Consider the following 57,443-nt stretch of genomic DNA (forward strand, 5'->3'; position numbering starts at 1 on the left):
CACCTGTCCGATAGCGAAGCCAAGGCCAAGCGTGATGCCGAATACCGTGAGCAGCAGAAGAAAAACCCGCACGCGGGCGGCATCAAGACGGACTGGGTTTATTCATATAATGCTACTGACTTTCAGCCGAAAGCATTACAGGTTTAATGGGTAGGGCCGGGGGAAGCGTCTTGTTGTCGATACGTCAGTATGTTGAGAACCAGATTCATATCATTACTGGTCTGCAAGGCAGCCCGGTAGACTTTACGACGCCTGCGGGCGAGCCCGGCTTGTTTGGCCCACAGTCGGCTGTGTGGGAAGTGCATGCAGACTTCACCTCCATGATGTTGGGGGGGATTTCTGCATTGTGCTTGCAGATGCTGGACCCGAAGGTATTGGCCGGGGTCTGGGATCATTCCCGCTTTCGTCAGGATATGCAGGGGCGCTTGAGTCGAACGGCGCAGTTCATCTCGGCAGTCAGTTATGCGGGTACGGAGCAGGCTGAGCGTTGCATTGATCAGGTACGGCGGGTGCATGAGCACGTACACGGGTATTTGCCGGATGGCACGCCTTACGATGCCAATGACCCGGAGTTGCTGCGTTGGGTGCATCACACGCAGGCCTACTGTTTTCTGCAATCCCATATGCGCTGGCGTAATGCCAGACTGGCGCCAGAGCAGCAGGATCGCTATGTTGCACAATACTCGAAAGTTGCCGTGTTGCTGGGGGCGGATGGCCTGGTCATGGATGCGGCAAGCTTGAGGGAGCTGTTTGCCCAGGCCGGTCCGCAATTACGGGTTGATGCGCGAACACGGGAAGTGGCTACAATTTTAATGTCTTCACATACCCTGTTTAAGGGGCCCAAGGCTTGGGTTGCCAGGGTGTTCCTGTTGGCGGCATTGGATATGTTGCCAGAGTGGGCTCAACGTTGTTTTGAGCATCGCCCCAGCGCTATATCCATGTGGTGGCGTCGCAAGGTGGTGAACAGCGTTGCTGGCGTCTTGCGTTGGGCCACACGTAACGGTTCCGTGCATCGGGCGCGGCGTCGCGTCGCCAATCTGGCTTAGCTGGTAGATAAGAATGAATCAAATTTTGAGGCAAATATGGGCCGTGTAACTTTGTCGTCGGATAGCTCCTGGGTCAAGCGGGATAAGCCTGGACGCCCGGAAGGGGTAGGTGACAACACGTCAGAGCGAATTCTGGACGCCGCCGAGGAAGAGTTTTCCGAGACTGGCTATGCCGGTACCACATTGCGCGTCATCGCTCAAAAGGCGGCTGTGACCCAAGCCTTGATCAACTACTACTTTGGTTCCAAGTACGGCCTGTTTGAGGCCGTGTTCATCCGTCGAGGAAAAACCATTTCCGATGAGCGTCTACGGCGCTTGCATGCCTTGCGCGATCAAGAGGGCAAGGTTCTGGTTGATGATGTGGTGCGCGCTTTTCTGGCACCCACGATCGCCTTGCGCGAGACACCCGGAGGTCGACGCTTCTTGCGACTGCAAGCCCGTTTGCACACCGAGCCGGCCGAGATTTCCTACAAACTGCGTAATGAAGCCTACGACGGCTCAACCCGTGCGTATGTGCAGATTCTGGAAGAAATACTGCCCGAGCTGCAGGCCAAGGACGTGTACTGGCGTGTGGTCCTGATGATTGGGGCCTACATGTATGCCTTCTCCGATACCCACAGGCTGGAAGAGCTGGCACCAGGTATCTGTGACCCCAACAATACTGACGAGATTCTTGAGCAGATCATTGCCTTTGTCTCCGCCGGTTTGCTGGCTGCGCCGGTTGTCTTGCCTGGCAAGGCTTGAACCCGGCGTTTTCGTTTATTTAACCGGAGTACACAACTCCACCACAATGCGCTCCGGCGTCTGCACATAAGACACCACCTGTCCCCAAGGCTTGTCCTGCGGCGGCGCCAGTTCTGTGCCCCCTTCTGCCAGCGCCTTGGCATGAGCGGCAGGTACATCATCGCAGACCAGGGCAACTTCGATACCCAGCGGTACTTCTGACGCGTGCGGTGACAAATGGCCTTTTGGGTAGTTCATGTAGGCCAGCATTTCGCCCGCAAAGGCCAAGGTGGTTTGGCCGGTTTCCAGCTCGCCGTACAGCCCGGTTTCATGCAGCATTTTGGTAGGCAAATCAAACGCACGGTTGAAGTAGTCCAGTGCCTGGCCGACATCGGGAACGTAGATGATGGTATAGCCAAATTTCATAGTGGGGCTCGGTAGGAGAACGCAGGGCCAGTGCAAAAAAAATCGGCCCCCCGATTGTAGAGGGGGAGCCGATTCTTGGATGGCTTAAACAGCCCGATCAGGGTTTAAAGCTGACCGCGTTTTGTCAGTTCTGCTTTTACACCAGCACCGTAGGCAGGGTCTGCCTTGGTGAAGTGGCCCAGCTGACGCTCGATGATTTCCTTGGGAACACCGGCCATGGCGTCGGCAATATTGCTGAACAGGCGCTGCTTTTCCTCGTCGTTGAACAGGCGGAACAGATTGCCGGGCTGTGAGTAGTAATCATCATCTACGCGGTGATCCCAGTGATCTGCCGGCTGACCGTCCAACGCCAGAGGCGGTTCGCTGCGGGGAGCCTGTTGCCATTGACCTTGGCTGTTGGGTTCGTAGTTGATCGTGCCGCCGTTATTGTCGCCTGTACGCATGGCACCATCACGGTGGTAGCTGTGGAACGGACAACGCGGTGCGTTCACCGGCAGCAGGCCGTGGTTCACGCCTAGACGGTAGCGCTGAGTGTCGCCGTAGGAAAAGATACGGCCTTGCAGCATGCGGTCGGGCGAGTGGCCAATACCGGGCACCAGGTTGGCAGGTGTAAAGGCGGCTTGTTCAACTTGGGCGAAGTAGTTGGTGGGGTTCTCGTTCAGTTCCAGCATGCCCACATCGATCAGCGGGAAGTCGCCATGTGGCCAGACCTTGGTCACGTCAAAGGGGTTGATGTGGTAGGTGCGCGCCTGCTCTTCGGTCATGATCTGAATGCGCAGCGCCCAGCGTGGAAAATTGCCCTTTTCAATGTTCTCGTACAGATCGCGCTGCGAGCTTTCGCGGTCCTGACCCACGACTTTGGCCGCTTCTTCGTTGGTGTAGTTGGCAATGCCTTGCTGGGATTTGAAGTGGAATTTCACCCAGTGGCGCTCGCCCTTGTCGTTGATCAGGCTGTAAGTGTGCGAACCGAAACCATGCTGTTGACGAAGGTTACAGGGCAAGCCGCGGTCGCTCATCAAGATGGTGACCTGGTGCAGGGACTCGGGCGATAAGGACCAGAAATCCCAGGCGGCGCTCATATTGCGCAGGTGGCTGCGCGGGTCGCGTTTCTGTGTGTGGATGAAGTCGGGGAACTTCAGTGGATCCCGTATAAAGAAGACAGGAGTGTTATTGCCCACGAGGTCCCAGTTTCCGTCTTCGGTATAGAACTTGATGGCAAATCCTCGAACGTCGCGTTCTGCATCGGCGGCTCCTGCTTCACCAGCTACGGTGGAAAAACGTAAGAAAACGGGGGTCTGGCTACCTGGTTTAAAGACCTTGGCCATGCTGTACTGACTGATGTCGTGCGTGACGGTAAACGTGCCGAAAGCGCCCGAACCTTTGGCGTGTACGACACGCTCGGGGATGCGTTCACGGTCAAAGTGAGCCAGCTTCTCCAGCAGCCAATAATCCTGCATCAGGACGGGACCACGAGGGCCGGCTGTCATGGAGTTCTGGTTCTCCTCCACAGGGCGGCCAGCGGCAGTCGTCAGGGTTTTGTTGCTCATTGTGATTCTCCGTTGAAGCTGACCCGAACCGAGTGGGGCGGGTCGTTTTAAGAAGTTAGGATCAGTCTACGTGCCTTGTTCAAAATAGTTAAATCAAATGATTTTAGCGAAGGAATAGTTTTTTGCTATTGGTAGGGATTCTCATCCCGATCATAGCGGTAAGTACAGGACTTAGGCATGAAACTTGTGCGACAGGATATGGCAGCAAGATCGGGCCAATTCTATAAGGCCAGAACATGAGCTGTGTTGAATCAGTGTTGGGGCGTTTTATTGGCCTGGCTGTCTGGCTAGCTAGGGCTATGCCTGAGTCTGATAAATTGACAGCCGTGTTCAGTGCTGCGTTTGAACATTGTTTACTTGCTCTGCTTCATGTCATCTGGCTGGCAGCAGGCATAAAAAAACCCCGCTAAAAAATATAGCGGGGTTTTTTGTCTCAGAGCGAATTAGCTGTTGGCCGCTTTCGCGCTTTTCTTTTCGATCTGCACCATGATGTAGCGCTGCTGAGCGATGGACAGGATGTTGTTCACGCACCAGTACAGAACCAGACCGGCGGGGAAGAAGAACATCATGCCACCAAAGACCAGAGGCATCAGCATCATGACTTTGGCTTGCATTGGATCAGGCGGCGTGGGGTTCAGCTTGATCTGCAGGAACATGGTCCCCATCATGATGGCGGGCAGAATCATCCATGGGTCGCGTGCGGCCAAGTCATGAATCCACAGAATCCAGGGGGCGCCGCGCATCTCGACACTGCCCAGCAGCACCCAGTACAGGGCGATAAACACAGGGATCTGAACCAGCATGGGCAAACAACCACCCAGCGGGTTGATCTTCTCGGTGCGGTACATCTCCATCATGGCGGCGTTCAGCTTGGCCTTGTCGTCACCGAACTTCTCGCGCAGGGCTTGCATGCGTGGAGCAAATTGCTTCATCTTGGCCATGGAGCGGTAGCTGGCAGCCGACAGCGGGAAAAACACCAGCTTGATCAGCACCGTCAGCGCCACGATGGCCCAGCCCCAGTTACCCAGCAAGGAATGCAGCCAGGTCAGCAGCTTGAACAAAGGCTTGGAAATAATGGTCAACCAGCCGTAGTCCACAACCAGATCCAGACCGGTAGCCAATTGCGACATGGCTTTCTGGTCTTGAGGGCCTACCCACAGGGCGGCGTCCACTGCCTTGCTTTGGCCGGCAGCGATCGAACCGACCGACTCCAGCGTGCGCACGGCGTACAGATTGTTGCCCAGCTTCAGGATTTCATTGGTGCGCTGCAGGTCCTGGGCAGGAACCCAGGCCGTTGCAAAGTAATGTTGCACCATGCCGATCCAGCCGTTATCCACGCTGCGAGCGTAGGTGGCCTTGTTCTTGTCGATGTCCGAGAAAGTGATTTTCTGGAATTTTTCGCCGCTGGAATAGACCACAGGACCGGTAAAGGTGCTGTACAGGCGGGACGAATCGGGTGGGTTGTTGCCGTCACGGGTCAGTTGCAGGTACAGGCGTGGGTCAATGGCCGAGCCGGTATTGTTCTGGATATCGTGACGAACCTGGATGTCGTAGCGGCCTTTGTGCAGCGTGTAGGTCTTAGTGACTTTCACGTCGTCCGAAGTGGCTTCAAACACCACATCCAAGGTATCGCCCGTCATGTTGTGCTGGCTCGAGACCAGAGTGAACGGGGTCAGGTGGTTGGGCAGATTCTGGCCGGCGGCACCCACAATACCGGACTGGGCCAGGTAGGTGGAGGCGGGCGAGTTATCCAGCAGCACCATGGGCTGCTCGGGGTTTTCGGGCGAACCGTACTTCAACAGTTCAGCCTTGATCAGTTGGGCACCTTCAGTGCTAAAGCCCAGCTTGTAGACGTCTGTTGTGATGTCGATGGTTTGCGCTGTGGCAGACACCGCGCTGTTGCTCGAAGGCAAGGCAGCAGACGCAGTCGGCTCTTGAGCAGCGGGAACACCACCGTTTGCGGCAGGTTCGTCGGAGGCTGCTGGCGCTTGTGTGGTGGCTGGGGTGGAAGCGAACAGCGATGGCTTGCCGTTATATTCCTGCCAGTTGTTCCACAGCAGCAGCAGTGCAAAGGAGAAGATCATCCATAGGATGGTGCGTCGGATATCCATAGCGCCTGTATCACATTTATAAAGCTGAGCAAAAGCTTAGCAGTTTAACGTAGCTGGTCAGCAAACAGGGGGTTGCCTTGAAAAACAAGGCGCAGACCAGGACGGTTTTAGAAAGTGTTGCGGTCTTCGGGCGTGCGAGCGGGCACAGGATCATGCCCTCCCTTGCACCAGGGATTGCAGCGGCAGATGCGTACACCACCTAGCCATAAGCCTTTGAGCGGGCCATGAATCTCAATGGCCTGCAAGGCATAGTTGGAGCAGCTGGGGGTAAAGCGGCAGTTTCTACCGATCCAGGGACTCAGAAAAAACTGGTAAAAGCGGATCGGTGCCGAAGCCAGTTTGCGCATCATGGCCGTACCTTTGAAAACAAGGTGTTGGCTTCATCGCGAACCAGTTGCTTTAAAGCGGTCAGCGACACCAGAGGCACCTTGCTGTGCAGCCTAAAGACATAGGCGGCATTGGGCAAGCCTTCGCGTTTGTGGCGGAAGGTTTCACGCAAGATACGTTTGATGGTGTTGCGGGTGACGGCGCGGTTGGCAAAGCGCTTGGGGACGATCAGTCCCAAACGGGCGCCTTCGGTCTGGTGTGGGTCCTCGCCACGAGAGCGAGTGACCACGAACAAAGCCCCGCGACCTACGCGTTGTCCTTTTAATGACTGCGCGTATTCGGTGGGGCTATGTAAGCGAGCCGTAGCTGGAAAGGAGGCACGCATGATGCGTATCGTGGGAGTCGGGCTTTAGATAAGAGATCCATCACCCTGGGCCCCGCATCCCGACATGGCTTATACAGCCAGACGTTTGCGACCTTTGGCGCGACGTGCGTTCAAAACAGCGCGGCCACCGCGAGTTTTCATGCGAACGCGAAAACCGTGGGTACGCTTGCGACGGGTAACAGAGGGTTGGTAGGTGCGTTTCATGGTGTATCCAAAAAAATGAGCCGCCAGAAATCGCAGAAAATCTCCACCCCGACTGCGCAAAGGCTTGGGATCTGGCAACAGAAAATCGTGTTAAGCCCGTCATTTCAGCAAATTCTTTCTGTTGTGTCAATTATTTAGCCCGATATTACGCAACTAAATTTGTTAGCCTGTGGATAACTTGGTACAGCTCAGGGTAGAATCGAGGTTTACAGAAGTGATGACCGATGAATGAATTCTGGCAGTCCTGCGTTCAGAAATTGGAGCAGGAGCTTCCCCCACAACAAATAAGTGCGTGGATACGTCCACTGGTTCCCCTGGACTTCGACAGCGAAGCCGGGGTGTTGCGCGTTACTGCGCCCAATCGTTTCAAGCTCGATTGGGTTCGCAAGAATTTCGCCACTCGTATCGAGGAACTGGCTTCGGATTTCTACGAATGTCCCGTTACGGTTCAGTTCGAGCTGCCTTCGGCTAGCGCGGCGCCGCGTCGCGCCCTGGCCGATCGTGCCGCTCCTGTGCCTGCAGGCAGCCCGGCCGGTGATAATCTGGCCCCGCCTGTTGCCAACCCGGCCATGACGGCGGTGGTGGATGCGGTACAGGATCGCTCGCGACTGAACGCCGAACTGACTTTCGATAATTTCGTTACGGGTAAAGCCAACCAGTTGGCACGCGCGGCCGCTTTGCAGGTGGCCGAGAATCCCGGTGTCTCCTATAACCCACTGTTTCTGTATGGCGGCGTGGGTCTGGGCAAGACCCACCTGATTCATGCGATTGGCAATGCGCTGGTCGCCAATGGCAATGGTGTGCGCGTCCGTTACGTTCACGCCGACCAATACGTGTCGGACGTGGTCAAGGCTTATCAGCGCAAGGCGTTTGACGAGTTCAAGCGCTACTACCATTCGCTGGACTTGCTGCTGATTGACGATATTCAGTTTTTCGCTGGCAAGAATCGTACGCAAGAAGAGTTTTTCTACGCCTTTGAAGCGATGGTGGCCCAGCGCAAGCAGATCATCATCACCTCGGATACGTATCCCAAAGAGCTGGCTAACATTGATAGCCGCCTGATCTCGCGTTTTGACTCCGGTCTGACCGTGGCAATCGAGCCGCCCGAGCTGGAAATGCGTGTGGCGATCTTGCTGCGCAAAGCCCAGGCTGAAGGCATTGCCATGCCCGAAGAAGTGGCTTTCTTTATTGCCAAGCATCTGCGCAGCAACGTGCGCGAGCTTGAAGGGGCGCTGCGCAAGGTCTCGGCCTACGCACGTTTCCATGGCCGCGACGTCTTGACGGTGGAAGTGTGCAAGGATGCCCTAAAAGATTTGCTGTCGGTCTCCAATGGGCAGATCACAGTGGAAAATATCCAGAAAACCGTGGCCGATTTTTATAAAATCAAGGTCGCGGATATGTACTCCAAGCGCCGCCCCGCCAATATCGCCATGCCGCGCCAGGTGGCCATGTATCTGGCCAAGGAACTGACCCAAAAGAGTTTGCCGGAAATTGGCGATCTTTTCGGTGGCAGGGACCACACTACGGTGCTGCACGCGGTGCGTAAAATCTCGGATGCACGCACCAAGCAAGCCGAACTGAATCACGCATTACACGTACTGGAACAAACTCTCAAAGGATGACCATGCAACTCGTTCAAGCTACCCGCGACGCATTGCTAAAGCCCTTATCCACAGTAGTTGGCATTGTGGAGCGCCGCCATACTTTGCCGATTCTGGCCAACATCCTGCTGCGTAAAAACGGCTCTGATGTCTCTTTCCTGGCAACCGACCTGGAAGTGCAGATCACCACCAATGCCGACTTTGGCGTGGGTGAGGACAATGCGGCCACCACGGTGGCGGCCCGCAAGCTGCTCGACATTCTGAAAGCCCTGCCCGACTTTGGTGATGTGCGCCTGGGCCTGGACAGCGGCAAGCTGACCATCCAGTCTGGCAAGAGCCGCTTTCAGTTGCAGACCTTGGATGCGGCGGATTTTCCAGTGCTGAACCTGCCCGAGCAATGGGACGTGTCGCTGAGCATGCCTCAGCGCACCTTGAAGCACCTGTTCAACACGGTGCACTTTGCCATGGCCCAGCAAGACATTCGTTACTACCTGAACGGCATGTTGCTGGTGTTTGAACCCGGTCTTGTACGTACGGTTACCACCGACGGCCACCGCCTGGCTCATAATGCCACCGCAATTGATGGCGTGCAGGAGCGCCACGACATCATCGTGCCGCGCAAGACCGTGCTGGAAATGCAGCGTCTGCTGGGCGATACCGACGATCTGGTCAATATTGATGTGTCCAGCCGTCAGATCCGTTTCCGTTTTGGCGATGTGGAGCTGGTCTCCAAACTGGTTGAAGGCAAATTCCCCGACTTTGCGCGTGTGATTCCTTCCAACTACACCCGCCACTTTGATGTCAGCCGTGAAGTGTTGCAAGGCAGCCTGCAACGTGCTGCCATTTTGACCACGGACAAACTGCGTGGCGTGCGACTGCAACTGTCGCAAAACCAGCTCAAGATCTCCGCTTCCAATGCCGAGCAGGAAGAAGCTGTTGAAGAGCTGGATATCGATTACGAACACGAAAGTCTGGACGTTGGCTTTAACGTCAGCTACTTGCTCGATGTGTTGGCCAGCATCAAGGATGAAACAGTCCGCTGGTCTGTGCAGCCTGATGCCAACGCCTCTGTGTTGATGACGCTGCCCGAGCAAGAAGACTTCAAGTACGTGGTCATGCCGATGCGCATCTAATGCGGCATGTTCGACAGGTATGGCCCGCCGGGCCATACCGGCTTGAAGCAGACAGGCTATTACAAGGTTTTATGCTATGACCGATCAAACCACGACCGCCCAGCCAGCCGATTACGGCGCTGATTCCATCAAAATGCTCAAAGGCCTGGAGGCCGTGCGCAAGCGTCCAGGCATGTACATCGGGGACACCTCCGATGGCACCGGTCTGCACCATATGGTGTTCGAGGTGGTGGATAACGCGATTGATGAGGCCTTGGCCGGTCATTGCGACGATATCGTCGTCACCATCCACTCCGACAACAGCATTTCGGTGTGCGATAACGGCCGCGGTATTCCAACCGATATCCACAAAGATGACGAACACCAGCGCAGCGCCGCTGAAATCGTCATGACCGAACTGCACGCGGGCGGTAAGTTCGACCAGAACTCCTACAAGGTGTCTGGCGGCCTGCACGGTGTGGGTGTGTCTTGTGTGAACGCCCTGTCCGAATGGCTGTTGCTGACCATCTGGCGTAACGGCAATGAACACCAGGTCGAGTTTCGCCGTGGCGAGCGCACAGCTCCCCTGGCCGTGACTGGCAAGGCAGAAGGTCGCACCGGCACCTGCGTGCGTTACCTGGCCGACCTGGAGATTTTCAATAATATTGAATATCACCACGAAATTCTGGCCAAACGTCTGCGCGAGCTGTCCTTCCTGAATAACGGCGTGAAGATCCGTTTGGTTGACGAAATTCAGGGCAAGGAAGAGGACTTCGCCTTCCTGGGTGGCGTCAAAGGCTTTGTGGATTTCATCAACCGCAACAAGACTCCGCTGCACCCTAACGTGTTTAGCGTGGCGACCGAGTCAAGTGCCGGTGGCACACCGGTATCGGTTGAAGTGGCCATGCAGTGGAACGACAGCTACGCTGAAACCGTGCTGTGTTTCACCAACAATATTCCCCAGCGTGACGGTGGCTCCCACTTGACCGGTTTGCGTGCGGCCATGACCCGCGTGCTGAACAAGTACATCGCCGACAACGAACTGGCCAAGAAAGCCAAGGTCGACACCTCGGGTGATGACATGCGCGAAGGCCTGGTTTGCGTGCTGTCGGTGAAGGTGCCCGAGCCCAAGTTCAGCAGCCAGACCAAAGACAAGCTGGTGTCCAGCGAGGTGCGTCCAGCGGTTGAGGAAGCCGTGGGCCGTACCCTGGAAACCTGGTTGCTGGAGAACCCTATCGACGCCAAGGCGTTGTGCGGCAAGATTGTAGAAGCAGCCCGTGCGCGTGAAGCGGCTCGTAAAGCCCGCGAAATGACACGTCGAAAAAGCGTGCTGGAAGGCGCTGGCTTGCCGGGCAAGCTGGCTGATTGCCAGGAAAAAGACCCTGCCCTGTGCGAACTGTACATTGTGGAGGGTGACTCCGCAGGCGGCTCGGCCAAGCAAGGTCGAGACCGTAAGTTCCAGGCCATTTTGCCGTTGCGTGGCAAGGTGCTGAACGTAGAAAAAGCCCGTTTCGATCGTTTGATTTCCAGCGAGCAGATCACCACTCTGATTACTGCTCTGGGCACCAGCATCGGCCCGGATTTTGATATCGACAAATTGCGCTACCACCGCATCATCATCATGACTGACGCGGACGTGGATGGTGCTCACATTCGTACCCTTCTGCTGACACTGTTGTACCGTCAGATGCCCGAGCTGATCGAGCGCGGCTATGTCTATATCGCTCAGCCGCCACTGTACAAGGTCAAGGTGGGCCGTGAAGAGCTTTACTTGAAGGACGACGCCGAGGAAGCCGAATTCATGCTGAAGTTGGCCCTGCGCGATGCGGTGTTGACCCCCTCCGAAGGCGGTGCGCCTATCACCGGCGAGGCTCTTTCTGATTACGCTCACCGCTACGTGAAGGCCAAGGGCGTGATTGAACGTCTGTCGCGTCATATGGACGGCGATGCCTTATCGGCGTTGGCCGAAGGCGTGAAGCTGAACCTGGATACGCAGGAAGCGGCCGAACAAAGCGCCCAGGATCTGGAAAAAGTCCTGTTTGACGAAACCCTTCCTAACGTGGTTAAAGTTTTTGCTGCCTTCGATGAAGGCAGCCAAGCCTGGCGCGTAGTGGTGCAACGTTTGCACCACGGCAATATCCGCGTCACGGTGTTTGACCGCAACTTCATGCGCGGCGCTGATCACCAAACCCTGGCCCGTGCTGGCGAGATCTTTGCCGGTCTGATCGGTGATGGTGCCATGGTTGCCCGTGGTGAAGGCGAGAAGCGTCGTGAAACCCAGGTGGATGATTTCCGTGAAGTCATGCAATGGCTATTGACCGAAGCCGAGCGTGGCCTGAGTAAACAGCGCTACAAAGGTCTGGGTGAAATGAACCCCAGCCAGCTGTGGGAAACCACCATGGACCCCACCGTGCGCCGCCTGCTGCGCGTCCAGATCGCTGATGCGATCGATGCGGATCAAATCTTCACCACCTTGATGGGTGATCACGTTGAGCCACGTCGTGCCTTTATCGAATCCCATGCCTTGCAGGCGGGGAACCTGGATATTTAAGGCTATCGGTGTTCACCGTTCCTGAAAGCTTCCCGGTTTGATGAAAACCGATCTCAGGAACTTGTGAAAAACCCCGCAGTGATGCGGATGAATAAAATGGGCTCCGGCGTGTTTGCTGGGGCTCATTTTTTTGGTGATGAAGGATGAGCGCTTAATGTGGAACTCGACATAATGGATTTCCTTTGGACTAATAAGATCGTGTCTATTGTGGAGTGAGGTTTGTAGATAGCGTAGGGTAATTCCCCCATAAAGCGGTGAGATCAGAAGTTGAGTTTTCTCATTGAGGAGTTCTACAGCACGAAGCGATCAAGATGCACAGACAGCCAGATCATTGAGGCCATCAAACGAGTGAAAGCAGGTTTAGCCGTGCCTGATCTGTGCCGGGAACTGGGCGTAAGCTCGGCACGTTTTATAAGTGGTGCTTGCAGTACGGCGGTATAGACGTGTCGCTGATGGCTCGGATAAGGGAGTTCAAGGCCGAGATTGTGATGGAGGCGCTCGAAAAAGGTGGTGCGGCCATCTCGCCGCCGCGAGGTGGCTCAACGTGCGGTGCAAGAACGAGACGTAACGATACGACTGGTCTGCGAGGCGGTTAAGGTCAGTTAGGCTTGCTATCGGTATATCGTCAGGACTGACGTCGAGAATGAGCAGATTGCCAATTAACGGCTGCGCCTGACTGACAGCCCTCTCAACTGGGGCTTTGGCCTGTGCTTTCTGCACCTACGCAATGTGCAAGGCTTTGCGCTGGAACCACAAGCGCGAGTGTCGGATCTACTGCAAGCGCTAGCTGAATCTGCGGATCAAGCCATGCAACGGCTGGCGTGCCCGGTGCCCTTTGAGCATGTAACCCGCACGCTCACTTAGATCATCGGATAGAGAGGGAAACCCTCAACCATTCGCTGCGATAACGGCCCAGAGTATCTGAGTACAGCCATTGTCCAGTGGGCCGCGACATGGCACATCAAGTTTGAATATATCCGGCCCGGCAAACCGCAGCAGAACGCCTATGTTGAACGCTTCGACAGACCCGTTCGCTGCGAATGGCTGTCCCAACATCACTGGGACGATCTGGAGCACGTTCAATGTGTCGCCACACAACAGATGTGGTCCTGCAATAATGAGCGCCCAAATATGGCCTTGGGGGAATTTACCCCAAAACAGTGGCTGGTCATGGCCGCATAGCGTTCCTACTTCTACCAATCGCTAAAAAATAGGGGATTACCAGGGGTCACATGGCTCGCTTTTCAGTTGTATCAATCACTCTTGATGCCTTATAAGCACAAGATGCGTTTAGTCAACACCAATAGCGAGAGGTTATGAGCATAAAGCAAGGTAGCATGTTACTTTTAATGACAAAGCTTCGAAAGTCAGTTTTTGTCGGTCATCGCTTGTGAAATATTTCGCCGATGAGTGAGGGCACTTTCTGCGACTTCGAATGATTCATATATCTTTGTTCGGTAAATAATCCTCTTTATGGGCCAAGTCCGTGCAGAGCGAGAACGTTTAGGTGGGCGACGATGGGGAAAAAGAGTTCCCGCAATGGGAGACTGCTTCTGTGGGCCGTAGTTATTGGGTTCATCCTCCTGGCGATTGATGCGCCTAAAAGCGTTTGGATAGTCGCCGCTTTGAGTATGGGGATAATGTATTACAAGGCACGCCCAGCGGCAGCAAAGACACCGGTGAAACAGCAGTTAAAGACGACATCGCATGCTTTTGCTGCTCGCAAAGAGCCTAGTGCTGTGCCTAAGGCATTTTCATCTAATACAGATGAACCTATCAGTGTGGTTCAGACAAATGGGACTTTGTCTTCTACTTTTAGGGTGCCACCGGCTCCAACTGGATTTGGCGCAGCACAGTGGGTTGAGCCGGGTGCTGAAACGATTATTGGCGGCGTATTTATTCCCGGCGGTATGGTGTATGTGGGGACTGAATTGCTCACCCCGACAGGCAATAACGATCCATGCTTGATTGATCCTAGCAAGTCTATTGCCAACCGAGGCGACTACACTGAACGACAATTCGGATATTGGCCAAGCTATTCTGAAATATCGGCAAGTGCGCGACGCGCCTATTTAGAATGGCTTGCAGGAGGTCGTCAAGACCCAAGTGCAGATATCGGATTTGTATTTTTGTTCTTTTATGGTCTGGAGAGGCGAGTCATTATTGATGGCTCCAGTAATGGAATTACTCAGGACGAATGTACCGCAGTCACACAAGAGCTTCGACGTTTGTTAGCTATCTACGGAGACAAGTCACGTTCATTCCATCGCTACGCTTCTGAACTACTAAATTGGGCCACACTGGTGACCTACGATAGGAAGCTTTATGAGCAGTTGGTACCGGACTTTTCTAAAACGTACGAGCTGCCGGTATATCTCAAATTAGCACTTGGCCAGGCTGCGATAGATGCTGCCCCAGTGCCTGTAGATATAGCTTTAGCGTGGGCTCGACTCGACCCCAAAATCGTTCTTAGAACACCGGCTACTCGATGTGCCGAACAATTCGAAAAACTATTCCGACATAAATATACGGAGCTGTTTGGGGGGGGGCTGATACTGCCAAAGAATAAAACTAAACTCAAGTTTTTCTATCAGGCAGCTTCATCGGGTTTTCAAGGATACCGTCAACCCACTTTAAACTTTGGAGAAACGCCGGACGTCAGTGTGTTGACTGGACCAGTGAAGAAAATTCAAAGCTTGGTAGATTCTGTCACTAAGGAGCTTGAGACTTTCAGTCGGTTCCTCGGTCGAAACCCAGATGACAAAGCTTCGTTGGAAGGGCTATTACTATTGCCTGCCACTTTATGGCCAGCCGAGCGCCAAAGAGCGGTGGCACAACTCGAGGTTCGAATAGCTGGCGATGTGTTGACTATGTCCCTTGGTGAACTACAAAGTCTGCTTGGGGCCCAAAGTACATTAACGCGCGATAAAGTTCTAGGATTAGCTAGAGCGCTGGAGTCAATAAATATCGGTATGGAGCCAGATGTTCTTAATGGTGCCAAAGTACCAAAGCCTGAAGAAACGGTGGTTCTTTTTTCGATACCTCCCGGTGAGCCTGTAAGTCGGCGTACAGCCGCTTATCACGCAGCGGCTCTAACTCTTGAGCTTGCGTCGGCCGTTGCTACTGCTGATGGAGAGTTTTCCTCCACAGAGGAAATACACCTGCGTGAGCAGGTTCAATCGTGGACTCATTTAACGCCAAATCATCTGAGTAGGCTCATAGCTTACCTCCGCTTGCTGACAGTAGCCCCCGCCTCATTGACCCGTTTAAAGAAAAAACTTGAGCCCTTGGACAATGTAGCGAAAGAAACTCTTGCCGCTTTTATGGCGGCTGTTGCGCAGTCCGATGGTACTGTGGCACCGAACGAGGTCAAAATGTTGGAGAAGGTCTACAACGCTTTGGGGATCGATTCAACGAAAGTATTTTCACATCTCCATCAAGTGGCAACAGACACTCCGGTTTTGGCTACATCGTCCAACGGTCGGGCTGCTGAGTTTAAACTCGACCATTCTCGGGTTGCAGCGTTACAGCAAGATACTGAAAAGGTTACTGCTCTGCTCTCTAGCATCTTTACGGAAGAGTTAGCGCCCGAGGCTTCTGAACCACCAGTAGAAGTGGAACCCGCAGCGGTCTCAACAACACCTCTTGGTTTGGACGAGCAGCATGGCTCTTTAACGCGTTTGCTTCTATCGAGGCCGCAGTGGACTCGCACTGAGCTTCTTGATGCCGCAGAGGACTTGGACCTACTTCTTGATGGGGCGCTAGAGCATATCAATGAGGCTGCCTTCGATCAGTTTGATATGCCGCTCACAGAAGGTACAGATCCTATTGAGGTTAATACGGAATTACTGGAGAAAATCGAAGCATGAGTACTATTCGCCCTAAAGACCGAGATGCCGTAATTCAATCACTACGGGCAGGTGTTGTGCCGCGTATGGGCCAACATCTTATCCAGGTGGGACGTGCCAGCGAAATTGAAACACTCTTGAGAGACATTGAGCGTATCAGCGATGGCGGCTCAGGCTTTAGACTAGTTATCGGTGAGTATGGGGCGGGCAAGAGTTTTTTCCTTAACATGGTGAGAGCTGTTGCGATGGAAAAGAAGCTTGTGGTGGCTAACGCTGACCTTAATCCTGACCGGCGCTTACATGCCAGTGGTGGTCAGGCGCGTTCTCTTTATGCAGAACTGATGCGTAGTATTGCTACAAGGACTAAACCAGAGGGTGGCGCTCTTGCTGGCATTGTGGAGAAGTTCATCTCAACGGCAAAGATTGAGGGCAAGGCTGCTGGTGTTTCAACCGAGGTGGCAATTCATCAGAAGCTGGAGCAGTTGACAGAACTAGTCAATGGTTATGATTTTGCTGAGGTTATTGCTGCGTACTGTCGTGGAGCTGAAGAAGGTAGAGAGCAACTGAAGTCTGATGCAGTTCGTTGGCTTCGAGGAGAGTTCTCGACGAAGACCGATGCCCGACAAGCGTTAGGTGTTCGTAGTATCGTAGATGATGCTGCGTTCTATGACCAACTAAAGCTTATGGCTCGCTTTATCTGTTTAGCGGGTTATTCTGGTTTGGTCATCTGTTTGGATGAGCTTGTTAACCTTTATAAACTCGCAAATACCCAGGCTCGTAACGCGAACTATGAGCAAATATTGCGTATTCTGAATGATTCCCTACAAGGAAATTCTGTCGGGCTTGGCTTTGTGCTGGGGGGAACTCCGGAGTTCTTGCTCGATACCCGGCGCGGTCTTTATAGCTACCCTGCGCTTCAAAGCCGCTTAGCACAAAATACATTTGCTACTGATGGTCTGGTTGATTTCAGCGGCCCTGTCGTACGCTTGTCAAGTTTGACGCCTGAGGATTTTTATGTGCTTCTTCAGAAGATTCGACATGTCTATGCAGGCGGTGATTCGGCGAAGTATTTAGTGCCTGACCAAGGTATTTTTAGCTTCATGGAACATTGTGCAAAGCGCATTGGTGATACCTATTTTCGGACGCCAAGAACGACTATTACGGCTTTTATCAATCTACTTGCAATATTGGATCAAAATCCAGACGCTACATGGCAGGAGCGCTTGGGCGGGATTGAAGTTCAAGAGGACACTGGCGCTATATCCGACCAGTTGATGCCTGGAGATGAAGATGAGGCTTTCGCATCGTTTAAGATGTGACAGGCTAAAGTCATGACTGGTCATGTCAGAAGAAATCACTAGCACTGCCTTCTTTCTTCTTGATGAGCGCATTCAGCGATTCATTTGGGCCCAAGGCTGGGAAGCCTTACGGGATGCGCAAGAGCGGGCAATTCCTCTACTTATTAAGGGAGATTGTGATGTCATTATTGCAGCTGCTACAGCAGCGGGTAAGACGGAGGCTGCATTTTTCCCAGCTTTGACCCATCTATTAGCTCTGAAAGAGCCTGGACTGATTGTTTATGTTAGTCCGCTGAAAGCTTTGATTAATGACCAGTTTGGGCGTCTTGACCTGCTATGTGAGCTGCTAGAAGTTCCTGTCTGGCCGTGGCATGGTGATATTTCCTCATCAACAAAAACTCGCTTTTTGTCTAAACGAGAAGGTGTTTTACTCATCACTCCTGAATCCATGGAGGCCCTGTTGTGCAATCGGGGCTCATCAGTGAGTGCAGTATTCGAACGAACCGCTTTTTTTATTATCGATGAGTTACACGCCTTCATTGGAAGCGAGCGTGGAAAACAAATGCAGTCGCTTCTGCATCGCATTGAAACCAATCTTGGAAGACGAGTACCTCGTATTGGTTTGTCAGCAACGCTAGGTGATATGCAACTTGCGGCTAGTTTTTTAAGGCCCGGGAATGGGCCCGCTCCTATCTTGATTGAGTCCAGGGAGTCGGGGGCAGAACTTAAGATTCTTGTGAAAGGTTATGAAGAGCCTTCGTTTGTTCAGTCCAGTAGTCATGACGGTGACACTCAAGATAGTGAAGAAACCATCACGTCGGCTCACGTTGCGTCCCATCTTTTCAAGGTTCTGCGCGGTTCAAATAACCTGATATTTCCCAACTCTCGTCGTGAGGTTGAACGTTACACGTACCTGCTCAACAAGATGTGTGCAACAGAGCAAGTGCCCAACGAGTTTTGGCCACACCATGGGAGCCTTTCTAAAGAGATTCGCTCTGAAACTGAAGCAGCATTAAAGCAAAAAGAACATCCAGCTACAGCTATTTGTACTAATACATTAGAACTGGGTATCGACATAGGTGCTGTTAGAAGTGTGGTTCAAATTGGGCCGCCACCTTCAGTGGCTAGTTTGCGCCAACGCTTGGGGCGTTCAGGTCGGCGCAAGGGGGAGGCCGCCATATTGCGGGGGTATTGTATCGAGCATGCCGTGGATACACGCTCCTCTTTTTCTACCGAGCTTAGGCTTAGTACCGTGCAAATGGCAGCAATGATTTCTCTGCTAACTAAGAACTGGTTCGAGCCTCCTAGGGCTCATGGCATGCACTTATCGACACTTATTCAACAGATTCTATCGTTGATTGCCCAACGAGGCGGTGCCACTATTGGTCAGGCTTATACTCAATTATGTGGCTTAGGCATGCCCTTTGAAGGGGTATCAAAAGAAGAGTTCATGGTGTTAGTGCGGCACTTGGGCTCTAAGGAGTTATTAACTCAAGACTCAAGTGGGTTATTGCTGCATGGCCGTCTAGGCGAAAAATTTGTGAATCACTATAGTTTTTACGCCGCCTTTAACGTGGATGAAGAGTTTCGAATTATTAATGGCGGACGGCTTTTGGGAACATTGCCTATATCACAAATGTTGACGGTCGGACAGCGCATATTGTTTGCAGGAAAGACATGGTTGGTTGAAGACATTGATGAGGCTCAAAAGTCTATTCATGTAGTCCGAACACGGGGGGGGGTGCCTCCGTCTTTTAGTGGCGGCTCCGGTCGTGTCCACACAATGGTTCGGCAAGAGATGCGAAAAATATTAGAGTCGAACGGAAAACTGCCTTATTTGGATGTAGTTGCACAACGGTTTCTTGATGAAGCTCGGGAAGCGTATATCCATAAAGATTTGGCTAATCAAGTTTTGATTGAGCAAGGTAACGAATTACTCGTACTTACTTGGCATGGCGATGCTGCAAACGAGACAATTGCATGTTTTTTACGCCGACGAGGGTATGTTGCCACTTTGGCCGGGCCTGGCGTGGAGGTTATTAAGGCAGGACGATCAAGCGATGACATATTGGCTGCCTTATTAGACGCTGCGGTTGATGAGCCTCCTTCGTTCGATATTCTTCTTAAAGACGCCACAAATCTTCAGCAGCAAAAATGGGATTGGGCCTTGCCGGACAACTTGCTCCGAACTGCCTATGCAAGCCTATATCTTGATATCGATGAGGCGTTCAGATGGATAAAGTGTCTGGATACTAACCAGGTTCGGAATAAGAGTTTTTCGTCGGCACCAACGGATAATGATGTATCCGGATTTCATTGACGGTTGAGATTTTTCACTAATTATGAGAGCTGGGAAGTCGAGGATTTTATAATTAATGAAAAAGGATTTAGAATCAATAAACCATTTTTCGCTTGTTGTGGGAACCTACATAAGGATTGTCGATTTTCACAACTCTTGAAATTTTCTCAGAGTTGATGAAAACCGATCTCAGGAACTTGTGAAAAACCCCGCAGTGATGCGGATGAATAAAATGGGCTCCGGCGTGCTTGCTGGGGCTCATTTTTTTGGTGATGACGGATGCGCTCCGAGTCCTAAGGATTAGGGGGCTTTGGGCTGGTTCAATGAATCTGCTAGAGCACATACCGGCTGATCAATGGCTGGGTTAGTTAGCCGCTTTGGAGCCACGCGCTCCAGAAAGGGAACAGCGCGCAATCAAGCTTGTGTGGTCTACTTGCAGTGATTCACCCTGCTTTAGAATGAACGAAAAAGAAGGGGTGTCGGCCTTGCAAGGCCCCTTGATCGATCGTGATGACGCTGTAAATTATTCAATAACTATTTGTGTGGAAATGGAATGCGACTGGACAAGTTTCTTGGTGAGAGTACGGATCTGAGTCGCTCAGACGCGCGTAAAGTGCTTAAAAGCGGGGAAATCACGGTTAACGGCGAGGTGGTGACCAAGGGCACCCACGTTATACAAGAGGGCGATGTAGTGTGCTGGGACAACGAGCCACTTGCCCTGATTGGCCTGCGTTACATCATGCTCAATAAGCCCGCTGGTTACGAATGCAGCCTTAAAAATAGCGCCTATCCGTCCGTGATGATGCTGATCGATGTAGACAAGCGTGAGCGTTTGCATACCGTCGGTCGATTGGATGTGGACACCACCGGTTTGATTTTGATTACGGATGATGGCCAGTGGACGCATCGGATTATCTCGCCCCGCCATCAGTGCGATAAGGTCTACGTGGCAACCTTGGCAGAGCCTTTGCCTGACAATGCAGAAGAATTGTTCAAGGCCGGTATCTTGTTAAATGGCGAGGATAAGCCCACGCTGCCAGCCGTACTGGAACGCATTGATGAACGTACCGCAAGGCTGACTATTCAGGAAGGGAAATACCATCAGGTCAAACGTATGTTTGCTTCCCTGGGAAACCTGGTTCAGACCTTGCATCGTGAGCGCATTGGCTCTCTTTCTTTGGACGCCAGTCTGGAGCCAGGTGAGTCGCGTTATTTGACCCCTGCCGAGGTGCGGCAGTTTGTAGAAGAGGGTTAACGCTCTCCTGGCCTTTGGTTCTTGCTGTGGCAAGCCAAAGACGTATCAAATCCAGAGCTTTGATGCCTGAGTTCTGGGAGACCAGTCATGAAAAAGCGCTCAAACATACCTTGTTTGAGCGCTTTTTTGTACCTGCATCAATCGTCAAAGGGGCTGGTGGCGCGGTGCCCTGCTTTATTTAACCGCCTTGTGTCTGATGTCGGATGTTCAACCTGCCTTGAATACGGAATTGATGACACCCCCGGAAAGCCTCGCTCTGCTTGCCCATAGCGGCCCCATCCTCTCAACGCTTGGAGCTATTGACCCTGTTAGACTATGGGTTTGAAGCGTCACGGGCCATTGCTCTAGCTTTTGACAAGCTAATTTTCATAAGAAATTGATGACTAAGATCACTATCTTGCATCTTCAGACGCTGTGCCGTATTGCCCAGCAGGGCAGTTTTCAGGCGGCAGCCGATTATATGCACACCACTCAACCTACGGTCTCGGCGCGTATGCGCGAGTTCGAAGACCGTATAGGTTTTCCTGTGTTTCATAAGCGTGGACGTAGGATGGATCTCACAACACAAGGGCGTGAGCTTGTTCAGCAGATTAAACCCTTGTTGGCTGCCATTGATGACGTCATTTATTCGCTCGATGATGCATCGCATGCATCCGGCTTGATCTGTGTGGGTATTGCCGGCTTGATAGGGCAAACGTGGTTTTCAACGTTCATTAAGACGGCGAGAGCCACGATGCCACAGCTTAGCTTTGAAGTAGAGGTCGGACAGACCTCATTAAGCGTCAGCAAACTAGAGAACGGGCAGTTGGATTTGGTCTTTCTGGCTACTCACTCCCTACACACGGATCATCGGTTTCATGTCGAGCCGATCGGTGTTGCCGATGTGTTGCTGGTAGGAGCGCCTGACCTTGTGGGGCGAAATGGTAAACAGTCCGACCAAAATTGGCTACAGATTCTACAAAGTCAGCCTGTATGGTCGCTTTCAAAAGAGTCGCCATTGCATCCGGTCTTGATGCAGCTCATCAAAGACCATAATCTGAAAGTGAAGGTCGATATTTGCAGCAGCATACTGACCTTGAAGGAATTGATCTGCAGAGGGACGGGCGTCGGACTCATGACCGCCCCTCTTATTGAGTCTGAGCTGGAGCGCGGCGAATTAGTAGTACTAAAAGATGCTCCTGCTTTTGCGCCTATTCCGTTTAATGCGGCTTGGGGCATGGATCAAAGCCAGACGGTCATTCGCAAATTGGTGGATATTGCCAAGACAATTTCCACCTTTCGTTAAGTCGGTCTTGACGCCACCCCGCCCACAGGCGTTTGCATCGGATATCAAGACCGACCCTTGTTTATTCCGGCTTGATACCTGCGTCGCGTAACAACTGACGCCAGCGAGCGATGTCATCTGTCAGCAGTTTACGTGAGCCCGCCAGGGAGCGATGACTTTCGCTGGGCACGGTCAATCCCATTTTCTGATATCGCGCCATCAAGTCGGGTTGAGCCAGTACATGGTTAAGGGCGACGTTCAGTTTCTGGGTGATCTCTTCTGGTACGCCCTTTTTGACCACCACCATATTCCAGATGGTGTAGTTCAGATTCTTATAGCTAGATTCGCCAGCCGAAGGCACGTCAGGCAAAACCGACACCCGTTCTGGACTGAGCACGGCCAGCCCCTTTACCTTACCCGAGGCAATCGACGACACTGCGGTACTGCTGCTTTCCACCGTGTAGTCAATGTGGCCGGCCATCACATCTGCCGTCGCTTGCGCCGCACCGCGATAATGGACAGCCCCCACATTAATACCCAATGTTGCGTTCAGTAAGACTGCCCCTAAAAAGGCACCCGACCCGACGCCCGCATCCCCGAAATTCATGGATGCGGCATTGGCTTTCGCGTAAGCGGCAAAGCTATCCAAATCCTTGGCAGGGAAATCAATACGTGCCGACAAAATCTGTGGGGCATCACCAACTGAAGCAATTGGAGTGAAATCCTCCAGGTTGTTGTATGGCAAATCCTTGTAAACGGACGCATTCGCCGCCAATGTGCCAACGTTACCCAACAATAATGTATAACCATCGGGTGCGGCCCTGACTAGTTTAGACTGGCCAATAATGCCACCTGCGCCGGGAGTGTTTTCCACTACCACGGCTTGTTTGAGCTCTTTAGCCAAGCCTTCGCCGATCGCACGCGCCAACACATCGGTCGGCCCGCCTGCGGTATACGGAACGATCAAACTGATCGGTCGCTCTGGATAGGTACCCGCTTGTACGCTGCCTCCCAAGATCACGCCGAATATGGCCGTACACACACGGCTGGTCAGGTTGCAACGCCGTTTGATAATAGGTTTTGGTTGCATGGTTTTATCTCCTCTTTATTAGAAATTTTTTTCTCAACACCAACGAGTTACTTAGGATGACGCAGCGAGAATGTCACTACTTTCTCGTCAGTCATGTCCCGCACTGCATACTTCGGCCCTTCGAAACCGTAGCCGCTATCCTTGACACCGCCATAGGGCATACCATCGTTACGAGAGCTGGACGTTTCATTAATGTGCAGACCGCCCACTTGCAAATGACGAGCCAGATGAAAGGCCGTATTGACATCGTTCGTAAACACGCCTGCCGCAAGGCCATAAGGGGTGGAGTTGATTCCTTCGATCACTTCTGCGACTGTCTCAAAAGGCAAGAGTGTGACGACTGGCGCAAAAATTTCCTGGTCAAATACGCTCATGCCTGAATGCACGTTAGACAGAATCGTGGGTGCCAACACAGACTTGTCGCGCTGCCCTCCTGCAACGAGCTGCGCTCCCATATTGACCGCCTCCTTGATCCACGATTCAGCGCGTATCGCTTCTTGTTCGGTGATCATCGGGCCCACATCGGTGTCGCCCAATCGTGGATCCCCACTTTTGAGAGCGCGAACCGCGTTCTCTAAACTTGCCGTTACCTCAGCGACACGTGATTGCGCCACGTATAAGCGCTGAATAGATGTGCATACTTGGCCTGCCTTTCGGAACGTTGCACGCAGAATGCGGGGCAGTGCAAACTCGAGATCCGCATCGTCGCAGATGATTGTGCAAGCAATACTTCCCAACTCTAACTGCGTACGGCGTCGGCCTGCCTTTTGCTGGATGAGGCGGCCCACACGTGTGCTGCCCGTAAAGGTATAGAAGTTGATATCTTGCTCGTCTAATAGCCACTCGCCAGCCTGTGCGCCTTCTCCGTGTACCAGCGATAACAACTCCGCCGGCCAACCGGCTTCCAGCAAGACGTCGCAAATTAGGCTGGCCGTCAATGGGGTGTACCCTGAAGGCTTGATAATGACAGCGTTGCCAGCAGCGATCGCGGGGGCGACTTTATGCAACAACGCGTTGAAAGGCGCGTTAAATGGCGTAATGGCACACACGATTCCGACAGGGGTACGCAGCGTAAAGGCGAGACGGTCCTTTTGACCTGGATTGCCATCCATAGGGATCATTTCACCGCAAATCCGCTTGGCCTCTTCTGCCGAGATTTCCAGCGTATCCAACCCTCGAGCGATCTCATTGGATGCTTCACTCACGGTGAAGCCGGCCTCCAGGGTCATCACGTCGATAAATTGCTGCTTTCTCGCCGTAATCAGCTCTACCGCTTTACGCAAAATGCGCGAACGTTCATAGCCATCAGGTGCTTTCTTTAGGTTAAGCCGTGCTGCGATCACGGCTTGCCGGATATGCTCTTGCGAAGTTTGATCGATCTGCGCGATGGCTTTACCGGTATAGCGGTTGTAGACCGTAAAGGTCGCGCCGCTGTTCACACGGACACCGGCGATTAAACTCAATGAAGAAACGTTAACAAGTGCGTCGGGAAAATCTGTGGGCATCGTGGTACCTCCAAGAATAGTGTGCTTTACTGTGCTGAAATCATGTCAGCGGCTTTTTCGCCTATCATCAAACTGGCTGCCAAGGTGTTAGCAGAAGGGACTTGCGGCATGATCGACGCATCCGCAATGCGCAGATTTTCCATACCGTGGACGCGTAGTTGGGCATCCACAACAGCCATGGGATCGTCCTGGCGTCCCATTTTGCATGTGCCTACCATGTGATAGCCGGTCGTGCCTTTTTGACGTGCGTAGTCGAGCCATTCGTCATCTCGATGCACGTCTTTGCCCGGCTGCAATTCGTTGACCAAATAGGGGGCCATCGCCGTTGTTGTCATCAACTGCCGTGCAAGCTTGAGCGCTTCGACAAGGGTTCGCTGATCCAATTCATGTTCGAGGAAATTGGGCTGGATCAACGGTGCCTGCAGTGGGTCTTTAGACTGAATGTGTACATAGCCGCTGCTCTCTGGCCGTTGTTGGCGCGCCCCGGTACTCATGCCTGGCATATCGTCCAAGACATAGTTGCTGCCGGGCTTGTAGCTGGCTGGGGTAAACAAGATCTGAACATCGCCGCGCTGAGGGCTGAAACGTGTTTTCCAGAACACATGCACCATTGAGGGACTCAACCCCAAGATGCTGGGCTTGCCTGCAAACCATCTCACGATCTCTCTACCTAATCGCCACCCCTTGGACAGTTCGTTGAGCGTGAGCGCTGATTTGGCTCGCGAGATACTGCGAACGGTATAGTGATCACGAAAATTGGCGCCCACGCCGGCTAATGCATGTTTGACCTCAATACCATGCCCTGCCAACAGTTCGTGAGGTCCGACCCCCGACAGTTGTAATATTTTTGGTGAATTTACCGCTCCTGCGCTGAGGATAACTTCACGGTTGGCATAGAGCGTATGCGTTTGGCCATTACGCAGATATTTGACGCCAATGGCGCGTCGACCTTCAAATAAGATTTCCGAAACAGTGGCGTTCGTTTTAAGCTGCACCCGCCCACTTTTGAGTGCTGGACGTAAAAAAGCATCCGAACAATTGACACGTTTATTCTGGTAAATGTAGCGTTGGAAGTACCCTGTGCCGAGCTGCTCTGCACCGTTGTAATCCGTATTGCGCGGGATTCCGAACTCTTCACAACCTCGAATAAAGGCCTCACACAATGGTGAGCTCCAATCTGGGTTGGTAATAGGAAGCTCGCCCGTCAAGCCACGAAAATCAGGGTCGCATTCTCCCACCCGACGCTCCGAGCGTTTGAAATAAGAGAGAACATCGGCGTATCCCCAGCCAGAGTTTCCCAGTTTTTCCCAGTCATCGAAGTCTTCGCGTTGGCCACGTGAGTACACCAGTCCGTTAACGGAGCTTGACCCACCCACGACTCGCCCTTGCGGCATCGCAATGATGCGATTGTTCGTTGCCTGTGCAGGCTCCGTTTGGTAGTTCCAGGTGAACTTGCCGCTGTATAGCGTTTTGACGAAACCGACCGGGACGCGGATGAAAAAATTGTTGTCGTTTTGGCCGGCCTCCAACACGCAAATGCTGTTAGAGGTCTGTTCGCTTAGCCGTCTGGCGATAACCGATCCAGCCGGCCCGGAGCCGACAATTATGTAGTCTACGTACTCATTCATTTTGCCTACGCGATGCCTCTGTTCTTGCTTATTGCCAGTAGGTTAAGTCCGTAGATACATAAAAACAATCGACAATTTTTGATTGTTTATCATCAATAAAATTAATGTTTTTAGAGCTAAAACGTTCTCCATGAATCAACTTTCAATGAGGCTATCTGGGCCTGCGTCCCAATAAGCAGGGATCGCATGGAGGTGTGCGCCCACTATTTGCGACGCAATTTTGACGGTCTTGCCGTATGGATAAGAACGGAGCCCTAGGTCGTCTGATTGGTACAGATCAGAGCAATCAATGAGTTCAAATACATTAAAAAAATAAATATATAAAAATATAAAAATATTGATTGTTTAAATGAATCAGGCGACTTAATCTTCGCAAAATGCAGGTTTCCGCCCTGTTGAGCTTGCGTTTGCCGTGCGAATTTTTCACGGTAACCATGCGGGCCAGAGCTGGCTTGCAACAGGTCTGGCAACGATAAGCAGACATTGACGGTCGAACCACGACCGCATCAATCCATATATGGAGACAACAATGCGTCATCACTCAAGGTTGAACCACTACTCATCCTCGCGCCGCCAACTGCTCGGCCTGCTTGGGACAATCCCTCTCATCGCACACTTACCTGTTTCCTTTGCGAAATCTACCTGGGTCCCTAACAGGCCAGTCAGATTGATGGTTCCTTACACGCCGGGTGGTGGTGCGGACATTGTGGGACGCATTCTTGCCAAGGCCTTGCAAGGGATCTCCAGCCAACCCTGGGTTGTTGAGAACCGTCCTGGCGCAGCAGGCAATATCGCTGCCGATCTCATCTATGCCTCGAAACCCGACGGGCTGACGTATCAAATTACCAATCTTGATACGAGTGTGCTCAACACCTTTCTGTATCCAAGTCGTCGGCAAAAGATCGAAGCCGCTGTTCCGGTGGCCTCCATCGCCCGTATTGGTACGGTACTTATGGTTCGTGCGGGTTTACCCGTTCGTGATCTGGCCCAATTGGCGGCACTTGCCAAAACCCAGAGTCTCACCTATTCCTCATGGGGTATGGGTTGTAGCGCTCACCTGGGCGTATTGCTTTTGGAGCAGGAGATGAAGATCCCTGAAATGGTGCATGTTCCCTATCAAGGAGGCGGCAATGCCATGCAAGCCCTGCTAAAAGGCGAAGTGGATCTATTCCTGGCTCCCATGCCACTGGCTATGGCTCACCGCTCGGGATCGGTCACGGCACTAGGTTACGCCGCAGCACAGCGCAGCCAACTGTGGCCTGAATTGCCTACCCTTCAAGAGCAAGGCGGGCCTTCTGTTGATCTTGGCAATTGGTTCGCCGTATCCGCCCCCCCAGAGACATCACCGGCCGTGATCGAAGCAGTAAGCGATTTCATCCAAACAGCGTTGGCGGACCCTGCGATGCTCGACTCGTTAAAGGCCCAATCGATGGTGCCGTTTCTGGCCGACAACACCCAATTGGCGCGCTTCATTGCAGATGAGAAAACCCGTTGGGGGCAGGTCATCGCTAACGCAAAGCTCAATCTTGAATAGAGGCCCATGCCTTTACGGATAGTCGTTCGTTACCCACAATAAAGACAGAGAGTTATTTTCTATGATACCGATCGACATAGGAAAGGCCCGTATTGAAAAGGTCATTGAGATCGCCAGTATGGATCTGGCGGGGGACTGGCTCTTTCCCAATATTCAAGCTAAGGATATTGACGCTGAGATTGATTGGCTGGACCCTAGCTGCATCGACAAGGTCAGCCGAAAGCTCAAGCTGAGTTTTCATTCTTTCCTGATTCGTACGCCAAGCCGCAATATTCTTATCGACACATGCAACGGTAACCATAAAGAACGCCCTTCAATGCCTGCATGGCATCGTTTGAACACACGCTATCTGGACAATCTTGGACGCTTAGGTCTGCGGCCCGAAGACATAGACTTGGTCTTGTGTACACATTTGCATGCAGACCACGTCGGTTGGAATACCAGGCTTGACAATGGTCGTTGGGTACCGACTTTCCCGCGTGCTCGTTATCTGATGGGTCGGCAGGAGTTCGATCATTACCACCGCCTCAACCTTGATAATCCGACCGCGCCGATCAATCGTGGCTCCTTTGTCGATAGTGTGTTGCCGATAGTCGAAGCAGGCCGGGCTATTTTCGTGGATGCTGGTGATCAGGTCATGACCGAGTTAGGAACCGATGTGTATGTAGAAAGTGCGCCTGGCCATACTCCCGGAAACTTGCTTGTACATATTTGCCACGGCCATGAGCACGCCATTATGTCGGGAGATGTCATCCATCATCCGATCCAGTGCGCACGCCCTCATTTGTCTAATGCCGCTGATTTTAATGAAGCAGCCGCACTGCGTTCCCGACTGAATCTGCTTGAGAGTTGTGCCGATAACTCGAAGATATTGTTGACCGGCCACTTTGCAGGCCCAACAGCGGGTCACGTCGTTTCACATGGCTCTGCATTTCAGTTCAAGTTTCTCACTGCAGACTCCCCGGTTGCATAGCCATCGGTAGAATGGTGTGACTTTTATACAGTTCTGCACTTATTCGAATAATCTGGCTTGCAGTTTAGAGAGGCCTTCCATGATTGAAACCTATCCTGATGCCTGCTCCATTTACAAAGCCGCCTGTCACTGTGGCACGGTCCGTTTTAACGTGCGGCTTTGTGACGGCTTGAGATCCGCGCGTCGCTGCAATTGCTCTTATTGTCGTATGCGTGGGGCGGTAGCTGTGTCGGCGAATCTGGCTGATATTCAGGTCGAGCAAGGCCAGGATGCGCTGACGCTTTATCAATTCAACGCAGGGCAGGCCAGGCATTACTTCTGTTCGCACTGCGGAATCTATACTTTCCATCAACGCCGCTCCAATCCCGAACAATATGGTGTCAATGTGGCGTGCATCGAGGCGATGAGCCCCTTCGACTTTAAGGAGATACCTGTTTACGACGGTCGCACTCATCCCAAGGATAGAGCAGATGGTGCTTCTGTGATTGCGGGCTGGTTGCGTTATGAAGTTAATTCCGAGGATCGGAAACCAACACCCCCTTTGTAAGAAAAGGGGGGTGTTGGTTTCAGGCGGGCTGCTCCAGGATTTCCTGCAAGCGGCTTAGCAATTTTTCACTGGCATTGTGCATATGTCGCTCACAGATGGTCAGTGCTTTGGCTTCGTCGCCCGATGCAATGGCCGCAGCCAGCTCCTCGTGTTCGTCCCAGATGGACAGGCGTTGTTCTGCCGATTGCAGTACAGCACCCATGACACGCCGTAGGTGTACCCAATGAACCTGCGCGCTTTCGGCGATCATGGGGTTGCCCGATGCTTCGTAAATTGCTTTGTGAAAGGCCTCGTCGGCTTCGATCATGGCGCGTACGTCGTGGCCGCGAGCCACTTTGCGGCCCAGACGGATCAGGTCCGGATCCAGCACGGCGCCTTGACGTGCCGCCAGCTTGGTTGCCAATGCTTCCAAGGCACCCCGCACTTGGTACAGATGCCCGATATGTTCCAGACTCAGCGGAGCCACCATAACGCCCCGCCCTTCAGCGTCTTGTAGCAGTCCATCTTTTTTCAGCAACTGGATGGCCTGCAAGACGGGTGAGCGTGACACCTTGAGCTGCTCAGCAATGTCTTCCTGAGTGATGCGTGAGCCGGGGGCCAGGGAGCCGTCGCTGATGGCATCGAGCAGGATGCGATAGACCTCGTCAACATAGTGTGGACGGGCCTGCAACTTACCGGAAAGCTTGGCATGCATGGGGTCTGGAACTCCGCTACAAACAAAAAACAAGTTAAGGCCGCAGCCTGGCTGCGGCCCTGGATTGACATCAGGGTGTGGTCCGCATGGAGTGCAAGAGCGCGGCCATGGGATCCTGGTCTGATGTCGCTTGTACTTCGAACGGGTTGCTTAGCGGATCGTCTGCCTGTATCGCTCCTGGGTTGAGCATGGGGGCGGGACGGTTCAGCTGGAGCAGGATTTCGTCTTCGCTCAGGCTGACTGTCTTGTGCAAGCCTCCCGTTACCAGTTGCGGATAGGCGATGACGATGCCTACCACCAGCAATTGTAGTACGACGAAGTAGGCTGAGCCCTTCCAGATTTGCTGGGTACGAACCCTTGAAATAGTTTGCCGGCTAACGGAATCGATATAGTCGGATCGGGGTGCCACGCTGCGCAAATACAACAGGGCAAAACCGAATGGGGGGGTCAGAAAGGAGGTTTGCAGGACCAGGGCGATGACAATCCCGAACCAGATCAGATCAATGCCCAAACTGTTGGCGACAGGCGTCAACAGCGGGACCACAATAAAGGCAATCTCGAAGAAGTCCAGAAACATGCCCAGCACAAAGATGATGGCACTGACGGCAATGACAAAACCCAGTTCGCCACCGGGAATGGCATCAAACAGATGCTCTACCCACACGTGGCCGTCTGCTGCGCTGAACGTGAAGCTAAAGACGGTCGAGCCGATCAGGATGAACATCACAAAAATAGCCAGTTTGGCGGTGTTTTCCAGGGCTTGGCTAAGCAAGGCCCCGTTAAGGCGTTTGCGTATCAAGGCCAGTATCAACGCGCCAATTGCACCCATGGCCCCGCCCTCTGTTGGGGTGGCAATTCCCAGGAAGATGGTGCCCAGCACCAGAAAGATCAGGACGACGGGGGGGATCAGGGCGAATACAAAGCGTTCGGCCAGTTGCGAGAGTAGTCCCCAGCCGGTAACCCGATTCACCGTCGCAAACAGCAGCGCGCTCATGGAGGCGACCAGCAGAGCGGTGATGGCAACTTGATCAGTGGGGGCCTGAGCCGGCTGGGAAAAGACCTGGGCCATGACTTCGTTGTGCAGGCCCGCCCAAGTAAAGCCGATGAAGGCACAAAGCAGGACCAGCATGCCCAGCGACCGTCGTCCGCTTGCGCCAGTGGCTGTGACCTGACTTCTGGCCTGTTCTGGTAAGGCTGGCATCCAGGAAGGACGGATCAAGGCCAGGACGATGATGAAAGTAATATAGATCACCAAAAGCAGGAGGCCAGGTCCGAGTGCGGCTGCGTACATGTCCCCAACGGATCGGCCCAATTGATCAGCCATCACAATCAAGACCAACGAGGGCGGCAGTATCTGTACCAGTGCGCCTGAAGCGGTGATGATGCCCGTGGCCATTTCCGGTTTGTAGCCGTAGCGCAGCATGACGGGCAAGGAAATCAGGCCCATGGAGATCACGACAGCCGATGTGACACCGGTGGAGGCAGCCAGCAAGGCCCCGACCAGGATAACCGAGACGGCCAGACCACCGCGCACCGCCCCGAAGAGCTGACCCATGGTCTCGAGCAGGTCTTCAGCCATGCCCGAACGTTCCAGAATGATGCCCATCAACGTAAAAAAGGGAATGGCCAGCATGGTCTCGTTCTGCATGATCCCGAAGATACGTAAAGGCAGGACCTGAAACAGATTGGTGGGGAACAATTCCAGGGCGATGCCCAAGACTCCGAAGGCCAGACCTGTTGCGGCCAGGCCGAATGCGACGGGAAAGCCGGTCAGCAAGAGTACGACCAGGCTCAGGAACATGATGGGGACGAAGTAGTCCGTAATAAAGGAGGTGATCATCGCGAGCCCTCCTGGGCGGTCGATAGCGCTTGGGCAGGCACATGGATAGGCGTGTCCTGGGAACCCTCTTCGGCGATGCTATCGGGCCCTTTGCCTGTCAGGAACAGGAGTCGTTTGACCAGTTCGGCCAGGCCCTGAAGCAAGAGCAGGCTAAAGCCGGCAGGAATCAGCAGATAGGCAGGCCAGCGCACCAACCCTCCGGCGTTGCCGGACATTTCCCCCGAATGCCAGGCGGTGGTGAAAAATCCCCAGCTCAGGTTGATGACAAACAGACAGAACGGGATCAGGACGACAGCGATCCCGACGATATCGACCAGGTTGCGTCCACGCGCGCCCAGGCGGGTGGAGATGAAGTCGATCCGAACATGGCTGTTGTGCAGAAATGCGTACCCTCCTCCCAAGAGAAAGACAGCCGCATACAGGTACCACTGAGCTTCCAGCATGCCGTTGGAGCTCAGGTCAAAGGCCTTGCGGGTGATGGCGTTGCTGGCGCTCAGAATGGTGGTGGCCAGCAATAGCCATTTGATGATGAATCCGATACAGCGGTTCAGGTGGTCTATTCCCCCCACCATGGTTTTCAATGCAGTCATTGTTGTCTCCGCGAATATTGTTGTGTTCGTCGTTGTGCTGCCGGGGAGTGTGTGATGGCGGCCGTGTGCAAGCCGCTCTGTAGCAGGTGCTGTGGTGACTCCTTGGGCCACGAGTGGGCCCGATGTAAATGGGGTGTGCCCTGGCGGGAGCCAGGACCCGGAGATGGGCTTACAGGTCCAGAACCAGGACGCCCGAGCGTGCGCGTGAAACGCAGGCGGTCAGGCAATGGCTTTGCTCGTCGGCACTGAGGATGTAGTCCTGGTGGTCAACATCCCCTTGCAGGTAGTTGACGCGGCAGGTGCCGCACAGGCCCGATACACAGGAGGTGGCAATTGGCACACCGGCTTGTGTCAAGGCATCGCTTAGGGTTTGATCGGATGCAACCTCAATGCACTGGCCGGTACTGGCAATTTGTGCCATGAAGGCACCGGGAGGCAGGGTATGGGCACTGGGGGCGGGTTCAGGTGCCTTGAAGTGTTCGCAATGCACGGAACCGGCAGGCCAGTGCGAGCTGGCCTGGGCACAGGCCTGCATAAAGCCGGCTGGACCGCAGTAATACACGTGGGTGCCTTCAACTGCATTGGCTAGCAAGTTCTGCAGATTCAGACCTTGTGCGGGGTTGCCCTTGTCCAGGTGCAGATGCAGGCGGCCTTGCTCTTGCCACTGAGTCAGTTCGGAACCAAAGGCGGCCGTGTCGTGGCTGCGAGTGCAGTAGTGCAATTCAAAGGGCTGGCCTTGTGACTCCAGAAAGTGGGCCATCGCCTTGATGGGCGTGATACCGATACCCCCGGCCAACAGAATGGAGTGGCGTGCGTTCGAGTCCAGTCGAAAGTGATTGCGGGGCGTGCTGACGGTCACCTGCTGCTGGACCTGCAAGGTGTCGTGCAAGCTGCGTGAACCGCCTCGTCCGTTGGCATCGCGCAGGACTGCAATAACGTAGCGATGACGCTCATGGGGCGAGTTGCACAGGGAGTATTGGCGGATCAGGCCGGGCTGAATATGTACGTCTATATGGGCACCGGCCTCGAAGGCGGGCAACTCGCCGCCCTGAGGACAACTGAGTTCATAAGAATTGATGCCTTGCGCTTCGTAGCGGATTTGCCGGATCCGCAGTGACAACAGCCCGTCCGGATTGGTAGCCGCCTGGACGGGAGTGGCGGGTTCTGCAATGGCGTTCATGGCGCTCTCCGTATGGGGCACCCGCCCCGTTGGAGCGGGTGCCGCAGGCGATCAGGACTCAGCAGCAACAGCGCTGAGCGATTGTTGAAGTTCCTGCATGCTTTGTTTGACGAAAGCTTCGCGTTCCGAGCCTTTCAGATTGTCGGCCGAGGTCAGGATGCGCACGATTTCGCGGGTGGCATGACGACGGCGTGCGACTTCCTGGGCGAGATCGTCGGACTCGGGGATGGCCAGAACATTGCCCGAGCAATAACTGTTGGGGGCGCCACCACAATCTTTCAGCCACTGGGCAAAGCCTTCAGGGGTCGCCGCAGGGTTGGAGCCACGCAAGGCATCGCGCAACATCTTGCGAAACATGTACAGCCCAGCGTCGAACTTGGTCGGGTTCTCCAGGGCATGGACGGCAATCGGGCGTTGGCTGATGATGGCCTCGTAATCGCCGGGTGCCTGCTGGCATTCCTTGTAGTTGTGACGGGCACGGTGGTCGGACGGGATGGGTGGCAGATCGTCCAGCTTGTATTGTCCAAAGCGTTCGGGACGGCGCATGGCAACCTGCCCTTCCAGAAAGTCGATGGTCTCGTAGCCCACCATATCCTTGTTACCCACTGCGCGTGTATCAATGCCAGGGCCCATGACGCGCCAGCCAATCATCTTGCTGTTCTGGTCGTCAACGGGAACGGTCCAGCGCACGATGTGAAAGCGGCTGAAAAACTTTTGCTGGGCACCGTCCTCAGAAGTGTAGGCATGCAGGCTCAAATTAGGCAGGACCTGGTGCTGAACACGGATAAACAGATTGTCCTTGCTGGCACGACGGGCACCCGCGCAGGCCAGGCTGCGGCCATTGTGTACAGGGATGAACTGCATGTCGGGGGCCACTTCCATGGAGGCCGCGCCTACTTCGTCAAAGGTGGTGCCCTGGTAGTTGCCGCCCACCACGTTCTTGGCGGCGTGCAAGGCGGTGGGGTGGAAGTTGTCGGCGGCATTGTCTTGCACTTGCAGCCAGTTGCAGTGCTGGAAGTTGCTGAACGCCACCAGTTCATCGCCGGGCATGACGGTGAAGTTTTCCTCCCATTCGGGGAAAGGTGGTTCGGCATCGGGCGGGCCCATGTAGGCAAAAATCAGGCCATGGCGCTCGAAGGCCTTGTAAGCTCCCTGGCGGATGGAGCAGGCGTATTTTTCGCCCTCGGCCTCTTCGCCTTTGGGGTAAGGGACATGCAGACAGGTTCCGTCTACGTCGAACACCATGCCGTGATAGCAGCACATAATGCCCTTTTCCTGGATGGCACCGTACTCCAAGGAGGCGCCACGGTGGGCGCAATGGGCGTGCAGCAGGCCGATCTGACCGCTTTTGTCGCGGAAGGCGACCAGCTCTTCACCCATGATTTTCAGAAAACGCGGGGTATCGGTCAGTTCCGCTGCCATGCACACGGGATGCCAGAAGCGGCGCATGTACTCGCCCATGGGCGTGCCAGGGCCGACTTCGGTCAACTCAGGGTCGTGATCAGGAATGCGGTTGGTGTAATAGCCGCCGTAGGGAATCAGTTTCTTTTCGGTCATGTCGTCCTCGTGTACAGATCAATGGTGGAAAGGGTCAGGCTACGTTTCGGTCGACCAGCGCCTGGGCGCTGATCCAGGGCATCATGGCGCGCAGTTGCTCGCCGACGATTTCAAGACGGTGGCGCTGGTTCAGACGTCGATGGGCATTCAAAGAGGGTTGGCCGGCACGGCTTTCCAGGATGAAATTCTTGGCATAGGTGCCGTCCTGGATGTCGCGCAGCAAGGCTTTCATGGCCTGGCGTGTGTCTTCGGTCACGATGCGCGGACCGGCCTGGTATTCGCCAAACTCGGCATTGTTGGAGATGCTGTAGTTCAGGTTGGCGATGCCACCCTCGTACAGCAGATCCACAATCAGCTTGAGTTCATGCAGGCATTCGAAATAGGCCATTTCTTCGGCATAGCCCGCCTCGACCAAGGTTTCAAAGCCACACTTGACCAGATCCACCATGCCGCCACAGAGCACGGCCTGCTCGCCAAACAAATCCGTTTCGGTTTCTTCACGAAAATCGGTTTCGATGACGCCGGAGCGCCCGCCGCCATTGGCGATGGCGTAGGACAAGGCCAAATCACGAGCCTGGCCGGAACGGTCGGCATGAATGGCGATCAGGTGGGGAACCCCGCCGCCTTGCACATAGGTGGAGCGCACCGTGTGGCCGGGTGCCTTGGGGGCGACCATGATGATGTCCAGGTCGTCGCGGGGTTGGATCTGGCCGTAATGGATGTTGAAACCGTGGGCAAAGCCCAGCGCAGCACCGGTGCGAATATGAGGGGCGACGTCCTGCTCATAGACGCGGGCAATATCCTCGTCAGGCAGCAACATCATCACGATGTCGGCTTGTTGAACGGCAGACGGGATATCGGCCACAGCCAGACCGGCAGTGGTGGCCTTTTGACGTGATGCACTGTTGGGGCGCAAGCCCACGACCACTTTCACGCCAGAATCGCGCAGATTCAATGCATGTGCATGACCTTGGGAGCCGTAGCCGATGATGGCAACCCGGCGTTGCTGCACCAGGGCCAGATCGCCGTCCTTGTCATAAAACACCTTCATACTGCCTCCTTTTGATGAATTCTGTGTTCTGTATACAGAGTTCAGTATTGTGGGGCGATATTCGAGGTGTCAAGGAAAAATTGGCAGGTCGGGGGAAATCCCTAGGGCAGCAATATTGCTTAGCGCATCGGGGTCAGGCTGGCCTCGCGCAGCAGCCATTCACGCAAGTGTTCCACGCGTTTGAGCGTGTCACGGTGATTGCGGTAGTAGAGAAAATGCATCTCGCGTTGCAGGCTGCGACCATTGGGGGCGGGCAAGATAATCAGTTCCCGATTATCCAGTTCGCGTTCGGCAAAACGCGGCGTTTCCAGGCAGACGCCCAACCGGTCCACCGCGGCAGCGACTGCCATGGCACCGCGATCAAAGGACAGGCGTGGGCCGGGTGAGGCGGCCAGGCCATTGCTGCCAAACCAGTCGGCCCAGCTAACCGGGCTGACGGTGGAATCGATCAAGGGCAAATGCAGGTACCAGGGCTGGTGCAACGCCAGATCGGCATAGAGTTTGGGCGAGCATAAAGGCAACAAGGGTTCAGGATGCAGTGACTCCACCACCAACCGGGGATCGTGGCTGGGGGCGTGTCCGTAGCTGATCACGCAGTCAATGTCGGTGGACTGGTGCAGATCGGGCGGTGTGGCGTCCGTGCGCAGATGGATGGCCAAACCAGGATGCTCCCGCATGAAGGCATGCAGACGTGGCCCCAGCCATTTCACCGCCAGGCTAGGGGCGCAATGCACGGTCAAGGCGGGCGTGTCCCCGTTCTCGTCCTGTGTGTCCTCGCAAAGCCGGGCCAGTTTGTCCAGCAAGGGGGTCAATTCCCGATAGAACTCCTGGCCCTGGCTGTTCAGGCTGACACGCCGATTATGTCGCACGAACAGGCTGCGCCCCAGATGAGTTTCCAGGCTCTTGACCTGATGGCTGATCGCGGAAGGAGTCAGGTGCAGCTCATCGGCGGCCAGGCTGAAATTTTCTAGCCGGGCAGCGGATTCAAAGGCTCGTAGCCAGGCGAAATTAGGGATGGCTCGCATGAAGGTGCCTTAAAAAGGTGAATATTTTTAATCAATAGCTGAAAAAGCTTCGTTTGTCATTCATGGTTTTCGACCTCTACCATGGTTTTACGTTTCACCCGTACGTTGCGCTCGATGGGCTGGCGTGCGGGCAACGCAACACCTTGCCGAACCCGAAGGAGACCTTTCCATGAACGCTAAACCCGATATCAATGAAATTTTGGCCATGACGGGCCGAAAGTCGATTTATCAGCCCGAGCAGCAGGGCCTGATCTACCCGGAAGAACCCCAGTTTGATTCTTTTGAAGAGGCACGCACGCATTTGAAGCAGCGCCTGGTGGCTGCCTGCCGTGCCTTCGCCCTGCATGGTCTGGACTATGGTTTTGCAGGCCATCTGACCATCCGTGACCCCGAGCACCCCAGCTTGTACTGGACCAATCCGATGGCCGTGCACTTTGCTGACGTGAAGGTTTCGAACCTGATCCTGGCTGACCATGAAGGCAAGGTTGTGGAAGGAGACTACGCCCTGAACCGTGCTGGTTTTGTGCTCCATGCCGCTGTGCATGAGGCTCATCCTGACATTGTGGCGATGTGTCATGCGCATACCGTCTACGGCACCGCTTTTGCCTCGCTGGGCCAGGAAATCCTGCCCATTACGCAGGATGCCGCCGCCTTTTTTGAAGACCATGTCGTCATTCGTGAAGAAGCGGGTCAGGTTGCCGTGGAAACCAAAGCCGGCCACAAAGTGGCTAATGCTTTTGAGGGCGTCAAAGCAGCCATTCACCAGAACCATGGCTTGCTGACCGCCAGCCGTCACAGCATTGAAGCGGCCGCGTTCTGGTTTATTGCGTTGGAGCGTTGCTGCCAGCAGCAATTGATGATTGCCGCAACGGGCATCACACCCACATTGGTGACCCCCGAACGCGCTCGCTACAGTCGCGAGCACGTAGGGAGCGAATACATTGGTTGGCTGCATTTTCAGCCTATCTGGGAAAACCTGTTGCGCACCCAACCCGATATGTTTGATTGACCCGTCCCGCAGGCAGCTTGATCCGTTGGGGGCAAGCTGCTGGCTTTGCATAAATAAAACGAGGAGACACAAGCGTGGAACGACGAGCAATGCTGAAACTGACCGGCCTGGCCGGAATTGTGGCCAGTGGCATGGCCCCTGCGGTGGTCAAGGCGCAAGAGAATTTGCGCTGGCGACTGGCATCAAGCTTTCCCAAGCACCTGGATACGATCTATGGCGGCGGGGAAGTCTTTGCGCAGAAAGTGCGTGAGCTAAGCGATGGCAAGTTCAATATCTCCGTGCATGCGGGCGGGGAGTTGATGCCGGCCATGGGTGTGGTCGATGCGCTGGAACAAAACTCGGTGGAAGCGGCCCACACGGCGCCCTACTATTTCTTTGGCAAGAATGAAGCGTTTGCCTTGAGCTGTGCCATTCCCTTTGGCATGAACTCTCGCCAACTGACGGCCTGGATGTACCACGGCAATGGCTTGAAGCTGACGCGCGACTTTTATGCCAACTACAACATCGTCAACTTCCCCTGTGGCAACAGCGGTGTGCAGATGGGGGGCTGGTTTCGCAAGCAGATCAATACCCCGGAGGATATCCGGGGCCTGAAGATTCGCATTGGGGGTTTGCCGGGCAAAGTTATCGAGAAGCTGGGTGGCATTCCACAAAATATCGCTGGTGGTGAGGTATACCAGGCTCTGGAAAAAGGCGTCATTGATGCCGCTGAGTGGGTGGGACCTTATGACGATCTGCGTCTGGGCTTTCACAAGGTGGCGCCCTATTACTACTATCCAGGCTGGTGGGAAGGTTCAGTAGGGCTGGATCTACTGGTCAACAAGAAAGCGTATGACGGTTTGTCGCAGCATTACAAAGATATTGTCTCGGCAGCCAGCACGTATGCGCATCTGGATATGCAGGCGAAATACGATGCCCGTAATCCGGGAGCCTTGAAGGAGCTGGTTGGTATGGGAGCCAAAGTGCTGCCGTTTTCTAAAGAAGTGTTGGATGTTTCATTTAAAGCTAGTCAGGAACTGTATGCGGAGTTGAACGAAAGCAATCCGCAATGGCGCACCATCTATGCCGATTATCGTGCTTTTCAAAAAGATGAATTGCTTTGGTTTCGCTTTGCTGAGGCAAGGTTTGACCAGTACATGCAGTCCGTGTCTCTATAAATGACAGGCAGCAGTAGTAGGACTGACGGCCGCTTTCTGTGATGGAAAGCGGTTTTTTTTGTCCGCCGTAGCCGTCCCAAGGCTTGGTGCCCCCGGCAAAAAACGCCTCTGTGGGGGTTTTTTTTTGTCCGCTGGCAGGCGGTGTGGATGCGGAAGATTGCTTGGGTAGTTAGGTAAGCCATTACTTTTTTATATGAATGTATAACATAAAGTCCGCACAATTAAAAAGACATATTTTGTCGGTATTTTCCCTAGAATTTAGGCGTAAACTCCCATGAATACTGGTTTTTAGATCATTATCTAACCATGTTCACATAGACAAGAATGGCCGCACTCTCATGTTATTCGAGTTAAATAATAATTATGTCCGGTCAATTAATAGAGATAAACCCATGAAAAACAGGATTTGGGGTGTACTGGCAGCAGCAGGGATGGTGGCCGCGCTGGGCGCCCAGGCTGAAACGCTCAAGCTGGGTGTAGTGGGCGGTATGACAGGTCCAGGGGCGTCCTGGGGTCTAGCCATTGATGGTGGCGTGAAAATCGCCGTGGATGAAATCAATCAGGCCGGTGGTCTGGACGTGGGCGACAAGAAATACAAGGTCCAAGTGCTGACCTACGATGACCATTACAAAGCAGCCGATGCGGTCACGGCGACCCACCGCCTGATTGATCAGGACGAGGTGAAATACATCATCGGGCCGATTGGCTCGGCCTCGGTCATGGCCATGAAGCCTCTTACCGAACGCAACAAGATCATCATGCTGTCCAACAGCTACTCGACCGAAGTGCTGGATGCCAATACACAGTACATGTTTCGCGTTTTGCCCACCCAGTATGAATACAACCGCCAGTTGATTGGCTGGTTGAAACAGGAACGCCCGGAACTCAAGCGTCTGGCGATCTTGTCGCCCAACGATGCGACCGGCTGGAGCACACAAAAGATCCAGACCGCTGCCTATAAGGACGCCGGTTATGACGTGGCCGAGGCCAAGTTCTTCGAGCGTTCGCAAAACGACTTTCGTGCCTTGCTCACCAGCATGGTGGCCAAGAATGTGGACTTTATCGAGCTCGATACAGTGCCACCAGGCCCGGCCGGTATTGTGATCCGTCAGGCACGTGAAATGGGGTTCAAGGGCCAGTTCACCAAGTTTGGTGGCAATAACGTGGCCGAAACCGTGAAGTCTGCCGGTGCGAACAATGCGGAAGGGACTTTGGTGTATTTGTCTGCCGATCCGTCCAGCGAGCCCTATCAGAAGTTGAGCCAGGCGTACGCCAAGATCCACAGCAACAGTATGGATGACTTCGTTTTCTACTTTTACGATGCCACCCGCCTGCTGTTCAAGGCCATTAACGAGGCCGGCACGGTGGACGATACCGATGCCGTACGTGCCCGCATTCAAGCGCATAGCAGCTTTGATGGCATTCAAGGCGAGATTGTTTGGGGTGGAAAGGATGTTTATGGCGTGAACCACCAGATTGCGACCCCGGCCTACCTGGGTGTGATCGAAGGTGGCAAGGCCAAGGTCATCAGCAAGTTCGACGTCCACTAGTGCCCGGTTTTGCTTCAGTACGCACTGCGCCACCGGGGTGGAGTGCACTTTACTATGGTTAGCAATTATGCAGATCGCAATCCAAATCGCCATCATCGCCCTGATGTCCACGTTTGTGTATGCCCTGGTTGCCCTGGGTTTCACTCTGGTGTTTGGCATATTGCGGGTAGTGAACTTCGCCCACGGCGAGTTCTACATGCTGGGCGCCTACGCCATGTATGTGTTTTATGGTCAGTTTGGTTGGTCCTACCTGTCCTCTATCGCGGCAGCGGCCGTATTGGTGGGGCTCCTGGGTTTGCTGGCCGAGCGTGGCCTGTTCCGGCGATTTGTGGGTGACGAGATGGGCGGCATGATCATGTCCCTGGCCTTGGCCATTACCTTGCAGGTCGGGATCTCGTTGCTGTTCTCGGTGGATGATCAGTCGGTCCCTCGCCCGGTGGAAGGCGCCTTGCAAATTGGGCAAGCCTTTTTCGCCGAGGATCAATTGCTGATCGTAGGCATGAGTATTTTGGCGCTGGCGGGCTTTTACTTCCTGATCGAGCGCACTCGTATTGGCATGACGATACGGGCGGTGGCGCAGGACCGGGAAGTGGCCCGTCTGCAAGGTGTCAGCTCCTGGAAGATCATGGCTTTTACCTTTGCCTTGAGCTCTGGCCTGGCCGGTTTGTCGGGCGCCTTGATGGCACCGGTCTACACCGTGCATCCGTATATGGGCGAAGCCGTGGTGGTGAAGGCGTTCATCATTGTGGTTCTGGGGGGGCTGGGCAGCTTGCCCGGTGCGGTGGTTGCCGCCTTCATTCTGAGTGTTACCGAGGCGGTGGCGTCCACCTTCTATAACGCGACAGTGGCCACCATGCTGTCCTTTCTGGTTGTGATGGCCGTGTTGTTGGTCAAACCCCGTGGTTTGATGGGGAGGTCGTCATGAGCGCGATCAAAACTGCTTCTTTTTATCCGCGCGATGGCGCTGTGCAATGGGCCTGGCATGTCGTGGTGGTAGTGGTGTTGCTGGGTTGGCCGTTATGGGCGGGACAGCCGCGTTTTGCTCTGCATCTGGCCATCATGGTGTCGCTGTACGCCTGCCTGGCCATGAGTATGAATCTGGTCTTGCGCATCGGTCAGCTTTCGCTGGCGCATGGCGCTTTGTTTGGGCTGGGGGCCTATGCCTCGGCCATTCTCAGTCGAGATTATGGCTGGTCTTTTCCAGCCGCGTTTTTGGGCGCCGGAGTACTGACGGCAGCGTTAGCTGTGATCACCGGCCCTGTTTTTATGCGTATCAAGGGTGTGCATTTTGCGCTCTTGACCTTCGCGCTGGGCGAAGCCGTGGTGCTGTGCTTTGTCGAGTTCCACGAACTGTTTGGTGGCAATAACGGCTTTGGGCAGATTCCGTCCTTGCATGACAGCTTGCCGATTCCTGAGGGGCGTTACGGCATCTATCTGGTGACGGTCAGCTTTGCCTTGGTGGTGTATTTCGTGCTGCGAGCCTTGTATCGCCGCGAATGGGGTATGGTGGCGGACTCTTTGCATCAGAACGAGCAACTGGTGCGCTCCGGTGGTTTGAATGTGCTGCGTTTTCGGGTCAGCGTGTTTGTCCTTAGCGCCCTGATTGCCGGCTGGACGGGCAGTCTGTACGCTCATTACAAAGGGTATATCTCGCCTGATGCCTTTGGCTTTTGGACCGCCGTGGACGTTGTCATCATGAATGTGCTCGGTGGTGTGGGTGCCCTGGCCGGTGCCGTGGTGGGAGCCGCGATTTTGATCCCCCTGCCCGAGCTGTTGCGCGACTTGCTGCAGTACCAGCGTCTGATCTATGGGCTGACCTTGGTTCTGTTGCTCTTGTTCATGCCGCAAGGTCTGGCTGGTGTGTGGCGCAAAAGGCGCGGCGCGCGCAAGGAGGTGACATGAGCGTGCAATTGAGTGTCCATGGCCTTAGCCGACATTTTGGTGGCATCCGTGCGGTGGATGAGGTGTCCTTTAGCACGGTCCCCGGCCAGATTACCGGCGTGATTGGCCCCAACGGTGCGGGTAAAACCACGCTGTTCAATCTGATTGCCGGTGCCACCAAGCCTAGCGCGGGGGGTGTCACCATGGACGGCGTCGCCATTACGGGTCACCCGGTGGAGTCTTTGGCGCGCCAGGGTCTGGTACATACGTTTCAGATGACGCATGTATTTGCGGGTCACACGGTATTTGAAAACTTGTATCGCGTCGCACTGTTTCGTCAGTTTCCTTCGCCCTGGTCGCTGTTCACCCCGTGGAGTGTGCGCCGTGGCCGCCAAGAAGCGGCGCGGCAGGCAGAGCAAGCCCTGGCCTTGATTGGCCTGGAGTCTGTCGCCGATGAGCAGGCCGATTCGCTGGCTTATGGTTTGCAGAAGATGTTGGGTGTGGGCATGGCCCTGACGGCCATGCCCCGCCTGCTTTTAATGGATGAGCCCGCTGCGGGTCTGAACCCGGTAGAAACGGTGGCTATGGCCGATCTGATTGAACGTATCCACGCCAGCGGCATTGATGTGATGGTGGTCGAGCACGATATGGGTCTGGTGATGCGTTTGTGCCAAAAATTGGTGGTATTGGTTAATGGCCGTTTGCTGGCCGAAGGCCCGACCGCACAAATGCGTCAGGATCCACGGGTGATTGAAGCTTATCTGGGCGCGGACCTGGACAGGGAGCCAAGGCTGAGACCGCCTGTGGGCTCCTCCAGTGCCCAGAGTGGAGCGAGACTTTCGGCCTCGGTAGCGGCTGCCAGCCAGGATGTTGTGGCGACCACGGCCAGCCAGCCTGCCCCCATGCTGGAGCTCAAGGAGTTGGTTGTGTCCTATGGCGCGGTGCGTGCTTTGGACAAGGTCAGTTTTACAGTGGAAGAAGCCAGTGTGTGCGTCGTGATCGGGGCCAATGGCGCCGGTAAATCGACCTTGATGAAAGCCATCAGTGGTTTGGTGCCGGTTGCCGCAGGAGAAATCCTGCTGGAAGGCCGGCCTATCCAGAACATGAGTGCCGAACGTCGTGTGAATTTGGGTATCGCCCTCTCGCCGGAAGGTCGTCGCTTGTTCCCGGAGCTGACGGTGCGCGAGAACCTTTTGATGGGGGCGTATCTGCGCCGCGATCAAGTCGAGGTGACGGTGGACCTGGAGCGTATTTACGGCTACTTTCCCCGCCTGCTGGAGCGCGAGAAAAGCCAGGCTCGTCACCTGTCCGGTGGTGAGCAGCAAATGTGCGCGATTGGCCGTGCGCTGATGTCCCAGCCTCGCCTGCTCTTGCTGGATGAACCCTCCCTGGGACTGGCCCCGGCAGTCATTTTGGAAGTAATCCGTGCGATTCGCCAGATCAGTCAGGACGGCACCACGATTGTGCTGGTGGAGCAAAACGCTCGCTTGGCACTGAAGTTGTCCAACCATGCTGTTGTACTGGAAACCGGGCGCTTGAGTCTGGCGGGCGATAGCAAAGACATTTTGAACAACCCGCAGATTGCGGCGGCCTATCTGGGCCGGGCCGCATAGTCATCGCATCATGCCTAATATTTACCAGGTTGCCATGTTTAATGCCCAGCGCCACCCCGGCAAGGTGGCGGTCTCGGACGAGCGTCAGGCTTTGCCTTTTGGTCAGCTCTGCGTCCGTGCGCAGGAAGTCGTGACGGACGCCCGGTGTTGCATTCCGGCGGTGGCCTTTGCGGATATCTGTGCCGTTGGCGATTCTCGCCTGCAACAGAGCTTGCAAGACATTCACTGTCCGGTGGTGATTGTGGACGGTAGCGAGGACTGGTTCGTGCCGCCAGAGTTCGCCAGAGAGGTCGAGCGTGTGCTGCAGAAAGGCAAAGTTCCGGTGGAATATATAGAATGGCCGAGCATTGGGCATTTTTCCCAAAGTGAATGTTCCGAGCCGTTCACCCGTGACACCCTGGCTGCGATGCGCCGCCAGTCTCTTTAAGCTGAAAACCGTATGGCAAACACCGAATCCCAGTCCAGCGCCAAGCCCACCCTGTATCAGAACATGAGCGATCGCTTGTTGGAGCTGATCCGTTCGGGCCATTATCCCATCGGTTCCAAGCTGCCCACCGAGATGGAGCTTTGCCAGATGTACGGGGTCGGTCGGCACACGGCCCGTGAAGCCATACGCAAACTGACCGATCTGGGTTTGATCGAGCGGCGCCGCCGTGCCGGTACCACCGTGATTCGCCAGCATCCCAAGCCGCAGTTTGGCCTGGCACTGGACACTACGGACCAGTTGCAGCGCTATCTGGAGTTTACCGATCTACACGTGTATAAAAAGGCGGTCTGTGTAGACAAGCAGCCGCCCGAAACCGAGCTGGATGGCGATCCGACTGACTGGGTAAAAGTGGAGACCTACCGCAGTGTGCCGGGCAGCAAGCGTGGCATTTCCTGGACCGATATTTATTTGCGTAAAGAGTACCAAGTGGTAGCTGACCAGATAGCTACTCAGCCTGGCGGTGTATATCCGCTGTTGGAGGAGCGCTGTGGTGACGTAGTGGAGACCATTGATATGGAGATTTCCGCCTCGCGTTTTCCACCGCATGTCGCACGCTTTCTGGGGTACGAGGATGTCGATCCGGCTTTGCTGATTATCCGTACTTTCCGCAATCAGGCGGGCAAGATCATGGAAGTGTCGGTCAGCTTTTACCCCCCTTATGAGTTTCGCTACGTCACGCGCCTGTCGCGCAGTGATGGGAGCCACCGCTCACTGAGCTGATTTTTCCGATCCTTTGGGCAGACATTCATGAAACGCAATGATGGCCGCAGCGTGACGGTCACGGTGACGGGCGACCATGCGTTGAGTCAGAGCCTCAGGTGCCCCTTCCATCGTTGTGGAGAGGGGCCACCTCTACCTGGTATCAGGCGGTTTGGCGCGCTTGTGCCAGACGTCCCATGTTGGTCGGAAACAAATCCAGGCCAGCGGTTGCCACCAGATCCCAGAAGCCGGCGGGAGAACTGGAGACTACGGTGACGCCCAATTTATCTTCCACCTGACGCACGGCTTCTAGCGACACCAACCCCCCGCATGACAGCAGCAAGCCTTGTGCTTGACCGGGAGCCTGCTCTTGGGCGATGTCCCAGGTTTTCAGGCAAAGGTTGACCAACTCCTGCGTGCTGATTTGCGACATGGCCGTGACGTCATTGACGCCCAGACCATAAGCGCACACGGCTTGAATCTGGTTTTGTGCCAGAAAACGGACCAGACGCTGGTTCACGTCGTCAATGTAGGATGAGGCTACTGCGACCTGCTCGATGCCGCTGACACGCAGGCCGCGCAAGATGGCGTGGCTCATGGTGGAGCATGGCAGGCCCGTGGCTTCACGCAGGCGGGCGACCAGTTCGTCGTTAAAGTCCGAGCCCCTGTAAAAGCTGAGCGAGGTGCCCATCAGTGACACGGCCTGGGCGCCACGGGCAGCCAGTTGCTGGGCCGCTTGTACAACCTGGTCAATGACCTGGTCATAGCCCTCTTTGTCTACCGAACTGAGCGCCAGACCTTGGGCGATGAAGTCAATTTCCGGGTACATTTCCGGGCCTTCCGGAGGCACCAGACCGGCGGCCGGTGGCACGATCAAGCCAAGTACGGGGCGCTGGGCGCCAGAGTTGTCAGTCGTCATAACAGTCGCTGCTTGTTTCATTGTTTAAAGTCGAGTTGGGCGCTTTTGATCACGTTGGCCCAGCGTTCGGTCTCTTCACCCAGCCATTGTTCGGTGGCCTGGGCATTCTGGTAACCGGCGACTGAACCTTGAGCCAGGAAAGCATCCTGTACCTGCTTTTGCTGCATGCTGTTTTCCAGCGCCTTGCTGATGGTGGCGACCAGGGCAGGGTCTACGTTTTTGGGGGCCAGCATGAACAGCGAGGGTGTCACGCTATAGCCGGGAATGGTTTCCGAAACGCTGGGCAGATCGGGCATGCCGGGAAAGCGGCGTTCGGACAAGGTGGCCAGCAGACGGATGCGGCCGGAGTTGGCCAGGCCAATAGAAGAGGCCAGGCTGGCAAAGGACATGGATACTTCACCGGCGGCCAGAGCTTGGCTGGCGGGAGCGCCACCACGATACGGGACATGAACCAGTTCTGTCTGGGTTTTCAAGGCGAACAACTCGCCACCCAGATGGTGTACCGAGCCCACACCTACCGAGGCAAAGGTTTCAGTTTGAGCGGGCGCCTTGCGGATGGTTTCGATGAGCTCGGCCACGGTCTTGACGGGGCTGTCACCGGGAACGGCCAGGGCCAGATCAGACTGGCCCACCATGCCAATCGACGTGAAATCGCGCTGCAAGTCATAACGCAGCGCCGGGTAGATGTAGGGAGCGACCAGCAAGGAGGTATCGGCAAATAGCAGCGTGTTGCCGTCAGCCTGGGATTTGGACACGTAGTCGGCAGCAATGGTGCCACCAGCGCCGGATTTGTTCTCCACAATCACGGTGCGATCCAGCTCTTTGCTGAGCGCCTGGGCGGTCACGCGGGCCAGGGTGTCGACCCCGCCGCCGGGTGCAAAACCCACGACCAGACGAATAGGTTCTGCCGCGTGTACCGCAGCCAGAGGGGTTAATGTCAGGGCGAGCGCAGCCAGCGCACGCCGTGTGAAACGGCTTGCAAACATGAGAAAGTCTCCTCGGTATGAGTGGTAGTTTTTTTAGCGAGTTATTTATTTAGTGCCGCATATAGAACCCGGCTAATGGGTTGAGCTGGGCATGAAGCCAGCTATAACGCTCGCGCTTGTCGAACTCCCATTTCTCGGGATGGGCTTGGGCGACACGGCGCAGGGATTCGGCACCGGACAGCACATGGCTGGCCGCAGCCTGCATGGCGCTGGGGCCGTCGCGCAGGGCCAGAGCCTGGGTCAAGGCCTGATGTTCATGCCAGGACTGCTCCATGCGGTTTTCCTGATCCAGATGGCGGTGGCGGTAAGGGTTGGTCAGACGGCGCAGATGTTCAATTTGCTGCACCATGAAGGTATTGCCGGCAATGCTGTGAATCAGGGCGTGTAGTTCGGCGTTGTACGTGGCGTAGTCAGCCAGGCTTTTTTCCTGCAGGGCCTTGGCACCGCGTTTTTGCAAACGCTCCAGCTCGCGGATCTGCGCATTGCTGATGCGGTAGGCCGCCAGTTGGGTACAGGCGCCTTCCAGCAAGGCCAGGGTTTCCAGCATTTCTTCCAGTTCTTCAATGGTGTGCTGGGTGACAAAAATGCCAGCTCGGGGGGCGATGCGAACTTGCCCGGTGGCCGCCAACTGCAGCAAGGCTTCGCGCACCGGGGTGCGTGATACCCGGAAAAACGTGCACAGCAAGGATTCATCAATGGCGCTGCCCGGCGGCAAATCACCGCTGGCAATGCGGTGCTCCAGTTCGATCCGTACCCGGTCGGTATTGCTAAGCGTCATGTCTGTCTCCTATGCCTGTTGCTATTTTTTAGGCTTAAATGATTCTAGGGAGGGCTTTTTGATATATCAATTAAGGCTTATCCGAGGGTAAAGAAAGTTTTGTGCCGTTTTGCTTCGAGTAGATTTCACGGATAATCAATCTCTTGCGGCCATTCCCACACTCTTTCCAAGAGGGGATCAGGCACGGTATTTTCCGGATGAGACCCGATGAGCAACGAACGTAAACCCCTTGATGCGCTGGCCAGTGGTGCCATGCTGGTGCTCTGTTTGATCTGGAGCTTTCAGCAGATCTTGCTCAAGGCCACGGCGCATGACATGGCGCCTGTTTTCCAGATTGGTTTGCGCTCGGGTGTCGCCTGCGTGCTGGTCGCTTTGCTGGTTCTGGTGCGGACACACAAGCTGGCCTTTACAGAAGGGGCCTGGAGGCCGGGCTTGATGGCCGGTTTGCTGTTTGCGCTGGAGTATTTGCTGCTGGGCGAAAGCCTGCGTTTTACCTCGGCAGCGCACGTGGTGGTGTTTCTATATACGGCGCCCGTGTTTGCGGCTTTGGGTCTGCATATACTTTTGCCTTCGGAACGTTTGGCCCGCCTGCAATGGGTGGGCATCGGCCTGGCGGTGGCGGGTATCGCCATTACCTTTTTAGGCCCGGCCAGCATGGATGGGACTGATCTGGGTCGCATGCTGATTGGGGACTTGATGGCCTTGGCAGCCGGGGCCTTGTGGGGCTTTACCACCGTGTTGATCCGTAGCACGCGCCTGTCTGCTGTTCCGCCTTCGGAGGCCTTGCTGTATCAACTGTTCAGTGCTTTTGTGATTCTGATGGTGGCTGCGGTGGTCAGCGGTCAAACCCAGGTGCATTGGTCGGGTTTGCTGGGCGCCAGTCTGGTATTTCAGTCCGTGGTGGTGGCTTTTCTAAGCTTTCTGGTCTGGTTCTGGTTGCTGCGTAATTATCAGGCCTCGCGCCTGGGGGTGTTCTCTTTTGCGACTCCACTGTTCGGTGTGTTATTTGGTGCTTTCTTGCTGGGCGAAGCCATAGAACCCCGTTTTGTGATGGGCGCTTTACTGGTGCTGATGGGCATTACCCTGGTCAGTGCCTATAGCTGGATCAGTCAGCTGCGACGTCGCAGAACGTGAGCGAGTCAGCGATCCGATGCGAACGTCCTTAAGGGGCAAGGCGTTGCCGCAAGCTGCTTTTCAACCAGCGGCAAAATTGGCGAGCATCACGTTGTTGGGGTGATTGTGCGTTGACATAGGCCATGTAGGTTGCGCCTGTGGCAACCTGGCCAGGGCCCACTTCCCGCAAGACGCCATCGCGTAGATGGTCCATGACCAGTAAACGTGGCACAACCAGAAATCCTGATCCGGCAATGGCCCCGGCAATGGCGAAAAACAGGTGATCGTAGGTGGCGCTCATCAGCAGACGCGAAGGCTCAATCCCCTGATCCAGAGCCCATACACCCAATATGTCGGGGCGTGAGCGCGCGGTCACCATAGGCCAGTGCTCCCACGTTTGCCCGCTGTGTTGCTGAATCAAGGCCGGTGCGGCCACACAGACGAGTTCTTCACGTGTCAGCTCCCAGCTTTCGCTATCGGGAAGATTTAAATCCCGGCTGATCAGGACATCGAATTCTTCATTAGGGCGTGGTGGCGATAGATTGGTGATCAGATCAATCTGCATGGCGTGCTGGGCGGTGAACTGGCCAAGCATGGGAACCATCACCGTCATTGAAAAACTGGGCATGGACGTGCGGACTCGCAGCCGTCCGTGCTGATCCGGCTGATGGGCGATTTGCTGAATGGCCATCTCCAGGGTGGCCATTGCATCTTTGACCGTGTCATACAACTGCAGGCCGGCTGCCGTCAGCTCAATATAGGGACCTCGTCGAATGAACAGGGCCTGTTTGCTGACTTTTTCCAAGGTGGCGATATGTCGGCTGACTGCGCTTTGGGTGATCCCCAGGCTCTGGGCCGCACGGGTGAAATTGCCTTGTCGGCCCACGGCGACAAATACGCGCAGTGGAACCAGAGGAACCGTCTCAAGCATGATTAAAACTCATGATAGGGTCACGACTAATAGGGGGTGGAGGTAGGGTGTAACAGAACGGTCATCTACGATAAATACCATGATTTCCATGCGATTTTATTTAAATTTCAGGAAATAATCATGCAAAACCGTTTTCCTTATCTATCCGCTTTGCTCATGCTTTCTTGCCTGGCTTCGGGCGCCGCCAAGGCCGATGAGGTGGTGTTGTACTCCTCTAATAATATCGATGTGGTGAACACGGTGATTGAGCAGTTCCGTCAGGTTCATCCCGAGATAGCGGTGTCCGTGGTGCGGGCGGGTTCCGGTGCCTTGATGCAGCGTATCAAGGCAGAGGCCGATCAACCTTTGGGTGACTTGTTCTGGTCGGGTGGGTTTTCCACCTTGTCGCAGTATGCCGATTACCTGGCGCCCTACTCCTCGCCTGAAGCCTCGGCGGTAGGAGCCCAGTTTCAGGGGCCAGACCAACGCTGGCTGGGTACCAATACCCATGTCACGGTGTTGATGGTCAATGAGCGTCAGTTGGGCAAACTCCAGGCTCCTGCCAGTTGGGCGGATCTGGCTGATCCTGCCTGGAAGGGCAAGATCGTGATTCCTGATCCGGCACGCAGCAGCTCCTCCTATGTCGCCCTGTACGGTTTGCAGGAGTTGATGGGCCAGGACGTGTTTGAAAAAGTGGCTCGCAATGCCGTGGTGGTCGGCACGACAGCGGGCGCCTACGAAGGCGTTGCCAATGGCGAGTTCGCGGTTGCGGTAACGATGGAGTATGCCGCCTATCAATATGTGGCCGGTGGTCTGGATACGATTGACCTGGTCTACCCCAAAGAGGGTACTTTCCTGTCGCCGGAAGGGATGGCCTTGATTAAGGGTGGGCGTAATCCCGAGTCTGCCCGCAAGCTGTATGACTTCCTGGCCTCCCGCCCTGCACAGGAAGAGGTATTCAAAAGTGCGTTTCGCCGTCCTTTACGCAGCGACATTGCCGTCAATACGCTGACAAGCCTGCCTGCCATGGATCAGATCCGTGTGCATGCACTGGACGATGAGCGTATGGGTGCCGATCGTGAGGCTTTCCTGGCGCGTTGGCGTGATCTGGTTTCGCAGCGCTAGGCAGGACTCCTATGCAGATACATTTATCAGGCATTCAGCAAAGCTACGGCGCACAGACCTTGTTTCAGGGTTTGGATCTGAATATCCCCAGCGGCTCCTTGTTTACCCTGTTGGGGCCGTCGGGTTGTGGCAAGACGACCTTGCTACGCATGTTGGCCGGATTTGTGCGCCCTGATCATGGCAAGGTGCTGTTCGGCCAGAAAGAGATGACGCAGGTGCCTGTGCACAAACGCAATGTGGGCATGGTGTTTCAGGATTACGCCTTGTTTCCGGACCGCAGCGTGCTTGAGAACGTCAGCTACGGTTTGCTGGCGCGTGGTCAGTCTCGCACTCAAGCCCGTGGTCCCGCTTTGGACATGTTGGCGCGGGTAGGTTTGAAGGATAAAGCGGATGCCTTGCCGTCCGCGCTGTCCGGGGGGCAGCGACAGCGAGTGGCCATGGCACGCGCCTTGGTGATCAAGCCTGATCTGCTCTTGCTGGACGAGCCCTTGTCTGCCCTGGATGCAAAGCTGCGCACGGACTTGCGCGAAATGCTGCGGGACTTGCAGCAGGAAGCCGGCATTACCACCGTGTTTGTGACGCATGATCAGGAAGAAGCGCTAAGCGTGTCTGACTACATTGCCGTGATGGACCGGGGATGTGTCCGTCAGGTCGGCACGCCTGAGCAGATTTACCGCTGCCCTGACAACAGCTTTGTGGCCGATTTTGTGGGTGGGGCCAATCTGATCGAGCTTCAAGAGGAACTCGGTCAGGCTGCAGATGGCTGCCGCCGCTTCCGGACAGCGGGTTGCATAGTGCGTATCCAGTCTGCCGGACGTTTTTCTGAGCAGACGATGTTGGCTGTGCGGCCTGAAACCCTGAGTGTGGATGCCTTGCGTCCACTGGATGAGGGTGACATTGCCGCGCGGATTGAAAGCGTGGATTACCGAGGCCCCAGTACGGCGTATCAATTGCGCACGGAATTTGGTTTTCTGAAAGCGGTGGTTTGGAACACCGGCGCCGTGCAGAATTGGGAGCGAGGGGATGCGGTGGTCTTGCGCGTTCCCGAGTCGGCTCTTTTGGTGGAGCGGACATGATGCTGGGTTCTTTGCGACGCGATCCAGCCTGGCTGATGCTGGCTCTGGGGGCCGTGGCCTTGCTGGGCTACTTTTTGCTGTGGCCGGTCTTGTCCATGCTGACCAGTTCCCTGGTCAACCAGGACGGTCAGTTTGGTTTGCATGGTTACGTGCAGTTTTTTTCGGAACCGGCGTACCGGGAGAGCCTGTTCAACACCTTGTGGTTGGGCGGTGCGGTAACCCTGCTCAGTCTGGTGCTGGGCGCCGGTTTGGCCCTGGCAGCCGCGCGCTTTTCCTTCCCATTGGCTGCCTGTCTGGGTGTATTGCCCTTGCTGACCTTGGTCATTCCGGATGTGGTGGTGGCCGCGGCCTGGATTGTGGTGTTGGGTAAACAAGGCGTGCTTAATAGCCTGCTGGCTCCCTTTGGCCTGGAGTTGCCTTCCTTGTACTCCTGGTGGGGTCTGGTTTTTGTGATGACCTTGAACAACTACGTGTATGCCTATGTGGCTGTGCTGGTAGGTTTGAAGTCCATGGATCGCAACCTGGAAGAGGCGGGTCTCAGTCTGGGCAGCTCACCGGGGCGCACATTGCGCACTGTGACCTTCCCTCTGATGGTGCCGGCTTTATGCGGTGCTGCGGTGCTGGTTTTCATGCACGTTATCGGGGATTTTGGCGTTCCAGCCATTCTGGGCGCCCGTACCCCCGTGTTGGCGGTCAAGACGTATAACGAGTTTGTCAGTGAGATGGGCGGTAACCCGCAAATGCAGACCACCATGGCGTCTTTGCTGGTGTTTCTGGGTTTGGTTTTGCTGTTGATCCAAAAGTGGGTGGTGGCCCGACGCACCTACCAGATGGAGTCCGGGCGGGTCCCTGTGCGGGTGCCTTTGCGTGCGTGGCAGGCAACCGTGTGCGCCACCCTGGTGTCGATCCTGGTTGTCTTGTCGATACTGCCGGTGCTGGTGGTCATTGTGACCGCATTTACGCCCTCTATCGGGCCGGTTCTCAAGTATGGCGGCTTTACCTTAAGCCATATGCAGCAAGCCTTGGTGCAGGCACCCGGACCTTTGTACAACTCCTTGCTGCTGGGGGCAGCGGCAACCAGTGCGGGTGCCGTGTTTTCTATCGTGGCCGCCTATCTGATCGTCAAACGTCCGTCTGGACTGAGTGCGGGTCTGGACGTGCTGGTCATGCTGCCTTTGACGATTGCCGGCACGGTACTGGGCATTGCCCTGATCAACGTGTTTAACAGCGGCTGGCTGGTGCTGACGGGCAGTTGGGTCATTATGGCGCTGGCCTACTTTTTGCGCCGGGTGCCCACCAGTGTGCGGGCGGCCATGGGGCCTTTGCATAACGTGCGCAATTCCATCGAGGAGGCCTCCATCAGTTTGGGCGTGGCCCCGATGCCAACTTTTGCGAAGGTCGTTTTGCCGCTGGTCTGGCCGGCGGTGATTGCGGCCACGGTGCTGATGTGGATTACGACTTTGTCGGAATTATCCGCCACGGTGGTTCTGTATTTCGGCGGGATGAGCACCCTGCCTATCGAGGTTTTTCAATTGGTCGACAGCGGACGTTTGGCTCAGGCCAGTGCGTATAGCCTGGTGCTGTTGATGGCGATATTTTTGCCGCTGCTGCTGACCCGTTTCATTTTCAAAGTAAAAGTAGGATGGACACAATGAGCTCTGTGCAATGTCAGGAAGAGATCGCGCTGGCCCAGCGCGTATTGGGAGCCAAGGCATCGGCCACCAAAGAGATGACGCGCCTGGCCAATCAAATGCGGCAACAGGGGCAGTCAGTTATTACCCTCAGCCAGGGCGAGCCGGATTTTGCGACCCCCGAGCATGTGCGTCAGGCGGCCAAAGAAGCGATTGATCGCAATGAGTCCCGCTATACCGAAGTAGCCGGCACCCTGGCTTTGCGTGAGGCTGTGGTGCGCAAATTCGAGCGCGACAATGGCCTGCACTTCAGCCCGGATCAGATCCAGGTGGGTTGCGGGGCCAAACAAGCCTTGTACAACGCCTTGCAGGCCACGGTACAGGATGGTGACGAGGTCATCATCCCTACCCCCGCCTGGGTGTCTTACCCTGAAATGGTGTTGTTGGCCGGTGGCCAACCGGTCATTGTGCGGTGCAGTGCACAGGCCGGCTTCAAGCTGCAAGCTGACCAATTGGAACGGGCCATCACCCCCCGTACCAAATGGCTGATGCTCAACTCCCCCTCCAACCCCAGTGGTGCGGTGTATTCGCGTCAGGAGCTGGAAGCACTGGAGCAAGTGCTGTTGCGTCACCCCCATGTCTGGGTGATGGCCGATGATGTGTACGAAAAAATCCGTTATAGCGACGAACCCTTTGCAACGCCGGCTGCTTTGTCGCCCCACATGGCAGCGCGCACCTTGACCATCAATGGTGTCTCCAAGGCCTATGCAATGACGGGTTGGCGAGTGGGTTTTGCAGCGGGTCCGCTGCACCTGATCAAAGCCATGAATCTGGTGCAGTCGCAAGCAACCTCACACACCAGTTCCATCAGCCAGGCGGCGGCGGTGGCCGCACTGGATGGCCCCATGGATTTTCTGCCTGAGTTTGTGGAAGCGTTCCGTCGCCGCCGCGACAAGGTGGTGGCCGCGCTCAATGCGATGCCGGGCATTGAATGTGATCTGCCTATGGGAGCGTTCTATGTGTTCCCTAGTTGCCAAGGCGTATTGGGTTTGCGGGACCCGTCAGGTCAGTTGATCAGTACGGATAAGGACTTGTGCATGTATTTCCTGCGTAGTGTTGGGGTGGCCGTTGTGCCTGGTTCGGCGTTTGAACTGCCTGGCCATTTCCGGGTGTCTTACGCCTCCAGTGACCAGGAGCTGGAAGAGGCCATGAGCCGCATTGCCCAAGCTATTGCTCGACTGAGCTGAACCCCTTACGGAGAAACAGTGTGAACAGTAAAAAAAATCAGGTGTTGAAAGCAGCCTTCTCCCAAGGGCGATTGATGACGGCAATGGCCGCTCATAACCCGTTGGCGGCTCGTCTGGCTCAGGATGCCGGTTTCGGGGCAATTTGGGGGAGCGGTTTTGAGTTGTCTGCCAGTTATGCCGTGCCCGATGCCAACATTCTGTCGATGGGAACGCACTTGGAGATGATGCGGGCGATTGCCTCGACCGTGGACATCCCTTTGATTGCCGACATTGATACTGGTTTTGGTAATGCAGTGAATGTCAGCTATGTCATACCGCAGTACGAGGCGGCGGGCGCCAGTGCCATTGTGATGGAGGATAAAACCTTTCCGAAAGACACCAGTTTGCGAGCGGATGGGCGTCAGGAGTTGGTGCGAATTGAAGAGTTCCAGGGCAAGATTGAAGCGGCTTGTGCCGCACGCCGTGATCCGGATTTTCTGATTATTGCGCGGGTAGAAGCCCTGATTGCCGGCCTGGGGCAAGAAGAGGCCTTGAAGCGTGGCCTGGCGTATGAGCAGGCGGGTGCAGATGCCATTCTGATTCACTCCAAACAGGCCACGCCAGATCAGATTCTGTCTTTTGTAGAAGCTTGGACCGGCAAGGTGCCGTTGGTGTTGGTGCCTACGGCCTACCCTCAACTGACCGAGGCCGACATTGCCCAATTGGGCAAAGTGGGCGTGGTGATTTACGGCAATCATGCGATTCGTGCGGCCGTAGGGGCCATGCAAGCGGTGTTTGCCCAGATTCGCCAGGATGGCGGCATTCAGAATGTGGATGCCAGTCTGCCCTCCGTCAAAACCATTATTGGTTTGCAAGGTGATGCCCATATGCGTCAGATCGAGGCCCGATTCCTGCGCTAGAAGGGGCAGCATTGGGCTTCGTATAATGGCTGATGGCCCGATGGCGGGCCCTTAGCCGGATAAATGCGATGCCCCAATCTGCACAAGGCCCTATCCCGGTCACGCTGTTGACCGGCTTTCTGGGCAGTGGGAAAACGACCCTGATCAATCGCGCTTTGCAAGAAGCGCAGATGGCCGACACGCTGGTCATCATCAATGAGTTTGGGCAGACGGCGCTGGACCATCTGCTGGTGGCGCACAGTCAGGAAAATCTGGTGCAGGAGATGGGCAATGGCTGCGTGTGTTGCACCATACGGCGCGATCTGGTGCAGACCTTGCGCGATATTACCTGGCGGTTTTCCAGGGCGGGTCAGCGACAGTTTAGTCGGGTGTTCATTGAAACAACGGGGCTGGCTGATCCCGCCCCTATTATTCATACCTTGCTGGGCGAGCCTCAATTGGCGGGCAAATATCGTCTGGATGCGGTGGTCACGGTCGTTGACCTGGAGCATGCCAGCGAGACCTTGCGTCGCGAGGAGCTGGCCCGGCGGCAAGTCGCCTTAGCCGATCTATTGGTATTGAGCAAACGCGACTGCGTCGATGCCGATCGTGAGCAGGAGGTCAGCCAGCAATTGGCTGGATTGAATCAGGCCGCTCAGCGTCTGGTTTTGGATGTTGGGCAATCTATGGCGCCCTATTTGCTGGCACTGGGCGACCAGCAAGGCCAGTGGGCTGCGTGGGAGGCGTCCAGCCATGATTGTCTCCATGAACATCATCACGACCATGGCGCCGGTGGTGCGCTGTCCGGGCAAGCGCGGCATGGGCATGCTGTCAGTGCGATCAGCGTAGCCGTGCCGGAGGCACTGAATGCGCAGCATCTGTCGGATTGGCTTGATGAGCTGTGTCGTTGGGCGGGTCCGCGCTTGTTGCGTTTGAAAGCGGTCTTGGCCGTGCAGGGCCGGGAGACGGCGCAGGTAGTGCATGCCGTGCAGCATCGGGTCTACCCGTTCGGATCCTTGTCGCAGTGGCCTTGGCCGCAACGGCAAGGGCGTCTGGTACTCATTACGCAGGATCTGGAACCAGCTCAAGTTTGGCAGCGGCTGCGTCAGTTGGATGCGTCGGTTCGTGCGGTGTGAGGTGCATTTTCCCCGTTCTCTGGCCGTTGATGGAAAA

The 57,443-nt window shown here is 55.1% G+C and carries 49 protein-coding genes and 1 pseudogene (1 of these 50 cut by a window edge); 30 read left to right on the plus strand and 20 right to left on the minus strand.

Annotated features, from left to right (window positions below; genetic code table 11):
- The 3 genes in view from AB7E06_RS02910 to AB7E06_RS02920 are tightly spaced (at most 36 nt apart) and all read left to right on the plus strand, a layout consistent with a single transcriptional unit that may run on beyond the window.
- On the plus strand, positions 1–147 hold the end of the coding sequence (locus AB7E06_RS02910; protein ID WP_094198216.1) for an FAD-dependent monooxygenase. 1,062 nt of this gene lie to the left of the window's left edge; only the last 147 of its 1,209 coding nucleotides appear in the window; the start codon falls outside the window, past its left edge; its stop codon occupies positions 145–147.
- Positions 148–170: 23 nt separating this feature from the next.
- Positions 171–1,046 carry an oxygenase MpaB family protein gene (locus tag AB7E06_RS02915; protein ID WP_094198470.1) on the plus strand — a complete coding sequence of 292 codons (876 nt, stop codon included), beginning with the start codon at positions 171–173 and terminating at the stop codon, positions 1,044–1,046.
- 36 nt (positions 1,047–1,082) lie between these two features.
- On the plus strand, positions 1,083–1,790 hold the full coding sequence (locus tag AB7E06_RS02920; protein ID WP_035269502.1) for a TetR/AcrR family transcriptional regulator: 708 nt from the start codon (positions 1,083–1,085) through the stop codon (positions 1,788–1,790).
- A gap of 15 nt (positions 1,791–1,805) precedes the next feature.
- Here AB7E06_RS02920 and AB7E06_RS02925 read toward each other — a convergent pair whose 3' ends face one another.
- The 6 genes from AB7E06_RS02925 to rpmH form a co-directional block, all read right to left on the minus strand.
- Positions 1,806–2,195 carry a VOC family protein gene (locus tag AB7E06_RS02925; RefSeq protein WP_121739998.1) on the minus strand — a complete coding sequence of 130 codons (390 nt, stop codon included), beginning with the start codon at positions 2,193–2,195 and terminating at the stop codon, positions 1,806–1,808.
- Between the two features lie 104 nt (positions 2,196–2,299).
- On the minus strand, positions 2,300–3,742 hold the full coding sequence (locus AB7E06_RS02930; protein ID WP_094198218.1) for a catalase: 1,443 nt from the start codon (positions 3,740–3,742) through the stop codon (positions 2,300–2,302).
- Positions 3,743–4,185: 443 nt separating this feature from the next.
- Positions 4,186–5,853, minus strand: a complete 1,668-nt coding sequence (gene yidC, locus AB7E06_RS02935; protein WP_094198219.1) for a membrane protein insertase YidC — start codon at positions 5,851–5,853, stop codon at positions 4,186–4,188.
- Positions 5,854–5,960: 107 nt separating this feature from the next.
- Positions 5,961–6,203: a membrane protein insertion efficiency factor YidD gene (gene yidD / locus AB7E06_RS02940; protein WP_021447161.1), complete on the minus strand. Its 243-nt coding sequence runs from the start codon at positions 6,201–6,203 to the stop codon at positions 5,961–5,963.
- Positions 6,200–6,565: a ribonuclease P protein component gene (locus AB7E06_RS02945; protein WP_094198220.1), complete on the minus strand. Its 366-nt coding sequence runs from the start codon at positions 6,563–6,565 to the stop codon at positions 6,200–6,202. The genes yidD and AB7E06_RS02945 overlap by 4 nt, the downstream gene beginning before the upstream one ends.
- A gap of 69 nt (positions 6,566–6,634) precedes the next feature.
- Positions 6,635–6,769, minus strand: a complete 135-nt coding sequence (gene rpmH, locus AB7E06_RS02950) for a 50S ribosomal protein L34 (RefSeq protein WP_003800771.1) — start codon at positions 6,767–6,769, stop codon at positions 6,635–6,637.
- A gap of 224 nt (positions 6,770–6,993) precedes the next feature.
- On the opposite strand from rpmH, the gene dnaA reads away from it, so the two are divergent.
- The 9 genes and pseudogenes from dnaA (at position 6,994) to AB7E06_RS02995 (ending at position 22,018) form a co-directional block, all read left to right on the plus strand.
- A complete protein-coding gene (gene dnaA, locus AB7E06_RS02955; RefSeq protein ID WP_094195116.1) occupies positions 6,994–8,391 on the plus strand; it encodes a chromosomal replication initiator protein DnaA in 1,398 nt (465 codons plus the stop codon).
- Positions 8,392–8,393: 2 nt separating this feature from the next.
- Complete coding sequence (gene dnaN / locus AB7E06_RS02960; protein WP_162496888.1) at positions 8,394–9,503, plus strand: DNA polymerase III subunit beta; 1,110 nt, start codon at positions 8,394–8,396, stop codon at positions 9,501–9,503.
- Between the two features lie 76 nt (positions 9,504–9,579).
- Positions 9,580–12,033 carry a DNA topoisomerase (ATP-hydrolyzing) subunit B gene (gene gyrB / locus AB7E06_RS02965; protein WP_094195118.1) on the plus strand — a complete coding sequence of 818 codons (2,454 nt, stop codon included), beginning with the start codon at positions 9,580–9,582 and terminating at the stop codon, positions 12,031–12,033.
- Positions 12,034–12,312: 279 nt separating this feature from the next.
- Positions 12,313–13,215 (plus strand): annotated as a pseudogene (locus AB7E06_RS02970) (integrase core domain-containing protein).
- Between the two features lie 335 nt (positions 13,216–13,550).
- Positions 13,551–15,902: a TerB N-terminal domain-containing protein gene (locus AB7E06_RS02975; protein ID WP_427955024.1), complete on the plus strand. Its 2,352-nt coding sequence runs from the start codon at positions 13,551–13,553 to the stop codon at positions 15,900–15,902.
- On the plus strand, positions 15,899–17,200 hold the full coding sequence (locus tag AB7E06_RS02980; RefSeq protein WP_427955026.1) for an ATP-binding protein: 1,302 nt from the start codon (positions 15,899–15,901) through the stop codon (positions 17,198–17,200). The genes AB7E06_RS02975 and AB7E06_RS02980 overlap by 4 nt, the downstream gene beginning before the upstream one ends.
- Positions 17,201–17,222: 22 nt before the next feature.
- Complete coding sequence (locus tag AB7E06_RS02985; protein ID WP_427955028.1) at positions 17,223–19,499, plus strand: DEAD/DEAH box helicase; 2,277 nt, start codon at positions 17,223–17,225, stop codon at positions 19,497–19,499.
- Between the two features lie 532 nt (positions 19,500–20,031).
- Positions 20,032–20,733 carry a pseudouridine synthase gene (locus AB7E06_RS02990; RefSeq protein WP_123050653.1) on the plus strand — a complete coding sequence of 234 codons (702 nt, stop codon included), beginning with the start codon at positions 20,032–20,034 and terminating at the stop codon, positions 20,731–20,733.
- Between the two features lie 379 nt (positions 20,734–21,112).
- Positions 21,113–22,018 (plus strand): LysR family transcriptional regulator, encoded by a 906-nt coding sequence (locus AB7E06_RS02995; RefSeq protein WP_094195120.1) that lies wholly within the window; start codon positions 21,113–21,115, stop codon positions 22,016–22,018.
- A gap of 61 nt (positions 22,019–22,079) precedes the next feature.
- On the opposite strand, the gene AB7E06_RS03000 is transcribed toward AB7E06_RS02995, so the two are convergent.
- From AB7E06_RS03000 to AB7E06_RS03010, 3 genes are read right to left on the minus strand one after another with little or no spacing between them, the layout of a single operon-like run.
- Positions 22,080–23,087: a Bug family tripartite tricarboxylate transporter substrate binding protein gene (locus tag AB7E06_RS03000; protein ID WP_094195121.1), complete on the minus strand. Its 1,008-nt coding sequence runs from the start codon at positions 23,085–23,087 to the stop codon at positions 22,080–22,082.
- 47 nt (positions 23,088–23,134) lie between these two features.
- On the minus strand, positions 23,135–24,592 hold the full coding sequence (locus AB7E06_RS03005) for an aldehyde dehydrogenase family protein (RefSeq protein ID WP_094195122.1): 1,458 nt from the start codon (positions 24,590–24,592) through the stop codon (positions 23,135–23,137).
- Between the two features lie 26 nt (positions 24,593–24,618).
- Positions 24,619–26,220, minus strand: a complete 1,602-nt coding sequence (locus AB7E06_RS03010; RefSeq protein ID WP_094195123.1) for a GMC family oxidoreductase — start codon at positions 26,218–26,220, stop codon at positions 24,619–24,621.
- Between the two features lie 670 nt (positions 26,221–26,890).
- On the opposite strand from AB7E06_RS03010, the gene AB7E06_RS03015 reads away from it, so the two are divergent.
- The 3 genes from AB7E06_RS03015 to AB7E06_RS03025 all read left to right on the plus strand — a co-directional run bounded on the left by AB7E06_RS03015 (position 26,891) and on the right by AB7E06_RS03025 (position 29,274).
- On the plus strand, positions 26,891–27,754 hold the full coding sequence (locus tag AB7E06_RS03015; protein WP_230019577.1) for a tripartite tricarboxylate transporter substrate binding protein: 864 nt from the start codon (positions 26,891–26,893) through the stop codon (positions 27,752–27,754).
- A 61-nt stretch (positions 27,755–27,815) separates the two neighbouring features.
- Positions 27,816–28,727, plus strand: a complete 912-nt coding sequence (locus AB7E06_RS03020) for an MBL fold metallo-hydrolase (RefSeq protein ID WP_094195125.1) — start codon at positions 27,816–27,818, stop codon at positions 28,725–28,727.
- Positions 28,728–28,806: 79 nt separating this feature from the next.
- On the plus strand, positions 28,807–29,274 hold the full coding sequence (locus tag AB7E06_RS03025; protein WP_427955033.1) for a GFA family protein: 468 nt from the start codon (positions 28,807–28,809) through the stop codon (positions 29,272–29,274).
- Positions 29,275–29,293: 19 nt separating this feature from the next.
- Here the strand turns inward: AB7E06_RS03025 and AB7E06_RS03030 are convergent, their stop codons facing one another.
- From AB7E06_RS03030 to AB7E06_RS03060, 7 genes are all read right to left on the minus strand, one after another.
- The gene (locus AB7E06_RS03030) at positions 29,294–29,968 is read right to left on the minus strand and encodes a GntR family transcriptional regulator (protein WP_094195127.1); all 675 of its coding nucleotides are present in this window, start codon (positions 29,966–29,968) and stop codon (positions 29,294–29,296) included.
- Positions 29,969–30,038: 70 nt separating this feature from the next.
- A complete protein-coding gene (locus AB7E06_RS03035) occupies positions 30,039–31,808 on the minus strand; it encodes a TRAP transporter large permease (RefSeq protein ID WP_427955035.1) in 1,770 nt (589 codons plus the stop codon).
- Positions 31,805–32,398, minus strand: a complete 594-nt coding sequence (locus AB7E06_RS03040) for a TRAP transporter small permease subunit (RefSeq protein ID WP_094195129.1) — start codon at positions 32,396–32,398, stop codon at positions 31,805–31,807. Before AB7E06_RS03040 ends, AB7E06_RS03035 begins: the two co-directional genes overlap by 4 nt.
- A 169-nt stretch (positions 32,399–32,567) precedes the next feature.
- On the minus strand, positions 32,568–33,578 hold the full coding sequence (locus AB7E06_RS03045; protein WP_094195130.1) for a PDR/VanB family oxidoreductase: 1,011 nt from the start codon (positions 33,576–33,578) through the stop codon (positions 32,568–32,570).
- A 51-nt stretch (positions 33,579–33,629) separates the two neighbouring features.
- Positions 33,630–35,135 (minus strand): Rieske 2Fe-2S domain-containing protein, encoded by a 1,506-nt coding sequence (locus AB7E06_RS03050; protein WP_230019541.1) that lies wholly within the window; start codon positions 35,133–35,135, stop codon positions 33,630–33,632.
- Positions 35,136–35,169: 34 nt separating this feature from the next.
- Complete coding sequence (gene ilvC / locus AB7E06_RS03055) at positions 35,170–36,186, minus strand: ketol-acid reductoisomerase (protein ID WP_108727001.1); 1,017 nt, start codon at positions 36,184–36,186, stop codon at positions 35,170–35,172.
- A 119-nt stretch (positions 36,187–36,305) separates the two neighbouring features.
- A complete protein-coding gene (locus AB7E06_RS03060; protein ID WP_108727002.1) occupies positions 36,306–37,211 on the minus strand; it encodes a LysR substrate-binding domain-containing protein in 906 nt (301 codons plus the stop codon).
- Between the two features lie 169 nt (positions 37,212–37,380).
- Between AB7E06_RS03060 and AB7E06_RS03065 the strand changes: the two genes are divergently transcribed.
- From AB7E06_RS03065 to AB7E06_RS03100, 8 genes are all read left to right on the plus strand, one after another.
- Positions 37,381–38,220, plus strand: coding sequence for a class II aldolase/adducin family protein (locus tag AB7E06_RS03065; RefSeq protein WP_108727003.1), 840 nt, complete (start codon positions 37,381–37,383; stop codon positions 38,218–38,220).
- A gap of 74 nt (positions 38,221–38,294) precedes the next feature.
- On the plus strand, positions 38,295–39,377 hold the full coding sequence (locus tag AB7E06_RS03070) for a TRAP transporter substrate-binding protein (RefSeq protein WP_166727044.1): 1,083 nt from the start codon (positions 38,295–38,297) through the stop codon (positions 39,375–39,377).
- 392 nt (positions 39,378–39,769) lie between these two features.
- A complete protein-coding gene (locus AB7E06_RS03075) occupies positions 39,770–40,927 on the plus strand; it encodes an ABC transporter substrate-binding protein (protein WP_427955040.1) in 1,158 nt (385 codons plus the stop codon).
- A 67-nt stretch (positions 40,928–40,994) separates the two neighbouring features.
- Positions 40,995–41,852, plus strand: coding sequence for a branched-chain amino acid ABC transporter permease (locus AB7E06_RS03080; protein ID WP_108727006.1), 858 nt, complete (start codon positions 40,995–40,997; stop codon positions 41,850–41,852).
- The gene (locus tag AB7E06_RS03085; protein WP_108727007.1) at positions 41,849–42,829 is read left to right on the plus strand and encodes a branched-chain amino acid ABC transporter permease; all 981 of its coding nucleotides are present in this window, start codon (positions 41,849–41,851) and stop codon (positions 42,827–42,829) included. Before AB7E06_RS03080 ends, AB7E06_RS03085 begins: the two co-directional genes overlap by 4 nt.
- Positions 42,826–44,421, plus strand: coding sequence for an ATP-binding cassette domain-containing protein (locus tag AB7E06_RS03090; protein ID WP_249460684.1), 1,596 nt, complete (start codon positions 42,826–42,828; stop codon positions 44,419–44,421). The genes AB7E06_RS03085 and AB7E06_RS03090 overlap by 4 nt, the downstream gene beginning before the upstream one ends.
- Positions 44,422–44,431: 10 nt before the next feature.
- Complete coding sequence (locus AB7E06_RS03095) at positions 44,432–44,848, plus strand: alpha/beta fold hydrolase (RefSeq protein ID WP_427955043.1); 417 nt, start codon at positions 44,432–44,434, stop codon at positions 44,846–44,848.
- A gap of 12 nt (positions 44,849–44,860) precedes the next feature.
- A complete protein-coding gene (locus AB7E06_RS03100) occupies positions 44,861–45,628 on the plus strand; it encodes a GntR family transcriptional regulator (protein WP_108727010.1) in 768 nt (255 codons plus the stop codon).
- A gap of 142 nt (positions 45,629–45,770) precedes the next feature.
- Here AB7E06_RS03100 and AB7E06_RS03105 read toward each other — a convergent pair whose 3' ends face one another.
- Genes AB7E06_RS03105 through AB7E06_RS03115 form a run of 3 tightly spaced genes read right to left on the minus strand, consistent with a single transcriptional unit; the run spans position 45,771 to position 48,290 of the window.
- Entirely contained in the window at positions 45,771–46,526 is a 756-nt protein-coding gene (locus tag AB7E06_RS03105; RefSeq protein ID WP_321265606.1) for an arylmalonate decarboxylase, read from the minus strand.
- Between the two features lie 17 nt (positions 46,527–46,543).
- Positions 46,544–47,512: a tripartite tricarboxylate transporter substrate binding protein gene (locus AB7E06_RS03110; RefSeq protein ID WP_321265604.1), complete on the minus strand. Its 969-nt coding sequence runs from the start codon at positions 47,510–47,512 to the stop codon at positions 46,544–46,546.
- A gap of 49 nt (positions 47,513–47,561) precedes the next feature.
- Positions 47,562–48,290 carry a GntR family transcriptional regulator gene (locus AB7E06_RS03115; RefSeq protein ID WP_108727013.1) on the minus strand — a complete coding sequence of 243 codons (729 nt, stop codon included), beginning with the start codon at positions 48,288–48,290 and terminating at the stop codon, positions 47,562–47,564.
- Between the two features lie 207 nt (positions 48,291–48,497).
- Here AB7E06_RS03115 and AB7E06_RS03120 point away from each other — a divergent pair, with 207 nt between their 5' ends.
- Entirely contained in the window at positions 48,498–49,424 is a 927-nt protein-coding gene (locus AB7E06_RS03120) for a DMT family transporter (protein WP_264672258.1), read from the plus strand.
- 28 nt (positions 49,425–49,452) lie between these two features.
- On the opposite strand, the gene AB7E06_RS03125 is transcribed toward AB7E06_RS03120, so the two are convergent.
- Positions 49,453–50,334, minus strand: coding sequence for a LysR family transcriptional regulator (locus AB7E06_RS03125; RefSeq protein ID WP_108727015.1), 882 nt, complete (start codon positions 50,332–50,334; stop codon positions 49,453–49,455).
- Positions 50,335–50,454: 120 nt separating this feature from the next.
- Between AB7E06_RS03125 and AB7E06_RS03130 the strand changes: the two genes are divergently transcribed.
- The 6 genes from AB7E06_RS03130 to AB7E06_RS03155 all read left to right on the plus strand — a co-directional run bounded on the left by AB7E06_RS03130 (position 50,455) and on the right by AB7E06_RS03155 (position 57,406).
- Positions 50,455–51,438, plus strand: a complete 984-nt coding sequence (locus AB7E06_RS03130; RefSeq protein ID WP_108727016.1) for an ABC transporter substrate-binding protein — start codon at positions 50,455–50,457, stop codon at positions 51,436–51,438.
- An 11-nt stretch (positions 51,439–51,449) separates the two neighbouring features.
- Entirely contained in the window at positions 51,450–52,514 is a 1,065-nt protein-coding gene (locus AB7E06_RS03135) for an ABC transporter ATP-binding protein (RefSeq protein WP_321265600.1), read from the plus strand.
- Positions 52,511–54,169 carry an ABC transporter permease gene (locus tag AB7E06_RS03140; RefSeq protein WP_427955048.1) on the plus strand — a complete coding sequence of 553 codons (1,659 nt, stop codon included), beginning with the start codon at positions 52,511–52,513 and terminating at the stop codon, positions 54,167–54,169. Before AB7E06_RS03135 ends, AB7E06_RS03140 begins: the two co-directional genes overlap by 4 nt.
- On the plus strand, positions 54,166–55,392 hold the full coding sequence (locus AB7E06_RS03145) for a pyridoxal phosphate-dependent aminotransferase (RefSeq protein ID WP_108727019.1): 1,227 nt from the start codon (positions 54,166–54,168) through the stop codon (positions 55,390–55,392). The genes AB7E06_RS03140 and AB7E06_RS03145 overlap by 4 nt, the downstream gene beginning before the upstream one ends.
- 20 nt (positions 55,393–55,412) lie before the next feature.
- Complete coding sequence (locus tag AB7E06_RS03150) at positions 55,413–56,291, plus strand: phosphonopyruvate hydrolase (RefSeq protein ID WP_108727020.1); 879 nt, start codon at positions 55,413–55,415, stop codon at positions 56,289–56,291.
- A gap of 68 nt (positions 56,292–56,359) precedes the next feature.
- Complete coding sequence (locus tag AB7E06_RS03155; RefSeq protein ID WP_427955051.1) at positions 56,360–57,406, plus strand: CobW family GTP-binding protein; 1,047 nt, start codon at positions 56,360–56,362, stop codon at positions 57,404–57,406.
- The last annotated feature ends 37 nt before the right edge of the window (positions 57,407–57,443 follow it).

It is taken from the genome of Alcaligenes sp. (assembly GCF_050255915.1).
Lineage (GTDB): Bacteria > Pseudomonadota > Gammaproteobacteria > Burkholderiales > Burkholderiaceae_B > Alcaligenes > Alcaligenes aquatilis.

Coding starts and splice junctions, on each gene's coding strand:
- ilvC (WP_108727001.1), bottom strand. CDS start 36,186: ATGAAGGTGTTTTATGACAAGGACGGCGATCTGGCCCTGGTGCAGCAA.
- AB7E06_RS03015 (WP_230019577.1), top strand. CDS start 26,891: ATGGTTCCTTACACGCCGGGTGGTGGTGCGGACATTGTGGGACGCATT.
- AB7E06_RS02995 (WP_094195120.1), top strand. CDS start 21,113: ATGACTAAGATCACTATCTTGCATCTTCAGACGCTGTGCCGTATTGCC.
- AB7E06_RS02985 (WP_427955028.1), top strand. CDS start 17,223: ATGTCAGAAGAAATCACTAGCACTGCCTTCTTTCTTCTTGATGAGCGC.
- yidC (WP_094198219.1), bottom strand. CDS start 5,853: ATGGATATCCGACGCACCATCCTATGGATGATCTTCTCCTTTGCACTG.
- AB7E06_RS03135 (WP_321265600.1), top strand. CDS start 51,450: ATGCAGATACATTTATCAGGCATTCAGCAAAGCTACGGCGCACAGACC.
- AB7E06_RS03125 (WP_108727015.1), bottom strand. CDS start 50,334: ATGCTTGAGACGGTTCCTCTGGTTCCACTGCGCGTATTTGTCGCCGTG.
- AB7E06_RS03080 (WP_108727006.1), top strand. CDS start 40,995: ATGCAGATCGCAATCCAAATCGCCATCATCGCCCTGATGTCCACGTTT.
- AB7E06_RS03040 (WP_094195129.1), bottom strand. CDS start 32,398: ATGACTGCATTGAAAACCATGGTGGGGGGAATAGACCACCTGAACCGC.
- AB7E06_RS03155 (WP_427955051.1), top strand. CDS start 56,360: ATGCCCCAATCTGCACAAGGCCCTATCCCGGTCACGCTGTTGACCGGC.
- AB7E06_RS03075 (WP_427955040.1), top strand. CDS start 39,770: ATGAAAAACAGGATTTGGGGTGTACTGGCAGCAGCAGGGATGGTGGCC.
- AB7E06_RS03110 (WP_321265604.1), bottom strand. CDS start 47,512: ATGTTTGCAAGCCGTTTCACACGGCGTGCGCTGGCTGCGCTCGCCCTG.
- AB7E06_RS02930 (WP_094198218.1), bottom strand. CDS start 3,742: ATGAGCAACAAAACCCTGACGACTGCCGCTGGCCGCCCTGTGGAGGAG.
- AB7E06_RS03130 (WP_108727016.1), top strand. CDS start 50,455: ATGCAAAACCGTTTTCCTTATCTATCCGCTTTGCTCATGCTTTCTTGC.
- yidD (WP_021447161.1), bottom strand. CDS start 6,203: ATGATGCGCAAACTGGCTTCGGCACCGATCCGCTTTTACCAGTTTTTT.
- AB7E06_RS03085 (WP_108727007.1), top strand. CDS start 41,849: ATGAGCGCGATCAAAACTGCTTCTTTTTATCCGCGCGATGGCGCTGTG.
- gyrB (WP_094195118.1), top strand. CDS start 9,580: ATGACCGATCAAACCACGACCGCCCAGCCAGCCGATTACGGCGCTGAT.
- rpmH (WP_003800771.1), bottom strand. CDS start 6,769: ATGAAACGCACCTACCAACCCTCTGTTACCCGTCGCAAGCGTACCCAC.
- AB7E06_RS02980 (WP_427955026.1), top strand. CDS start 15,899: ATGAGTACTATTCGCCCTAAAGACCGAGATGCCGTAATTCAATCACTA.
- dnaA (WP_094195116.1), top strand. CDS start 6,994: ATGAATGAATTCTGGCAGTCCTGCGTTCAGAAATTGGAGCAGGAGCTT.
- AB7E06_RS03120 (WP_264672258.1), top strand. CDS start 48,498: ATGAGCAACGAACGTAAACCCCTTGATGCGCTGGCCAGTGGTGCCATG.
- AB7E06_RS03045 (WP_094195130.1), bottom strand. CDS start 33,578: ATGAACGCCATTGCAGAACCCGCCACTCCCGTCCAGGCGGCTACCAAT.
- AB7E06_RS03100 (WP_108727010.1), top strand. CDS start 44,861: ATGGCAAACACCGAATCCCAGTCCAGCGCCAAGCCCACCCTGTATCAG.
- AB7E06_RS03060 (WP_108727002.1), bottom strand. CDS start 37,211: ATGCGAGCCATCCCTAATTTCGCCTGGCTACGAGCCTTTGAATCCGCT.
- AB7E06_RS02990 (WP_123050653.1), top strand. CDS start 20,032: ATGCGACTGGACAAGTTTCTTGGTGAGAGTACGGATCTGAGTCGCTCA.
- AB7E06_RS03010 (WP_094195123.1), bottom strand. CDS start 26,220: ATGAATGAGTACGTAGACTACATAATTGTCGGCTCCGGGCCGGCTGGA.
- AB7E06_RS03005 (WP_094195122.1), bottom strand. CDS start 24,592: ATGCCCACAGATTTTCCCGACGCACTTGTTAACGTTTCTTCATTGAGT.
- AB7E06_RS02945 (WP_094198220.1), bottom strand. CDS start 6,565: ATGCGTGCCTCCTTTCCAGCTACGGCTCGCTTACATAGCCCCACCGAA.
- AB7E06_RS03050 (WP_230019541.1), bottom strand. CDS start 35,135: ATGACCGAAAAGAAACTGATTCCCTACGGCGGCTATTACACCAACCGC.
- AB7E06_RS03095 (WP_427955043.1), top strand. CDS start 44,432: ATGCCTAATATTTACCAGGTTGCCATGTTTAATGCCCAGCGCCACCCC.
- AB7E06_RS03035 (WP_427955035.1), bottom strand. CDS start 31,808: ATGATCACCTCCTTTATTACGGACTACTTCGTCCCCATCATGTTCCTG.
- AB7E06_RS03105 (WP_321265606.1), bottom strand. CDS start 46,526: ATGACGACTGACAACTCTGGCGCCCAGCGCCCCGTACTTGGCTTGATC.
- AB7E06_RS02975 (WP_427955024.1), top strand. CDS start 13,551: ATGGGGAAAAAGAGTTCCCGCAATGGGAGACTGCTTCTGTGGGCCGTA.
- AB7E06_RS02925 (WP_121739998.1), bottom strand. CDS start 2,195: ATGAAATTTGGCTATACCATCATCTACGTTCCCGATGTCGGCCAGGCA.
- AB7E06_RS03025 (WP_427955033.1), top strand. CDS start 28,807: ATGATTGAAACCTATCCTGATGCCTGCTCCATTTACAAAGCCGCCTGT.
- AB7E06_RS03030 (WP_094195127.1), bottom strand. CDS start 29,968: ATGCATGCCAAGCTTTCCGGTAAGTTGCAGGCCCGTCCACACTATGTT.
- AB7E06_RS02920 (WP_035269502.1), top strand. CDS start 1,083: ATGGGCCGTGTAACTTTGTCGTCGGATAGCTCCTGGGTCAAGCGGGAT.
- AB7E06_RS03115 (WP_108727013.1), bottom strand. CDS start 48,290: ATGACGCTTAGCAATACCGACCGGGTACGGATCGAACTGGAGCACCGC.
- AB7E06_RS03020 (WP_094195125.1), top strand. CDS start 27,816: ATGATACCGATCGACATAGGAAAGGCCCGTATTGAAAAGGTCATTGAG.
- AB7E06_RS03145 (WP_108727019.1), top strand. CDS start 54,166: ATGAGCTCTGTGCAATGTCAGGAAGAGATCGCGCTGGCCCAGCGCGTA.
- AB7E06_RS03140 (WP_427955048.1), top strand. CDS start 52,511: ATGATGCTGGGTTCTTTGCGACGCGATCCAGCCTGGCTGATGCTGGCT.
- AB7E06_RS03090 (WP_249460684.1), top strand. CDS start 42,826: ATGAGCGTGCAATTGAGTGTCCATGGCCTTAGCCGACATTTTGGTGGC.
- AB7E06_RS03000 (WP_094195121.1), bottom strand. CDS start 23,087: ATGCAACCAAAACCTATTATCAAACGGCGTTGCAACCTGACCAGCCGT.
- dnaN (WP_162496888.1), top strand. CDS start 8,394: ATGCAACTCGTTCAAGCTACCCGCGACGCATTGCTAAAGCCCTTATCC.
- AB7E06_RS03065 (WP_108727003.1), top strand. CDS start 37,381: ATGAACGCTAAACCCGATATCAATGAAATTTTGGCCATGACGGGCCGA.